The 55,872-nt window shown below is 69.0% G+C and carries 58 protein-coding genes (2 of these 58 only partly in view); 23 read left to right on the plus strand and 35 right to left on the minus strand.

The features are described 5' to 3' along the window. Together EV192_RS17085 and EV192_RS17090 are read left to right on the plus strand one after the other, a co-directional pair. Positions 1-676, plus strand: the 3' portion of a protein-coding gene (locus EV192_RS17085; RefSeq protein WP_132116324.1) for a DeoR/GlpR family DNA-binding transcription regulator. It extends 110 nt beyond the left edge of the window; the window shows 676 of its 786 coding nt (coding positions 111-786); its start codon lies off the left edge, out of view; it ends in the stop codon at positions 674-676. Positions 677-692: 16 nt separating this feature from the next. Continuing rightward, complete coding sequence (locus tag EV192_RS17090; protein ID WP_243726887.1) at positions 693-1,472, plus strand: alpha/beta hydrolase; 780 nt, start codon at positions 693-695, stop codon at positions 1,470-1,472. Here the strand turns inward: EV192_RS17090 and EV192_RS17095 are convergent. The 6 genes from EV192_RS17095 to EV192_RS17120 form a co-directional block, all read right to left on the minus strand. Further along, entirely contained in the window at positions 1,456-1,845 is a 390-nt protein-coding gene (locus tag EV192_RS17095; protein WP_132116326.1) for a VOC family protein, read from the minus strand. The two genes, EV192_RS17090 and EV192_RS17095, sit on opposite strands and share 17 nt — an antisense overlap. A 51-nt stretch (positions 1,846-1,896) precedes the next feature. Continuing rightward, positions 1,897-3,693 (minus strand): glutamine--fructose-6-phosphate transaminase (isomerizing), encoded by a 1,797-nt coding sequence (glmS, locus tag EV192_RS17100; RefSeq protein WP_132116328.1) that lies wholly within the window; start codon positions 3,691-3,693, stop codon positions 1,897-1,899. A gap of 10 nt (positions 3,694-3,703) precedes the next feature. Beyond that, the gene (locus EV192_RS17105) at positions 3,704-3,976 is read right to left on the minus strand and encodes a hypothetical protein (protein ID WP_243726888.1); all 273 of its coding nucleotides are present in this window, start codon (positions 3,974-3,976) and stop codon (positions 3,704-3,706) included. A 72-nt stretch (positions 3,977-4,048) separates the two neighbouring features. Next, on the minus strand, positions 4,049-5,527 hold the full coding sequence (locus EV192_RS17110; RefSeq protein WP_132116330.1) for a MutS-related protein: 1,479 nt from the start codon (positions 5,525-5,527) through the stop codon (positions 4,049-4,051). Then, positions 5,524-7,065, minus strand: coding sequence for a MutS-related protein (locus EV192_RS17115; RefSeq protein ID WP_132116332.1), 1,542 nt, complete (start codon positions 7,063-7,065; stop codon positions 5,524-5,526). Before EV192_RS17115 ends, EV192_RS17110 begins: the two co-directional genes overlap by 4 nt. A 9-nt stretch (positions 7,066-7,074) precedes the next feature. Next, complete coding sequence (locus tag EV192_RS17120) at positions 7,075-8,505, minus strand: FAD-dependent oxidoreductase (protein ID WP_132116334.1); 1,431 nt, start codon at positions 8,503-8,505, stop codon at positions 7,075-7,077. 84 nt (positions 8,506-8,589) lie between these two features. Here EV192_RS17120 and EV192_RS17125 point away from each other — a divergent pair, with 84 nt between their 5' ends. Then, positions 8,590-9,255: a TetR/AcrR family transcriptional regulator C-terminal domain-containing protein gene (locus EV192_RS17125; protein ID WP_132116336.1), complete on the plus strand. Its 666-nt coding sequence runs from the start codon at positions 8,590-8,592 to the stop codon at positions 9,253-9,255. Here the strand turns inward: EV192_RS17125 and EV192_RS17130 are convergent. Next, on the minus strand, positions 9,213-10,199 hold the full coding sequence (locus EV192_RS17130; protein WP_132116338.1) for a sodium:calcium antiporter: 987 nt from the start codon (positions 10,197-10,199) through the stop codon (positions 9,213-9,215). The two genes, EV192_RS17125 and EV192_RS17130, sit on opposite strands and share 43 nt — an antisense overlap. A gap of 279 nt (positions 10,200-10,478) precedes the next feature. On the opposite strand from EV192_RS17130, the gene EV192_RS17135 reads away from it, so the two are divergent. Continuing rightward, the gene (locus EV192_RS17135; protein ID WP_132116340.1) at positions 10,479-10,838 is read left to right on the plus strand and encodes an ArsR/SmtB family transcription factor; all 360 of its coding nucleotides are present in this window, start codon (positions 10,479-10,481) and stop codon (positions 10,836-10,838) included. Positions 10,839-10,998: 160 nt separating this feature from the next. Here EV192_RS17135 and EV192_RS17140 read toward each other — a convergent pair whose 3' ends face one another. After that, complete coding sequence (locus EV192_RS17140; protein ID WP_132116342.1) at positions 10,999-11,451, minus strand: Lrp/AsnC family transcriptional regulator; 453 nt, start codon at positions 11,449-11,451, stop codon at positions 10,999-11,001. Positions 11,452-11,543: 92 nt separating this feature from the next. Between EV192_RS17140 and EV192_RS17145 the strand changes: the two genes are divergently transcribed. Continuing rightward, positions 11,544-11,960 carry a rhodanese-like domain-containing protein gene (locus tag EV192_RS17145; RefSeq protein WP_132116344.1) on the plus strand — a complete coding sequence of 139 codons (417 nt, stop codon included), beginning with the start codon at positions 11,544-11,546 and terminating at the stop codon, positions 11,958-11,960. On the opposite strand, the gene EV192_RS17150 is transcribed toward EV192_RS17145, so the two are convergent. Together EV192_RS17150 and EV192_RS17155 are read right to left on the minus strand one after the other, a co-directional pair. Continuing rightward, the gene (locus tag EV192_RS17150; protein WP_132116346.1) at positions 11,944-12,822 is read right to left on the minus strand and encodes an alpha/beta fold hydrolase; all 879 of its coding nucleotides are present in this window, start codon (positions 12,820-12,822) and stop codon (positions 11,944-11,946) included. The two genes, EV192_RS17145 and EV192_RS17150, sit on opposite strands and share 17 nt — an antisense overlap. A 261-nt stretch (positions 12,823-13,083) precedes the next feature. Next, complete coding sequence (locus tag EV192_RS17155; RefSeq protein ID WP_132116348.1) at positions 13,084-13,983, minus strand: hypothetical protein; 900 nt, start codon at positions 13,981-13,983, stop codon at positions 13,084-13,086. A gap of 1,133 nt (positions 13,984-15,116) precedes the next feature. Between EV192_RS17155 and EV192_RS17160 the strand changes: the two genes are divergently transcribed. After that, positions 15,117-18,941, plus strand: coding sequence for an nSTAND1 domain-containing NTPase (locus EV192_RS17160; protein WP_165960426.1), 3,825 nt, complete (start codon positions 15,117-15,119; stop codon positions 18,939-18,941). A gap of 544 nt (positions 18,942-19,485) precedes the next feature. Here EV192_RS17160 and rox read toward each other — a convergent pair. The 5 genes from rox to EV192_RS17185 form a co-directional block, all read right to left on the minus strand. Then, on the minus strand, positions 19,486-20,910 hold the full coding sequence (rox, locus tag EV192_RS17165) for a rifampin monooxygenase (protein WP_132116352.1): 1,425 nt from the start codon (positions 20,908-20,910) through the stop codon (positions 19,486-19,488). Positions 20,911-21,109: 199 nt separating this feature from the next. Next, entirely contained in the window at positions 21,110-22,336 is a 1,227-nt protein-coding gene (locus tag EV192_RS17170; RefSeq protein ID WP_132116354.1) for an RNA polymerase sigma factor, read from the minus strand. A gap of 2 nt (positions 22,337-22,338) precedes the next feature. Next, on the minus strand, positions 22,339-22,668 hold the full coding sequence (locus EV192_RS17175) for a YciI family protein (protein ID WP_132116356.1): 330 nt from the start codon (positions 22,666-22,668) through the stop codon (positions 22,339-22,341). 54 nt (positions 22,669-22,722) lie between these two features. Then, positions 22,723-23,343, minus strand: coding sequence for a dihydrofolate reductase family protein (locus EV192_RS17180; RefSeq protein WP_132116358.1), 621 nt, complete (start codon positions 23,341-23,343; stop codon positions 22,723-22,725). Between the two features lie 111 nt (positions 23,344-23,454). Further along, positions 23,455-24,024: a TetR/AcrR family transcriptional regulator gene (locus EV192_RS17185; RefSeq protein ID WP_243726890.1), complete on the minus strand. Its 570-nt coding sequence runs from the start codon at positions 24,022-24,024 to the stop codon at positions 23,455-23,457. Between the two features lie 135 nt (positions 24,025-24,159). On the opposite strand from EV192_RS17185, the gene EV192_RS17190 reads away from it, so the two are divergent. Beyond that, complete coding sequence (locus EV192_RS17190) at positions 24,160-25,179, plus strand: aldo/keto reductase (RefSeq protein WP_132116362.1); 1,020 nt, start codon at positions 24,160-24,162, stop codon at positions 25,177-25,179. A 21-nt stretch (positions 25,180-25,200) separates the two neighbouring features. On the opposite strand, the gene EV192_RS17195 is transcribed toward EV192_RS17190, so the two are convergent. The 3 genes from EV192_RS17195 to EV192_RS17205 are packed head-to-tail and all read right to left on the minus strand — an operon-like array spanning position 25,201 to position 27,935. Then, the gene (locus EV192_RS17195; protein WP_243726891.1) at positions 25,201-26,349 is read right to left on the minus strand and encodes an ABC transporter substrate-binding protein; all 1,149 of its coding nucleotides are present in this window, start codon (positions 26,347-26,349) and stop codon (positions 25,201-25,203) included. A gap of 39 nt (positions 26,350-26,388) precedes the next feature. After that, complete coding sequence (locus tag EV192_RS17200) at positions 26,389-27,522, minus strand: RNA polymerase sigma factor (protein ID WP_132116364.1); 1,134 nt, start codon at positions 27,520-27,522, stop codon at positions 26,389-26,391. Positions 27,523-27,527: 5 nt separating this feature from the next. Continuing rightward, positions 27,528-27,935 carry a YciI family protein gene (locus EV192_RS17205; RefSeq protein ID WP_132116366.1) on the minus strand — a complete coding sequence of 136 codons (408 nt, stop codon included), beginning with the start codon at positions 27,933-27,935 and terminating at the stop codon, positions 27,528-27,530. A gap of 162 nt (positions 27,936-28,097) precedes the next feature. On the opposite strand from EV192_RS17205, the gene EV192_RS17210 reads away from it, so the two are divergent. Continuing rightward, on the plus strand, positions 28,098-29,057 hold the full coding sequence (locus EV192_RS17210; protein WP_132116368.1) for a hypothetical protein: 960 nt from the start codon (positions 28,098-28,100) through the stop codon (positions 29,055-29,057). Beyond that, complete coding sequence (locus EV192_RS17215) at positions 29,054-29,521, plus strand: hypothetical protein (RefSeq protein WP_132116370.1); 468 nt, start codon at positions 29,054-29,056, stop codon at positions 29,519-29,521. Before EV192_RS17210 ends, EV192_RS17215 begins: the two co-directional genes overlap by 4 nt. Here EV192_RS17215 and EV192_RS17220 read toward each other — a convergent pair. Next, positions 29,499-30,911: an MFS transporter gene (locus tag EV192_RS17220; RefSeq protein WP_243726892.1), complete on the minus strand. Its 1,413-nt coding sequence runs from the start codon at positions 30,909-30,911 to the stop codon at positions 29,499-29,501. The two genes, EV192_RS17215 and EV192_RS17220, sit on opposite strands and share 23 nt — an antisense overlap. A 78-nt stretch (positions 30,912-30,989) precedes the next feature. On the opposite strand from EV192_RS17220, the gene EV192_RS17225 reads away from it, so the two are divergent. After that, positions 30,990-31,319: an ArsR/SmtB family transcription factor gene (locus tag EV192_RS17225; protein ID WP_132116374.1), complete on the plus strand. Its 330-nt coding sequence runs from the start codon at positions 30,990-30,992 to the stop codon at positions 31,317-31,319. Here the strand turns inward: EV192_RS17225 and EV192_RS17230 are convergent. Beyond that, positions 31,316-31,741, minus strand: a complete 426-nt coding sequence (locus EV192_RS17230; protein WP_132116376.1) for a MerR family transcriptional regulator — start codon at positions 31,739-31,741, stop codon at positions 31,316-31,318. The genes EV192_RS17225 and EV192_RS17230 overlap by 4 nt on opposite strands. A 24-nt stretch (positions 31,742-31,765) precedes the next feature. Between EV192_RS17230 and EV192_RS17235 the strand changes: the two genes are divergently transcribed. Then, entirely contained in the window at positions 31,766-33,226 is a 1,461-nt protein-coding gene (locus tag EV192_RS17235; RefSeq protein ID WP_132116378.1) for an MFS transporter, read from the plus strand. Here the strand turns inward: EV192_RS17235 and EV192_RS17240 are convergent. Both EV192_RS17240 and EV192_RS17245 read right to left on the minus strand, forming a co-directional pair. Next, positions 33,213-33,977, minus strand: coding sequence for an alpha/beta fold hydrolase (locus EV192_RS17240; RefSeq protein WP_132116380.1), 765 nt, complete (start codon positions 33,975-33,977; stop codon positions 33,213-33,215). The two genes, EV192_RS17235 and EV192_RS17240, sit on opposite strands and share 14 nt — an antisense overlap. A gap of 28 nt (positions 33,978-34,005) precedes the next feature. Beyond that, positions 34,006-34,422, minus strand: a complete 417-nt coding sequence (locus tag EV192_RS17245; RefSeq protein WP_132116382.1) for a hypothetical protein — start codon at positions 34,420-34,422, stop codon at positions 34,006-34,008. Between the two features lie 79 nt (positions 34,423-34,501). Here EV192_RS17245 and EV192_RS17250 point away from each other — a divergent pair, with 79 nt between their 5' ends. After that, positions 34,502-35,059: a TetR/AcrR family transcriptional regulator gene (locus EV192_RS17250; protein WP_132116384.1), complete on the plus strand. Its 558-nt coding sequence runs from the start codon at positions 34,502-34,504 to the stop codon at positions 35,057-35,059. On the opposite strand, the gene EV192_RS17255 is transcribed toward EV192_RS17250, so the two are convergent. Further along, positions 35,050-35,331, minus strand: coding sequence for an isoamylase early set domain-containing protein (locus EV192_RS17255; RefSeq protein WP_132116385.1), 282 nt, complete (start codon positions 35,329-35,331; stop codon positions 35,050-35,052). The genes EV192_RS17250 and EV192_RS17255 overlap by 10 nt on opposite strands. 169 nt (positions 35,332-35,500) lie before the next feature. Between EV192_RS17255 and EV192_RS17260 the strand changes: the two genes are divergently transcribed. Continuing rightward, positions 35,501-36,130, plus strand: coding sequence for a DsbA family oxidoreductase (locus EV192_RS17260; RefSeq protein ID WP_132116387.1), 630 nt, complete (start codon positions 35,501-35,503; stop codon positions 36,128-36,130). On the opposite strand, the gene EV192_RS17265 is transcribed toward EV192_RS17260, so the two are convergent. Further along, positions 36,122-37,090, minus strand: a complete 969-nt coding sequence (locus EV192_RS17265; RefSeq protein WP_132116389.1) for an aldo/keto reductase — start codon at positions 37,088-37,090, stop codon at positions 36,122-36,124. The two genes, EV192_RS17260 and EV192_RS17265, sit on opposite strands and share 9 nt — an antisense overlap. Before the next feature lie 72 nt (positions 37,091-37,162). Here EV192_RS17265 and EV192_RS17270 point away from each other — a divergent pair, with 72 nt between their 5' ends. Both EV192_RS17270 and pgeF read left to right on the plus strand, forming a co-directional pair. Next, entirely contained in the window at positions 37,163-37,969 is an 807-nt protein-coding gene (locus tag EV192_RS17270) for an alpha/beta hydrolase family protein (RefSeq protein WP_132116391.1), read from the plus strand. Then, the gene (gene pgeF, locus EV192_RS17275) at positions 37,966-38,529 is read left to right on the plus strand and encodes a peptidoglycan editing factor PgeF (protein WP_207926092.1); all 564 of its coding nucleotides are present in this window, start codon (positions 37,966-37,968) and stop codon (positions 38,527-38,529) included. The genes EV192_RS17270 and pgeF overlap by 4 nt, the downstream gene beginning before the upstream one ends. A gap of 42 nt (positions 38,530-38,571) precedes the next feature. Here the strand turns inward: pgeF and EV192_RS17280 are convergent, their stop codons facing one another. After that, complete coding sequence (locus tag EV192_RS17280; protein ID WP_207926093.1) at positions 38,572-39,021, minus strand: MarR family winged helix-turn-helix transcriptional regulator; 450 nt, start codon at positions 39,019-39,021, stop codon at positions 38,572-38,574. A gap of 73 nt (positions 39,022-39,094) precedes the next feature. Here EV192_RS17280 and EV192_RS17285 point away from each other — a divergent pair, with 73 nt between their 5' ends. Next, positions 39,095-40,057 carry an NAD-dependent epimerase/dehydratase family protein gene (locus EV192_RS17285; RefSeq protein ID WP_132116393.1) on the plus strand — a complete coding sequence of 321 codons (963 nt, stop codon included), beginning with the start codon at positions 39,095-39,097 and terminating at the stop codon, positions 40,055-40,057. A gap of 43 nt (positions 40,058-40,100) precedes the next feature. On the opposite strand, the gene EV192_RS17290 is transcribed toward EV192_RS17285, so the two are convergent. Next, the gene (locus tag EV192_RS17290; protein WP_132116395.1) at positions 40,101-40,850 is read right to left on the minus strand and encodes a hypothetical protein; all 750 of its coding nucleotides are present in this window, start codon (positions 40,848-40,850) and stop codon (positions 40,101-40,103) included. Positions 40,851-40,985: 135 nt separating this feature from the next. Between EV192_RS17290 and EV192_RS17295 the strand changes: the two genes are divergently transcribed. From EV192_RS17295 to EV192_RS17305, 3 genes are read left to right on the plus strand one after another with little or no spacing between them, the layout of a single operon-like run. Next, on the plus strand, positions 40,986-41,786 hold the full coding sequence (locus EV192_RS17295; protein ID WP_132116397.1) for an ArsR/SmtB family transcription factor: 801 nt from the start codon (positions 40,986-40,988) through the stop codon (positions 41,784-41,786). A 49-nt stretch (positions 41,787-41,835) separates the two neighbouring features. Continuing rightward, positions 41,836-42,180: a YciI family protein gene (locus EV192_RS17300; RefSeq protein ID WP_132116399.1), complete on the plus strand. Its 345-nt coding sequence runs from the start codon at positions 41,836-41,838 to the stop codon at positions 42,178-42,180. After that, entirely contained in the window at positions 42,177-43,370 is a 1,194-nt protein-coding gene (locus EV192_RS17305; protein ID WP_132116401.1) for an RNA polymerase sigma factor, read from the plus strand. Before EV192_RS17300 ends, EV192_RS17305 begins: the two co-directional genes overlap by 4 nt. A gap of 11 nt (positions 43,371-43,381) precedes the next feature. Here EV192_RS17305 and EV192_RS17310 read toward each other — a convergent pair whose 3' ends face one another. Next, positions 43,382-45,586 carry an MMPL family transporter gene (locus EV192_RS17310; RefSeq protein WP_132116403.1) on the minus strand — a complete coding sequence of 735 codons (2,205 nt, stop codon included), beginning with the start codon at positions 45,584-45,586 and terminating at the stop codon, positions 43,382-43,384. A gap of 207 nt (positions 45,587-45,793) precedes the next feature. Here EV192_RS17310 and EV192_RS17315 point away from each other — a divergent pair, with 207 nt between their 5' ends. After that, the gene (locus EV192_RS17315) at positions 45,794-46,303 is read left to right on the plus strand and encodes an EXLDI protein (protein WP_132116405.1); all 510 of its coding nucleotides are present in this window, start codon (positions 45,794-45,796) and stop codon (positions 46,301-46,303) included. Positions 46,304-46,390: 87 nt separating this feature from the next. On the opposite strand, the gene EV192_RS17320 is transcribed toward EV192_RS17315, so the two are convergent. Further along, positions 46,391-46,993, minus strand: coding sequence for a TetR/AcrR family transcriptional regulator (locus tag EV192_RS17320; protein WP_165960427.1), 603 nt, complete (start codon positions 46,991-46,993; stop codon positions 46,391-46,393). Between the two features lie 392 nt (positions 46,994-47,385). Here EV192_RS17320 and EV192_RS54810 point away from each other — a divergent pair, with 392 nt between their 5' ends. Then, positions 47,386-47,886 carry a hypothetical protein gene (locus tag EV192_RS54810; RefSeq protein WP_207926094.1) on the plus strand — a complete coding sequence of 167 codons (501 nt, stop codon included), beginning with the start codon at positions 47,386-47,388 and terminating at the stop codon, positions 47,884-47,886. 27 nt (positions 47,887-47,913) lie between these two features. On the opposite strand, the gene EV192_RS17330 is transcribed toward EV192_RS54810, so the two are convergent. From EV192_RS17330 to EV192_RS17340, 3 genes are read right to left on the minus strand one after another with little or no spacing between them, the layout of a single operon-like run. Next, positions 47,914-48,402: a GyrI-like domain-containing protein gene (locus EV192_RS17330; protein WP_132116838.1), complete on the minus strand. Its 489-nt coding sequence runs from the start codon at positions 48,400-48,402 to the stop codon at positions 47,914-47,916. Continuing rightward, entirely contained in the window at positions 48,399-49,694 is a 1,296-nt protein-coding gene (locus tag EV192_RS17335; protein ID WP_132116836.1) for an RNA polymerase sigma factor, read from the minus strand. Before EV192_RS17335 ends, EV192_RS17330 begins: the two co-directional genes overlap by 4 nt. A gap of 50 nt (positions 49,695-49,744) precedes the next feature. After that, complete coding sequence (locus tag EV192_RS17340) at positions 49,745-50,479, minus strand: DUF899 domain-containing protein (protein WP_132116409.1); 735 nt, start codon at positions 50,477-50,479, stop codon at positions 49,745-49,747. A gap of 139 nt (positions 50,480-50,618) precedes the next feature. On the opposite strand from EV192_RS17340, the gene EV192_RS17345 reads away from it, so the two are divergent. Further along, positions 50,619-51,569, plus strand: a complete 951-nt coding sequence (locus EV192_RS17345; RefSeq protein ID WP_132116411.1) for a sigma-70 family RNA polymerase sigma factor — start codon at positions 50,619-50,621, stop codon at positions 51,567-51,569. Here EV192_RS17345 and EV192_RS17350 read toward each other — a convergent pair. Then, on the minus strand, positions 51,560-51,934 hold the full coding sequence (locus tag EV192_RS17350) for a hypothetical protein (protein ID WP_132116413.1): 375 nt from the start codon (positions 51,932-51,934) through the stop codon (positions 51,560-51,562). The genes EV192_RS17345 and EV192_RS17350 overlap by 10 nt on opposite strands. On the opposite strand from EV192_RS17350, the gene EV192_RS17355 reads away from it, so the two are divergent. Next, entirely contained in the window at positions 51,929-53,449 is a 1,521-nt protein-coding gene (locus EV192_RS17355) for an FAD-dependent monooxygenase (protein WP_243726893.1), read from the plus strand. The genes EV192_RS17350 and EV192_RS17355 overlap by 6 nt on opposite strands. Here EV192_RS17355 and EV192_RS17360 read toward each other — a convergent pair. The 3 genes in view from EV192_RS17360 to EV192_RS17370 are tightly spaced (at most 34 nt apart) and all read right to left on the minus strand, a layout consistent with a single transcriptional unit that may run on beyond the window. Beyond that, a complete protein-coding gene (locus tag EV192_RS17360; RefSeq protein WP_132116415.1) occupies positions 53,365-53,748 on the minus strand; it encodes a nuclear transport factor 2 family protein in 384 nt (127 codons plus the stop codon). The two genes, EV192_RS17355 and EV192_RS17360, sit on opposite strands and share 85 nt — an antisense overlap. A gap of 34 nt (positions 53,749-53,782) precedes the next feature. Next, positions 53,783-54,907, minus strand: coding sequence for an epoxide hydrolase family protein (locus EV192_RS17365; RefSeq protein ID WP_132116417.1), 1,125 nt, complete (start codon positions 54,905-54,907; stop codon positions 53,783-53,785). Next, on the minus strand, positions 54,904-55,872 hold the 3' portion of the coding sequence (locus EV192_RS17370; protein WP_132116419.1) for an MFS transporter. The gene runs 240 nt beyond the window's last position; only the last 969 of its 1,209 coding nucleotides appear in the window; the start codon falls outside the window, past its right edge; the stop codon is at positions 54,904-54,906. The genes EV192_RS17365 and EV192_RS17370 overlap by 4 nt, the downstream gene beginning before the upstream one ends.

Below are 55,872 nucleotides of genomic sequence, written 5' to 3' on the forward strand. Positions count from 1 at the left end.
CCGCGACCTCGATCGCCTGGCGCAACAGCAGATGGTCACCCGCACCCGGGGCGGCGCGACCGCCAACAACGTGTCCTACGACCTGCCCCTGCGGTACAAGACCGCGCGGCACGCCACCGAGAAGGAACGGATCGCGCGCGCGGCGGCCGCGCTGATCAGGCCCGGCGCGGTGGTCGGCCTCAACGGCGGCACAACCACGACCGAGGTGGCGCGCGCCCTTGCCACGCGCGCGGACCTGCACGCGGCGAGCGGCGAACCGGCACTCACGGTCGTGACGAACGCGTTGAACATTGCCAACGAGCTCACCGTCCGGCAGCACGTGAAGATCGTGGTCACCGGAGGCGTCGTCCGACCGCAGTCCTACGAGCTCACCGGACCGTTGGGCACACTCGTGCTGGAACAGCTGGTCATGGACCACCTGTTCCTCGGCGTGGACGCGGTCAGCGCGGCCGCCGGCGCCACCGCGTACAACGAGGGCGAGGCGAGCATCAACCAGCTGATGGTCGCGCGCAGCCGGCAGGTCATCGTGGTCGCCGACTCGTCGAAACTCGGCCGGTACGCCTTCGCCCGGATCTGCGAGATCAAACAGGTGAACGCGGTGATCACCGACTCCGGCGCGGACTCGGCGGTGGTCGCGGAGTTCGCCGACGCGGGAGTACAGGTCATCCGCGCCTGAGGCGCACAATCAGCGCGTGCCCGTCGCGATCGTCGCCGCTGCCCTGGTGGCGCTGCTGGTGGCCGGTGTCTGGGTGGGTCAGCGCCGGTTCGTCTACTTCCCGACCAGGCTGAGCGGCCCGACACCGCCGAACGCGCAGCCGGTCATCCTGCGCACGTCGGACGGTGTGGAACTGGGCGCGTGGCTGTTCCCCGCGCCTGGCCCGGTCGTGCTGGTGGCCAACGGCAACGCCGGCAGCCGCGCCGACCGCACCCCGCTGGCGGACGCCCTGGTCGCGGTCGGCCTGTCGGTGCTGCTGTTCGACTATCGCGGGTTCGGCGGAAACCACGGCCGCCCGAGCGAACGCGGGCTGGCGTTGGACGCGCGGGCGGCGTACCGGTTCCTGACCCACGACCGGCAGGTCCCGCCCGACCAGGTGATCTTCTACGGCGAGAGCCTCGGGTCGGCGGTGGTCACCGAGCTGGCGACCGAGTACCCGCCGGCCGGGTTGCTGCTGCGGTCGCCGTTCGTGGATCTCGCGTCGGTCGGCCGGGAGGTGTTCCCGTTCCTGCCGGTCCGGCTCATGCTGCGGGACCGGTACCCGCTCGCCGCGACGATCGCGTCGGTGGCGGTGCCGACCACGGTCGTGCTCGGCACGGCGGACGTGATCGTGCGGCCGGAGCAGAGCCGGCGGGTCGCTGAGATCGCCTCGGCGACCCTGGTGGAAGTCCCCGGCGCCGGCCACAACGACCTCGTGCTGCTCAACGGCCCGCAGCTGGTGGCCGCCGTGCAGGAGCTGGCTAGGACAGCGGGCTGAACAGGTCGACGCCGTTGCCGTCCGGGTCGTGCACCACCGCGTACCGCATCCCCCAGAACGCGTCCCACGGCTCCTTGTGGCCCTTGTACCCGGCAGCCACCAACGAGGCGTACAGCTTGTCGACCTCCGCCGGGGTGTCCGCCTGGAACGCCAGGCTCATGCCGTGGCCGGTGCCGCGGTCGTAGCCCGGGTCGAAGGAGCGGATCGTGTCGATGGTGTCCCACGCGACCCGCATCCCGCCCGGCAGCTCCCAGTCCACGTGCGGCTCGGTGTCCTGCGACGCGGGCACGGCCAGTCCCAGGAGCCGGTAGAACGCCAACGACCGGGCCATGTCCTCGACCACGATCTCGATCACACTCAGTCGAACAGTCATGCCGGCGACGCTAGCCCGCGCCGCCGGCACCCGTCTTGAACGGAACGGACATCACTCCACGGTGACCGACTTGGCCAGGTTGCGGGGCTTGTCGATGTCCCGGCCCAGCGCCGCGGCCACGTGGTAGGCCAGCATCTGCAGCGGCACGGTCAGCAGGATCGGGTCCAGCTCGGGCTCGTTGGCCGGCACCCGCAGCTCCGCGTCGGCCAGCCCGGCCGGCAGCTCGGCGTTGGTCACCGCGATCACCGGCCCGCCGCGCGCCTTGATCTGCTCGATCGTGCCGATGTTCTTGGCCAGCAGCTCGTCCCGCGGCACCACCACGACCGACGGCATCTCCGGGTCGATCAACGCCAACGGGCCGTGCTTCAACTCCGCCGCCTGGTACGCCTCGGCGTGCACGTACGAGATCTCCTTGAGCTTCTGCGCGCCTTCCCGCGCCACCGGCCAGCCCCGCACCCGGCCGATGAAGAACATGTGCCGCGCGCTGGCGTACTTGCCGGCGATGTCCGCGACCTCCTGGTCGGTGCGCAGCACCGACTCGATCTGCTCCGGCAACGCCTGCAACGCCGACACCAGCCGGGCGCCGTGTGCCGCGGACAGGTCACGGATCCGGCCCAGCCACAGCGCGAGCATCGCGAACGACACCGTCATGTTCGTGAACGCCTTCGTGGAGGCCACCGACACCTCCGGCCCGGCGTGCAGGAACACGCCGCTGCCGCACTCCCTGGCCACCGCGCTGCCGACCACGTTCACCGCGCCGATCACGTTGCCGCCCTTGCGTTTCAGCTCCTGCACCGCGGCCAGCGTGTCCAGTGTCTCGCCGGACTGGCTGATCGCCACGTACAGCGTGTCGGAGTCGACGACCGGGTTGCGGTAGCGGAACTCCGACGCCGGTTCGGCGTCCGCCGGGATCCGCGCCAGCTCCTCCACCAGGTTCGCGCCGATCTGCCCGGCGTAGTACGCGGTGCCGCAGCCGAGGAACTTCACCCGCCGCACCTCACGCAGGTCCCGCGGGTCCAGCCGCAACCCGCCCAGGTGCGCGGTGGCGAACCGGGTGTCCAGACGGCCACGCAACGCCCGGCGCACCGCCTCGGGCTGCTCGGCCATCTCCTTGCGCATGAAGTCGGAGTACTCCCCCAACTCGTAGTCGTCGTCGGTGAGCTCCACCGTCTCCGCGCGGCCACTGGTCTGGAAGTCGCCGGCGCGCACCGTCGCGATCTCGCCGTCCTCCAGGTACACCACGCGCTGGGTGTGCCGGACCAGGGCGGACACGTCCGACGCGATGAACATCTCGCCCTCGCCGACCCCGAGCACGATCGGGCTGCCGTTGCGGGCCACCACCAGCTCACCGGGGCGGCGCGCGTCCAACACGACCAGACCGTACGTGCCTTCCACAGCCCGCAGCACGGCCCGGACCGCGCCCTCCAGCGACTCGTGCTGTTGCGCGGCGGCGGCGATCATGTGCGCGAGCGCCTCGGTGTCGGTCTCCGACACCAGCGTCACGCCGTTGGCCTGCAGCTTGCCGCGCAGCTCGTCGGCGTTCTCCACGATCCCGTTGTGCACCACCGCGAACCGGCCGGACGTGTCGGTGTGCGGGTGCGCGTTGACGTCGGTGACCTCACCGTGGGTGGCCCACCGGGTGTGCGCGATCCCGACCGTGCCCTGGGCCTTGCCGACCAGGTCGTTGAGCTCCCGCACCCGCACGGCCGCCTTGTGCACCTTCAGCCGGCCGCGGTGCACCAGCGCGAGCCCGGCCGAGTCGTATCCCCGGTACTCCAGCCGGCGCAGTCCTTCCACGAGCACCGGCGCCGCTTCCCGGTGCCCGACATAGCCGACGATCCCGCACATAGAGGTCCTTTCACCCGTAGACGATCCGACGCAGCTGCCGCTCCGACAGCTGCGGTGCCGCGACCCGCCGGTCCGCCAGTTCGGCCGCGATCACCGGCCAGATGCTGGCGTTGCCCAGGTGCCGGCGACGCAGCTCGGCGTGCCGGCGGCGGACGAACTGCTCGGCCGTCTCGCCGAAGTAGGCGACCACGTCCGCCACCAGCCGGGCGGCGATGTCCGGCGCGAGTCCGGTGGACGCGACGACGTGCCGAACGAGGTCCGACTGGATCGCCGTGGGAGTCACAGCGCCCGAGCCTGGCACCTCGCACACCCTCAACTCAACTTCTGTGCCCGAAATCGGGCACAGATGGGTGAGTTACCGACCCGAATGGACGATCTTGGCGTACAAGTCGGCGCCGTGGGCCGTCGGCGACGGCTCGCCCGGAGTGATCTGGAAGGTGCGTTCCCCGTCGTCCCGACGCGTCGCGCGCAGGAACAGACACCGCGGCGAGTCTTCGGTGTACAGGCGGCGCGCCAACTCGTACAGGTGGGTCACGAACACGACCCTGATGCCGGCGTCGGCGAGCGCGCGCACGATCTCGCCCGCGATGTCCGACCCCTCCTGTTCGTTCGTCGACGCGAACGACTCGTTGAACAGCACGAGCGACCCGGGCGTGACGTGGTCGGCGATCACGCTCATCCTGGCCAGCTCCTCGTCGAGCTTGCCACTGGTCATGGTGGCGTCCTCGTCCCGCTTGTAGTGCGTGAACACGCCGTTGACCAGCGACGCGGCGAACCGGTGCGCGGCCACGAACATCCCGGCCTGCATCATCACGTGCGCGACCCCGACACTCCGCAGGAACGTCGACTTCCCGCCCTGGTTCGGGCCGGTGAGCACGACCACGCCCCGACCGTCGACCGCCACATCGCTGCCGATGACCCGCCGCCCCTGGCGCAGCGCCAGACACGGCTCGTATAGGTCCGACGCGGCCATTGCCTGCTCGCTCACGGCACGCGGTTCGGGCCAGCAGGTCGGCATGCCGACCGTCGCCAGTGTCTCCGCCAGGTTCACACCCCCGAGGTAGAACGCGAGTTCGTCGCGCAGCCCGGTGAAGAAGTCACGGAGGTGATCGGCCGACTGGGCGGCCGCGTTGGCGACGTCGTCGAGCGCGCGACCACGCAGGTCGACCAACGCGCGGTGGTCGTGCTCGTCCTCGCCGGTGACCACCACGGTCAGCCTGGACTTCCGCAGCACCCGATCGCCTTTGTCAGGAGGCTCGCGCAACACGAACCCGGCACCCCGGTTGCCGGGGCCGAGCCGCGCGGTCACCACGATGCCGTGGTCGAACCGCAACTGCTCCAACAGCTCGGCCACCGCGTGGAAGTAGTCGTCATCCAACTCGGCCAGCACGGTCCGGAACATCGTCGTGAAGCCGGCCGAACGGAACTGCCCGGCGTGCCGGGCAGTGAGATCCCGCAGCCGGCGCAGCAACCCGTCGAACTCTTCCAACACCCGGACGGCACGGTTGAGCAACGGCTCCGGGCGTCCGGTGAACACGGTCCGATGCAGCTTGCGCTCGACCTCGACCGCCGCGTTGGCCAACTCGTACAGCGCGCGCACGGTGGCGGAGTTGTCCAGGCAGTCGGCGAGCACCTGCTGGCGGTGGCGGAGGTCGGCCGGATCGGTCAACGGATCCAGCATCGCGGCACGCACCACAGCACGAACCGTGTCGTCGCCGCGGGCCATCCCGTCCCACAACGTCGCCAGTTCCAGATCCGCGACCAGGTCCGCGGTGGTGACCGGCATCGGGCCGGGGGCGAAGTCGCGCTCGGCGAACATCAACCGCGGCCTCATCGCGCCACCCGCGCGGTGAGCTGCTCGTAGGTCAGGCCGTGCTTCCGGGCGATCGCGTGCGCGTAGGCCCGGCCGTCGGCGGGGGCGCGGACCAGTTTGTAGGTGCGGGTCGCGTTGTCGTCGGTGACCGTGCTGACCATGCTCACCGTCGTGTCGTTGTGCCGCGACAGCTCGTCGATGAACGTCACCCACACGCACAGCGCGCCGAGCTCGGTGATCGTCTCAAGCACCGTTTCGCTGAGCATCCGGGCGTCCTGCACGGTCGTGGACGTGAAGATCTCGTTCAGGATGATCACGCTGTCCGGCGTGGCCCGTCGCAGGATCGCGGCCATCCGGTGCAGCTCCTCCGCCAGTTTGCCGGCGCCGGTGTCGATGCTCTCCTTGCGCTCGTAGTGGGTGAAGATCCGGTCCGCCAGGAACACCCGGACCTCGCGCCCCGGCACGGGACAGCCGAGCGCGGCCAGGTAGTGCAGCTGGCCGACCGTCCGCGACAACGTCGTCTTACCGCCCTGGTTGGGGCCGGACACCACCAGGATCCGCTCGGCACCGGTGAGCCGGACGTCGTTGGCGACCGGCCGAACGCCGCCGGCGAGGACCATGGCCGCCAAGGCGACGTCGACGACCTCGTGCGCGACGAACCCCCTGGTCTCCGACACCTCCGGCAGGCACGTGGCCACGCCCGCGTCCCGCAACGGCCGCAGATACGCCAGGTAGCCGAGGTAGAACCGCACCTCCCGGTCCAGGCGGACGACGTCGGCCGGGACCAGGTCACGCTGCTCGGCGTGGAACGCGGCCAACTCGGCGAACAGGTCCGGGTGCAGGCGCACCACCAGATCCAGCACGTTCGCCTCCACAGTGGACATCGTGGCGACCTCGGCCGCGACGGCGTCCTTGCGGTAGTCGTACGGCGTCCGCCGACGGAACCGGTCGAACGTGGCCAACACCCGCGCGGTGAAGTCCACGTCGTCCGGTGCCTCGTGGCGCGCGACAGTGATCTTGTCGTCCCGCAGCAGCATGTCGTAGCGGACCGCGGCGAGCCGGTCGCGTAACCGTTCCGCCCGGTCCCGCAGCGAACGGAATCCCGGCGAGCGCGTGTGCTCACGAACGTCGTCCCGTACCGCGCGCAGACCGTCCGAGCGGATCGGCACGGCGTCCAGTCCGTCGGCGAACGCCGTCAGCATGTCGAGATGGGCGAGCGCGATGTCCAGGAACCACCGGTCTCGCTGCGGCGGATGGGTCACCCTCGCCACCAGCTCCACCCGACGTCGCGTGGTCCGCATCGACGCGGCGAACCGTTCGACGACCGTGAGCACGTCCCGGTCGTCGAGATCGCGGAACACGTCCTGCCGGAACCGCACCAGATCGGCGTCCCGCACCGGGTGATGGAAGTACGGCGCCAGCCGGCAGTCCGGGTTCGCCCGCACGATCGCCGTCACGACGTGATCGAGGTTCAGATCCCGGAAATGGTCCGGCTCAGCCGCCGTGTCCAGGTCGACAGGCGGCCCCGACACGCCGAACAGAACGCTGCGGATCCCCATCCACGCACCCTACCGACCACCCCGCGCCGCCACGGAGACGCCGACGGCCGCCAGGTAGCGGTCCACCGCCGCGTGGTCGGCGCTGATCACCCCGATGTAGCCGTCCGGGCGGACCAGCACGAACGTCCCCGGTGTCACGTCATAGATCCGGAACGCCTCCGGGTCGCTGACCGACGTGCCCGTGTCCGTGCCGAATCCCAGCACCGTGAACTGCGGACCGCGGAACACGTCGAACATCGACCGGTCATCGCCTACCGGCGCGTTCGGTGCCCGGTCCCCGGCGTGCACCGCGCCCGGCTCGGCCCGCTCGTCCACCGCCAGCGGCCCGCCCCGGTAGGTGATGCCCAACTGCCGTTCGTCCTTGCCACGCTGGATGATCGACGGGTCGCCGCCGTTGCTCATCGCCTCGGCCAGCAACCGGTCGCTCAACCCGAGCACGTGCGCCGCCACCGGCAACCGCTCCTGCTCGTAGCTGTCCAACAGGTCCGCCGGCGCACCGGCCAGCACGGCGGCCAGCTTCCAGCCGAGGTTGTAGGCGTCCTGCACACCGGTGTTCAGGCCCTGCCCGCCGGCCGGCGGGTGCACGTGCGCCGCGTCCCCGGCCAGGAACACCCGACCCACCCGGAACCGGGTGGCCATCCGGGTGTTGGGCCGCCACTCGGTCAACCACGTCAGGCCGTGCAGCCGAAGATCCGACCGGCCGGTCTGCTCGGCGACGTACCCGGCCACATCCTCCACAGTGGACAGTTCGCGGCGCGGGTTCGGGATGGTCAGCTGGAAGTAGTCCGTGCCGCCCATCGGACACAGCCCGATCAACGCCTCCGGGTCACCCACCGGCCGCCACAGGTGCCAGTGCTCCCGATCCAGGCCGTCCACCCGCACGTCCGCGACGAGCACCCGGATCTCGTCGGACGTCACCCCCTCGAACGGCACACCCAGTAGCTTCCTGGTCGGCCCACGCCCGCCGTCCGCGCCGATCAAGTACGCGACCCGAACCTGCTCGGAGCCGTTCAGCGTGACCGTCACACCGTCGTCGTCCTGGGCGAACCCGGTCAGCTCGATCCCGAGCTCCACCTTGACCCCGAACTCGGCCAGCCGGTCGCGCAGCAGCTGCGTGGTCCGCCACTGCGGGATCATCCACGGATTCGGGTACGGCACATCCGCCGACGGCTCGACGCGCTCGGTCATCGTGCCTTCCCACACCACCTGCTCGCCCTGGTACGCGCGCAGCGGCGGATACGCGGAGCCGTGCGCGTGCACCGCGTCAATCAACCCGAAGTCGTCCATGACCTCCTGGGTCCGCGGCTGCATGCCCCGGCCACGCGACCCGCGCGGGAACTCGGTCGCCTTGTCCACGATCCGGCAGCGCACCCCGCGCCGCGCCAGGTCCAGCGCCAACGTCAACCCGGTCGGGCCCGCGCCCACGATCAGCACGTCCATCACACACTCCTTAATCTCGTTAGATTTAACGTGATTAAGGATTGCTTACTCCTGTTAAGGTGTCAACCCTGGAGGTGCGAAGCGATGGCGCTGGACCGGCGGACCGTGGTGCGGATGGGCCTCCAGGTACTCGACGACGTCGGCCTGGACGCGCTGACCCTGCGCAAGATCGCCTCCGAGCTGGGCGTGCAGCCGCCGGCGCTCTACTGGCACTTCAAGAGCAAGCAGGACCTCATCGACGAGATGGCGACCAGCCTGCTCACCGAGGACGCGGCGCCGGTCCCGGACGGCCTCGGCTGGCGCGAGTTCGCCACGGTGTACAGCCACGGCTTGCGGCGGATGCTGCTGCGCCACCGCGACGGCGCCCGCATGTTCGCCGGTACCTACCTGACCGACACCAGCGTCTACGAGCGGCAGGAAGCCGCGCTGCGCATCCTCACCGACGCAGGCTTCACCGTCACCGACGCCGCCGAGGCGCTCTACACGATCTACAGCTACACCATCGGCTTCGTCATCGAGGAACAGGCCGTCTACCCGCGCCCCGGACAACGCTCCGACCTGTACGACATCGACCGCCGCACCGAACGCATGGCCGACCAGGACGTCCCGATGTCCGTCGAGGCCGGTCGGACCATGTTCGCCGACCACGACACCCGCTTCGCCCGTGGCATCCAGGCCATCATCACCGGCGTCGGCGCCTGGGTCGATCAGGTGAACGTCGGCACCAACGCCAGCGCGAACAATCCGTAGAACCCGGCCGCCAGCGACAGCCGCGACACGCTCAACCGGCCCGAGCGCAACGTGATCAGTAGGTACAGCACGGCCATGAACGTGATCGCGCCGGAGAACAGCAGCGTGTTGTCGAACCGCCACGGCGTGAACAGCAGCCCCAGTCCACTGGGGACGGTCGCTTGGATCATCATCGACCCGGAGATGTTCGCCAGCGCCAGCTTGGTCTTGCCCTGCCGGACCCAGATCACCGCGTTCATGATCTCCGGCAGTTCGGTCGCGATCGGCGCCAGCAGCAACGCGGTCACCGCCGGCGGCAGCCCCAACATCGGGCCCACCGCGTCCAACTGCAGCACGAACAGCTGCGACGCCGCGAAAATGACCGCCAGCGCGGCCAGGGTCTGGGTGACCACGGCCCACGTCGCCGGCTCCGGCCGTCGACGCTGCAGCTTCAACGGTTCGAGGTCCTCGACCGGGCCGTGCGGGTCGTCGCCGCGCATCTCCCGCCAGAAGTACACCGCGTACACGGCGAAGAACAGGATCCCCAGCCACGGCTTGATGCTGAACGCGACCACACCCAGCGCCACCTTGACCACGAACACCGCGGCGAACCACGTCTGGTCCTTCGCGAGCTTGTTCAGGTCACCCCAGTCCTCATGGGCACCCCGGCGCCGCGCCAGCAGGCTCCACCCGATCACCCCGTAGGCGACCGTCGCCAACGCCAACGGCCCGCCCATCGCCGCGCCCACACCGATGTCCTGCTGCGCCGGAGTGTCCCCGAACACCACCGCCACGAACGTGACGACACTTTCCGGCAACGCGGTCCCGATCGCGGCGAGTACCGTGCCGACCGCGATCGACCCGACGTTGAGCCGCCGGCCCAACCACTCCACGGCGTTGACGAACCACTCACACGCCAGGTAGATCGCGACCGCGCAGGCGATCAACAGGACAACATGGATCACTGGGGTTCCTCCCGCACCGCGGGACGACTTCCCCGGGAGTGCCGGCGACCTCGACCCGCGGCACCCGACTTTCAAGGGTGGCCACTGGGTCGAAGGTCTCGCCCGCCCGAACTGACCGGGCCGCTGGGCCGGGCGCGTGAGCGCCAGCATGTCGACCCGAGCGTTGGGGGCTACTCCCCTTCGATGCCGCTCACTTTGCCCCAGCTCAACGCCATTGTCAATTAGTTGCGCAACTATCAGAGTGAAAGTCACACCCGAGGGAGGAAGAATCATCCCGCGATGACCGAAACCACCCACGGCGGTGACGAGCCCACCCGCCCCCAGCTGCAGTCGGCCGCGGCGACGTTCGCCCTGCTCGCGGCCCCCACCCGGCTGCACGTGGTGTGGCTGCTGGCCCGGCACGAGTACGACGTCGGCACGCTGGCCGACCGGATCGGCACGACCGTCGCCGCGGTCAGTCAGCACTTGGCCAAACTGCGGCTCGCCGGCCTGGTCGCCGCCCGCCGCGACGGCCGCCGCCAGATCTACGCGGTCGAGGACCCGCACGTGCTCACCCTGGTCGAACAGATCTTCGAACACATCGCCCCGGACGGCACCCTCGCGCCCGACCCGCCCACCCCCCGCCACCCCAGCCGTTAGGTCGTGTCTCGGAGTCCCCGTTCGATGAGAGTCGGGATCGGGGTGGTTCTTGGCGTCGCCGCAGGAGCGCCCTCATACCGGGTTGTATTCGGGCGTTTCGGCGGTGGCGCCAAGGACCACCCCGGCCCGGCTATCGCGGACGGGGACTCCGAGACACGACCTAAGACCGGGGTGCCACCGCCCGGCGCGGCAGCGGGCTGGAGTACACCACGCTCGTGGTCACCGACCCGAGCCCGCTGATCCGGCCGGTCGTCTCCTCCAGGTGCCGCATCGACCGGGCCAGCACCTTCAACACGAAACAGTCCTCGCCGGTCACGTGGTGCGCCTCGACGATCTCCGGCGTGGTCGCCAGCAACTCGTGGAACGGCTTGTAGTAGCCGGTCGGGTACCGCAACCGGACCAACGCCATGATCGTGAACCCCAGGTTCTCGGCGTCCACCACCGCGGTGTACCCGCGGATGATGCCCGCCTGCTCCAGCCGACGCACCCGCTCGGTCACCGCGCTCGGCGACATCGACACCGCCTTCGCCAGCTCCGCGTAGCTCATCCGACCGTCACGCTGCAGCTCGGCCAGGATCCGCCAGTCCGTGGCGTCCGGGATTTCATCGGCCATACGACATGACTACCGGGGAAACACCGGCCGTTCAACCCGAACGCCACTGGCCTTGAGTTCCCCCTCGGGTGCTGCCCTCATACGGTTTCCCCATGTCGATCGAGTTCTTCGCCCAGCGCCTCCGGTTGCAGACCGACCCGTCCGACGTCAACGCCGCCCTGGCCGCCGGCACTCGGTTCGTCCTGGTCGACAGCCGCGGCGAACCAGGCTGGCGGCAGGGCCACATCCCGGGCGCCCTGCACCTGCCCACCGCCGAGATCCCGGTGCGCGCCGCCGCCCTCGTCGACCCGGGCACCCCGGTCGTCACCTACTGCTGGGGACCCGGCTGCAACGGCGCCACCCGGGCCGCGCTGGCGTTCGCCGAACTGGGCTACGAGGTCAAGGAAATGCTGGGCGGCATCGAATACTGGACCCGCGAAGGATTCCCCGTGGAGACGTCTGTGGGGGTCACCAGCCAGCCGGCCGACCCACTGACGGCCCCCGCGCACGCCATCACGTGTGACTGCTGACCGCGCGGTCGGCGGTCCGGCTGATCCCGTCCACCAACGTCGGCCACACCTCCCGAGGCAGGTCATGCCCCATACCGGGGACGACGATCAGCTCGGCGCCGGGGATCGCCCGTGCGGTCGCCCGGCCACCGGACACATGCACCAACGGATCCGCCTTGCCGTGCACCACCAACGCCGGGATCCGCAACCCGCGCAGCCCCGCGGTCCGATCCGACGCCGAGGTCACCGCGACCAACTGACGCAACGTGCCCGCCCGGTTCACCCCACGGTCGAACGTGGCGCCGCTGCGCTCCCGCAACCTGGCCTCGTCGAACGGGAAACCCGGCGACCCGATCCGCCGGAACATCGCCGTCGCCAGCTCGATGTACCCGGCCCGGTCGGTCGCGCCCCGCCCCAGCACCAACGGCAGCACCCGCGGACTCGGCCACCCCACCAGCCGGCCACCGGTCGTCGACATGACCGACACCAGCGACCGGACCCGCCCCGGATGCCTGATCGCCAGGGTCTGCGCGATCATCCCGCCCAACGACGCGCCCGTCACGTGCGCCGACCCGACCTCCAGGTGATCCAACAGTCCAGCCGCGTCCCCGGCCATGTCCGCCAACGAATACGGCGGCCGCGCCCCCAGATACGACCCCACCAACGACGCACGGCCGGACATCGACTGCGACCGCCCACAGTCCCGGTTGTCGAACCGGATCACCCAGAACCCCCGGTCGGCCAGCAGCCGGCACAGCTGGTCGTCCCACCAGATCAGCGGCCCACCCAGCCCCATGACCAGCAGCAACGGCCGACCCGCCGGGTCACCGATCGTCTCGTAACAGATCCGTACCCCGTTGACGTCCGCCATCCGCTCGCCCATCCACCGATTATCAGGCCAGTTCAACGGGCGCACTATTCTGCGGGCACATTGTCGGATGCCGCGGGTGGCCGGAAGTTGCCGACCTTAATTGTCAGTACATGAAGCCGAGCTCGCACGCGACCGCCCTCCCTGCGATCCGTGCAGCGCCACGTCAAAGCAGGCCACCGAACTGCTGTCCAGCCCCCCGACGCGGCTAAAACGCCAGGTCAGCAGCGCCGGGGCTACTCTGCACTTGGCCGTAGCTATAGGAATCCGGAGCCTTCACGGGCCGACGCCTGCTTGTCGGCGGGAGGCGGCGGCCTCCTCGCGAGCTGCCACGGCCTCGTCACGAGCCGACGCTGCCTCGTCCCGGGCGGCCGCCGTGTCTTTGCGGGCGGCCGCTGTTTCCTCACGGACGGCGGCTGTTTCTCGCCGTGCTGCGGCTGCTTCTTCGCGTGCCACGGTCGTTTCTTCGCGTGCCGCAGTGGTTTCCTCGCGCGCGGTGGTGGTCTCGGCGCGTGCTCGCTCCTCTTCGCGGCGCGCCGCAGCCGAGTCCTCCTGAGCCCGCCGCGCTACCTCCTCGGCCAACCGCGCCGCGTCGCCCGCCAGCCGAGCCCGCTGCTCAGCGCCCGCTACCTGCGCCTCCGCCAACACCTTGGCCGCCTCCGCCCGATCCGCAACAGCCAACGCCTCAGCCAACTGCCTCGTCGTGTCCTGCTGAACGGCCGTCACCTCCCGCAACTCCCGCCGCGCGACCGCCAACTGATCCAACGCCTCCCGTTGCCCCTGCTCGGCCAGCGTCGCCCGCGTCTCAGCCTGGCCACGTGCCCGCTCATGCTCGGCGGTCTGCTCCCACGCGGTCTTGCGGACCTGCTCGACTTCCTTGGCCGCGTCCTCAGCAGCCCGTTCAGCCACAACCCGCCGCTGCTGATCCTTCAACGCCGCCGCCGCGGCCTCCACCCGAGCCCGCTCAGCGTCGTCCGCGGCGCGCTCAGCCCGCTCCACCTTCACCAACGCGGCCGCCGTCTCCGCCCGATCAGCCACCGCCCGCGCCACCGCCCCCACATCCAACTCATCCCACCGCCGCCGAACCTCCGCCAACTCGGCCAACGCGGCATCTATCACCTCCCGCGTCCGCCCACCCAACTCCCGCAACACCACCAGCGGCTCCTCAACCCCCACCGCCTCCAACGCCCGCCGCCGCCGAGAAGCCTCATCAGCATGCCCCTTACAGCAGTACCGAACCGGCTTCCCACCCTTCAACCGCCCCCGCTCATCGCGCGCAGGCGCCGGCAACGCGTTCGAACACCCATCCAACGAGCAAACCCCGTGCTCACTACCAGCCTCAGTCACTCAACCAGCATATCTCACTCGCTTACGCATACGCGTAACTAGTAAGGCGTTTCGCGCACGAGAAATCAAGCAGCGGACGGGATACAGTGATAATGACTGTTATCACGGATGCTGTGCAGTGATGTGACGGGACGAGCTGTGACACGCACGCGAAATGTCAGTGGATCCGCACGTGCGATGTCAGTGACCGATTCAGGTGGGTTGACCTGCGGCGATGGCCGCAGGCGGCCGTTTTCGGCCTTGGCGAGGTGAGGACTGCGGCCAGGCGGGTTCGACGCCTCTGCGGCCCTGTCAGCGCATTTTGCCTGGTCAGGCCGGACATGCCAGGGCGTCAAAGTTGACCAGCGAAGCCAATCGGGTGGGTGGCGCGCTGTCGGGGGCCCGTGAGGACCGGCACTGCCGTGGTGAGCGACGGGTACCCCACCAGTGCGCCCATGACGGTCTGGGCGGTGAACCGGCAACAATGTCGCGAGCCACGTGGCCGTCTCGCCCGCCAGAACGGGCACGCGCAGCGCCAGCATCCCCATCGCCTGTACGGCCACCAGATGTTCCGGGACGTCCGTCGCTTGGGCGAACCGGTCGGGCAGAGGTCACGCTTATGAGAGACGAGACCGAACCCCACGGCTGACACGGGAGTCCGCAGGCAGCCGTGATGTGTAAAGCGAACAATGTCGACGCCTGCCGTTACCGTTCCGCGCTGTGTCGGATCAGGTGGCAAGGTATTGGGTCGCGCAGTATGTGCGGGATCTGTCGGAGCACACCGAGAAGGCGTACCGAACTGGCTTGATCGCGGTGCCCACGTTGATCGCTGAGGCGCTTGGGTGCTGCGGAGATGGCGCCGGTGGCGGGATTGACGCGGTGCGGTCGGGAATTAGTCTCGAACTGAACCATTGGAGTCGAATGTAACAATGGGACGTTCCTGGCGCGATACCGACTTGAGGACTGTATCTCGGGGGAGAGATATGTTGGAAGTCAAGTCTGATCCAGAAGAACCGATTGGCGTACACGCGGTCAGAACCCGCCAGGAGTTCGCTCAACAACTGACGCTGCTTCGCGAACGTGCCAGCTTGACGGTTCGAGATGTGGCCAGGGCGGTGGGGATTCCGCCCAGCACGGCGGGCGGGTATTTCAGCGGCCGCAACCTGCCGCCGGCGAAGCCGCACAGCGTACTCCACGAGCTTCTGCGTGTGTGTGGCGTCACGAGTCAGGCCGAGCTCGATGCCTGGCATCAGGCGTTGCTTCGGGTACGCCGCGTTCCTGGTCCAAGACCGGGTCACGCCCCCGCTCCGTATCGCGGATTGGAGCCTTTCCAGCCTGAGCATGTGGGCTGGTTCCACGGCCGGGAGAAGCTGACCCAAGCGCTGGCAGACCTGGTGACGCGCCAGTATCCCGGTGGTGGTCCGGTGATGGTCGTAGGCTCGTCAGGAGCCGGAAAGTCGTCACTGCTCCGAGCCGGCCTGATCCCGATCCTCAGCCAAGGCGAGACTGGATCACGAGCCTGGAAACTGGTGCTGTGCACACCTGGTGCGCATCCGATGGCCGAATGGGAGCGACGGCTCGACACGACTGGTGATCATCTGTTGATCGTGGTCGACCAGTTCGAGGAACTGTTCACCCTGTGTACCGACCACGACGAGCGGACGGCTTTCATCAAGTCCTTGGTCGCTGTCGCGCGGAGAACGACGCCGGCCGCTTCGGTGGTGCTCGGGATGCGTGCCGATTTCTACGCCCACGCCTCCGGATACCCGGATCTCGTCGAGGCGTTGCAGAACGCCCAGATCGTGGTGGGGCCGATGGACCGGACAGAACTACGCCGCGCCATCGTCGAACCTGCTCGGTCGGCCAATCTGGACGTCGATGGTGGCTTGGTCGAACTTCTTCTGCGAGAACTGGAACCGGGGCAGCCCGGCTCCGGAGCCCAGGCGTACGAGGCCGGCACCCTGCCGTTGCTGTCGCATGCCCTGCACATGACATGGAAACGCGCCCGTGGCGGCGTTCTGACCATTGAGGACTACACCGCAACCGGCGGTATCCGGGACGCGATCGCGGCGACGGCCGAGACCGTGTTCACCGACCTGAACGAATCCCAACGAGACATAGCCCGCCGGTTGTTCCTGCGTCTCGTTCATCTCGGCGACCAGACAACCGACACCCGCCGACGCGTCTCCCACCCCGAGATCCTGCCGGAAGGCCGCAACAACGAAGGCATCGCCGTCGGCGAGGTCCTCGATCTGTTCGTCGATCAGCGCTTGATCACTACGGACACGAACAGCGTGTATCTCGCGCATGAAGCGCTGCTGACCGCATGGCCGCGGCTGCGCGGCTGGATCGAGGCTGACCGTGCGGGGCTGCGTACCCACGGCCGTCTCGCCCGGGACGCCCATGCCTGGCAGGATTCCGGCCGTGACCCGAGCGGGTTGTACCGAGGTAGCCGGCTGGCCGTTGCCCAGGAATGGACGTCCGAGCTCGAGCATCGCGCAGATCTCAATACGCTTGAACGAGAATTCCTTGACTCCGCGGCCAACCAGGAACACGCCGAACAGCGGGCCCGTCGCCGTCGCATAAGTGTTCTGCGCCGCCTAATCGTCGTCCTTGCCATCCTTGTCGTCATCGCCAGCGTTCTTACCGTGGTCGTGTTCCGTCAACGGTCCGACGCTCTCGCCGAACGAGATATGGCGATCTCCCGACAGCTCGCTACCGCGGCCAACCAGTTGTGGGATCACGATGTCTCGCTCGCCATGCAACTGGCATTGGCCGCCTACCGGATCAGCCCGACACTGGAAGCCCGCAGCGCTTTGCTCGACGCCACCGCCACCACACCCGCGACCCGGATCCTCGGTTCAGAAGGCGCGTCGCAAAGCGTCGCGTTCACACCCAACGGGCAGATCCTAGCCGCAGCGAACGCAGACCACACGATACGACTGTGGCGGCTGGATGGACACAGCCACGTGACACCACTCGGCACACCGATCGCAGCCGCCTCCAGCACGATCTTCACGGTCACGTTCGACCGAACCGGGACACTGCTCGCCGTGGGAGGTGGAGACAAGACGGTCCGGCTGTGGAACGTCACCCACCCGGACCACCCGACCCTCACAGGCACACCGCTCACGGACGCCACAAACACCATCTACTCTGTCACGTTCAGTCCCAACGGTCACACGCTGGCGGCCGCCAGCGCCGACAAGACAATCCACCTGTGGGACGTCACCGATCCGAACCGCCCTGTGGTGCTTCCCGTCCTGACCGGGTTCACCGATTTCGCGTACTCTGTCGCGTTCAGCCAGGACGGCCACACCTTGGCCGCCGGCAGCGCCGACGGCACAGTCAGGCTGTGGGACATCAGCAACCCGACTCAACCCTCACCGGCTGGCCCAGTTCTCACCGGCCCGACAAGGAAAGTGTTCACCGTCGCGTTCACCCCGGACGGCAACACCCTCGCCGCGGGTAGCGCGGACAAGAACATCTACCTCTGGGACGTCACCCACCGAGACGCACCAATCACCTTGGGCATGCCACTGACCGGCGCGACAAGCTGGATCAACACGCTTGCGTTCAGCCAGGACGGCCGCACCTTGGCCGCCGGCAGCTCTGACAACACCGTACGACTCTGGAACCTGACGAGCCGAACTGTCGAACGCGTCCTTCCGCATCCCGGACCGGTTACCGCCATCGCCTTCGCCGACAACATGCTCGCCACCACCGACGCCGACGGCACCATCCGAATCTGGGATCTACCCGGCTCGGTCGCCACCGACTCGGCCGACACCGTCCTGAACACCCAGTTCACGCCCAACGGACAAGTCCTTGTCACGGGCAGTGGCCTCACCGACGGGAAATTCAGGTTGTGGGACGTGACCCAACGCCCACGGCTACTCGGCCAGCCGAATGCCTCCCCGGTACCAGCCAACCGATTCAACGGCATGACCGCGCTCAGCGGTGATGGCCGCACACTGGCCACCGGTAGCATCAACGGACGAGTACAACTGTGGGACATCCAGAATCCGCAACACCCGGTACCCATCGGCGAACCACTGACCGGCCCCACCGCGGCATCGGCTTCCCTGGCCTTCAGCTCGGACGGCCACCTACTCGCAGCCAGCGGCGAAGAGAACATAGTGTGGTTGTGGGACGTCACCGACAAAGCACACCCGCGTCCGCTACACCCATTGACAGGCCCGAGTAACTACGTGCCCTCAGTGGCCTTCAGTCCGGACGGCCACACTCTGGCCGCCGGCAGTGTGGACAAAAACGTCTGGCTCTGGGACGTGACCAATCCCGACGAACCCACCCACCTGGCGACCCTCAGCGGTCCCACCAACTATGTTTCATCGGTCGCGTTCAGTCACAACGGTCACACGCTGGCCGTCGGCAGCGCCGACAAAAAAGTCAGACTCTGGGACGTGACAAACAACGCCCACCCCGAGCCACTGGGGCAGCCATTGACCGGTCCGGGCAACTATGTGTACTCGGTGGCATTCAGCGCTGAAGACCACATATTGGCCGCCGCCAGTGCCGACAAGACGATCTGGCTCTGGGACACGACAAACCAGCGACGCCCTGGCCTGTTCGCCACGCTCAACGCCTCAGCCGGGCCCGTACATTCAGCAACATTCAGCCCCAACAGTCGCATCATCGCTGCTGGCGGCACCGATCGAACTGTCCGACTCTGGGCCATCGACCCTCAGCTTGCGAGCGAATACATCTGTTCCGCCGCCGGTGACCCCATCACACTCGCCGAATGGACACAGTACGTTCACGACCTCCCCTACCGCCCCATCTGCTGACAAACCCAAGACCTCGGCGGCGTCAACCAGACAGCGTCACCTGTCCGAGAGCGTACGAGCCGTGTACGAGGCTGTACGGACATCTGCCTGAGCCTTGCCACCGCAAACCGGCGTCCCGTCTACTGGGCTTGTCGTCAACGAGTCGAACCTGTGATTTCTCTGGGGGTATCACAGGCGACGGACGAAATAAGGATGGGGCCTGGCCAATCCCCTGTCACCACGGCTAGACCTGTCGCTACAGGGCGCGGACACGCGGTGGAATCCGCGCCACGATTAGCAACCCACCGGAACAGCTGGGAATAGGAAAGTGGGAGAGCCACGCGTTCACAGGAGGGAGCGAGGCTTGGAGCACTGTTCGTGAAGTACTGTTCGGAAGCCGGGACGCTCACCGGTTTTGGCTGGTACGACGCATAGTTCACGACAACCAAAGGTGGCCCAGACCATGTGATCTGGGCCACCTGAACACTTCCGGGTGATGGTGACCCGTGAAGCGCCGCGGATCTGCTCGCCACCTAGGTGCGGGATGGCCGCTGCTGGGGCGAGATCAGTTGGCGGGCTTGCCGAACCAGCGGGCGAGGTGGTCGTCCAGGTCTTGTTGATCGTCGCCGATCCAGGCGACGTGGCCGTCGGGGCGCAGCAGGACGCACGGAACATCCAGTACCGCAGTGGGATCCGCGAGGTAGTCGACCCGGTCTGACCAGCCGCCGACAGTCAGGCGTTCGGTGCGGTCCAGCAGCAGGCCGCAGCCGCGATGCAGCAGGTCGTAGAGGTGGCCCTGTTTCACGTCGATGTCGCGCAGGCGGCGGCCGAGCAGGTCGGGGCCCGCGCCGAAGTCGTAGCGGATGCCGATCGCGGTGATCTTCTCGATCAGGTAGCGGTTCACCTCGTCGAAGTCCATCAGTTCGGTGAGCAGCCTGCGCACGGCCTGCGGGCCCGGTTCGGTGGACGACAGCGCCATCTGGGCGCGGGTGTTGTCCAGCACGTCCTCGGCGACCGGACGGCGTTCGGTCTGGTAGGTGTCCAGCAGTGGTTCCGGCGCCCAGCCGCGGATCTGTGCGGCCAGTTTCCAGCCGAGGTTGAACGCGTCCTGAACGCCCAGGTTCAGGCCTTGGCCACCGGCGGGCGGGTGGATGTGCGCGGCATCGCCGGCCAGCAGCACCCGCCCGACCCGATACCGCTCGGCCAGCCGGGTGGCGTCGCCGAAACGGGACAACCAGCGCGGGGAGTGCACGCCGAAATCGGTTCCGGCGATGGCACGCAACTGCTGTTTGAAATCCTCGAGGGTGGGCTCCGCGCGATCCTCGCTGACTCCCGCGACGGGGACCACGACGCGATAGACACCTTCGCCGAAGGGCCCGAGACTGAACACCTTGTTGGTCTCACGGATTTCGGCCACCTTGGCGGCGATCTCCTCCTGCGGCACACCCACTTCCATCTCGCCCATCAGCGTCTCGGTCCGCGAGGGCTCGCCGGGGAAGCCGACGCCGAGCAGTTTGCGCACCGTACTGCGCCCGCCGTCACAGCCGACGAGGTAGCGCGACCGCAGCTGTTCGCCGTCGGCCAGCTCGACGGTCACACCCTCGTCGTCCTGCTCGAAATCGGCCACCGCGCAACCGCGCCGGACCTGCGCACCCAGTTCGATCGCGTGTTCTTCGAGCAGGTGAACGATGACCGGCTGCCGGATGCCCAGCAAATAGGCGTGCGCGGAATCCAGGCCCTCGGGCGCGGGTTTGGCGATAGCGGCGAAGAAACCGCCGGCCGGACGCTGTCTTCCGTGTTCGAGAACGCGCTCGAGCAGTCCGCGCATTGCCATCAGCTCGATACTGCGAATATGCAGACCGACTATGCGGACGAACGATACGGGCTCGGTGTCCTTCTCCAGGACGAGTACCCGCACATCATGCAGCCGCAGTTCGGCGGCCAGCATCGCACCTGTCGGTCCGCACCCGGCAATGATCACGTCGAACATGAGCATAGGTGTTTGCCTTTCGGGAGTGCCTTGTTGGCGAGGCGCTCCCGGCGACACCTACGTCAATCGCCCGACCGTGACGGTAAGGGGAGCACCCACTTCGATACAGCGTTCATGGGTCTCACCTCCTCGGGCGGTGTCGCGGTCAACGGCAAGCTACAAGCCTGGGCATCATCCCGTCCAATCCTTTCCGAACGGGCTACCGCAGTTGGTCGCGGCGGCGGATCAGATAGGCGGTCTCGGCGGTGTTGCCCGCCAGGTCGATGGCTTTGTCGTAGGCCGCGCGGGAGTCGTGACTGCGGCCCAGCCGGCGCAGCAGGTCGGCGCGGGTGGCGTGGTAGGCGTGATAGCCGGACAACCTGTCGTCAAGACGGTCGACGGTCGCCAGTGCCACCTCCGGCCCGTCGATCTCGGCGACCGCGATAGCCCGGTTGAGGGCGATGATCGGCGTGGGCTCAAGGCGGACGAGCTGGTCGTAGAGGGCGAGGACCTGCGACCAGTCGGTGTCGCGCATGTCGCGGGCGGAAGTGTGCACGGCGTTGATCGCGGCGAGGATCTGGTAACGACCCGGAGCCACCCCAGCGGCGAGGCGCTCGCGCACCAGCCGGTGACCTTCGGCGATCAGCGCCGCGTCCCAGGCGCCACGGTCCTGCTCGTCGAGGGCGACCAGTTCGCCGTTGGCCGAGACCCGGGCGGGGTGGCGGGCCTCGATGAGGAGCATCAGCGCCAGCAGCCCGGCCACCTCACCGTCGTCCGGCAGCAGGGCACGGATCAGGCGGGCGAGCCGGATCGCCTCGGCGGTCAGGTCGTGCCGCACCGGATCGGTGTCCGGGCCGGTCGCCAGGTAACCCTCGTTGAACACGAGAAACAGGACGGTGAGCACGCCGGCGACGCGGGTCGGGAGATCCTCGGCGGCCGGCACCCGATAGGGGATACGAGCCGCCTTGATCTTGGCCTTCGCGCGGGTGATCCGCTGCCCCATGGCACTCTCGGCGACCAGGAAGGCGCGGGCGATCTCGGGCACGGTCAGACCGCCGACCATGCGCAGCGTCAGCGCCACGCGGGTATCCATCGCCAGCGCCGGGTGACAACAGGTGAAGATCAGCCGAAGCCGGTCGTCGTCGATGGCGCCGAGAGGCTCGGGCGGGTCGTCGTCGTACACCATCTGAGCCTCCTTGTGCTTGTCGTCGCGTTTGTTCTCGCGCCGGATCCGGTCGATGGCTTTGTGGTTGGCGGTGGTGGTCAGCCAGGCGCCGGGGTTGGGGGGTACGCCGTCGGCCGGCCACCGTTCGACGGCGGTCGTGAACGCCTCGGCGGCCGCTTCCTCGGCGATGTCGAGGTCGCCGAAGCGCCTGGTCAGGGCGGCCACCACCCGTGCCCACTCGTCGTGGTGGGCCCGGGTGACCGCCTCGCGGACGTCGGTCACGCTCACAGGTCCTGGAACGGCCGCACCTCGATCTTCCGATCGCAGACCTTCGACGCCTCGGTGGCGAGCTTGAGCGCCACGTCCAGATCGGGGGCCTCCCACACCCAGACGCCGGCGAGGTACTCCTTCGACTCCACGAACGGACCGTCGCTGAACACCGCCTGCTCGCCCCGGTTGTCGATGACCGTGGCCGCGTCGGTGTCCGCGAGTCCGCCCGCGAACACCCAGTAGCCCTCGGCGATCAGTCGTTCGTTGAACGCGCTGATGGCAGGCTGCCGGTCGGTGCTGCCGGGATTGCTCTTGTCATCGATCACGGAAACCAGATACCGCATCTGAAGATCCTCTCCTGTGGTGTCAAGACAGCGTGGTTTGGGTGGTCAAGGACTTCAGGCCGGTGGCGCATACCGCGGGCGCCCGGCCGGCCGGTAGACCTGGATCGTCACGCCCTTCGAGTCGACCCGCGACTCGAGCAGCTCAAGCGCGAGATCCGGACCGGTCTCCGGGAACAGTCGCGCGCCCTGGCCGAGGATCACCGGGATCACGACCAAAATCATCTCGTCGACCAGATCGTTCGCCAACAGCCACCGGATCAGGGCGCCACTGCCGTGCACCTGCAGCTCACCCCCTGGCTTGGCCTTCAGCTCACCGATGGCCGACGCAAGGTCGTCGGGCAGGACGGTGGTGCCCGACCACGTCGGATCGGCGAGCGTGGTCGACGCCACGTACTTGGGCTGGGTGTTCAGCGCCCGCAGGACGGGCTCCCAGCCAGGGACATCCTGGAGCGTCAAGGACCCCCACGAGCCGGCGAACAGCTCGTAGGTCCGCCGGCCGAACAGGAACGCGTCGGCGCGCTCGTAGGTCTGGTTGAGGTACGTCCTGGTCTCGTTGTCGCCCTTCCCCCGGGCCCATCCGCCGCGCTCGAAGCCGTTCCTGCGGTCATCCGACGTGGCGCCGTTTCCCTGCATCACTCCATCGAGGGTGACCTGAGTCATGGTCGTCAGTTTCACGATCGCGGTTCCTTACCTTGGCGCCGCCCCTCGTGGGCGGCCTCACCCCTGCTACGAACACCACCGCCCCGATCCGACACCGCCTCCGGATTTTCTTTGAGGGAACTTTGGTCAGCGGGGTTGGCGTAGTCCTGCGACGAGGAGTTCGACCAGTTGGCGTGCGTCGTAGCGGGGGTCGCTGTCGGCGCCTATGCAGAGGTTTCCGACGCCGCGCATGAGTTGGTAGGCGCTGAGGTCGGGGCGGATCTCACCGGAGGCGGCGGCAGCGTCGAGGAGTTGGGTGCACACCGGCAGGAGGCGGTCGAGGAAGTAGGCGTGCAGCGTTTCGAAGCCGGCATGGTCGGACTGCAGTGCGACCGCGAGGCCATGTTTGGTGACCAGGAAGTCGACGAAGAGGTCGACCCACCGGCCGAGGGCGACGTGCGGTGTCGGGCTGGTTGCCAGCAGGGCCGGGCCGGCTTCGGCGCAGGCGTCGACCTGGTGGCGGTAGACGGCGATGACGAGATCCGCCCGGGTGGGGAAATGGCGGTAGATCGTGGCCGTTCCGACGCCGGCCTTGGCCGCGATGTCGCGTACCGGCGCTTCTACGCCTGCCGTGATGAAGATCGCGGCGGCCGCGTCGAGCAGGGTTTCCTTGTTACGCCGGGCGTCCGCTCGTTTGGGCCGGTCGCAGTCGTTCACCGCGCACCTCCTCCAGTTGCCGGGTTTGCTAACCGGGACATGGTTCCGTATCGTTAAACGGGACATGGTTCCGCTTGCTCATGATGTCAGAGCGGCGGTCGACAACCAAGCCATCCCCACTGGAGGAACACCCTCATGCAGTACCGCACCTTGGGCCGCACCGGTGTGCAGGTCAGCTCCCTCGCGCTCGGCGCGATGAACTTCGGCAAGATCGGGCGCACCACCCAGGACGAGGTCACCGCCATCGTCGATGCCGCCCTGGCGGGCGGGATCAACCTCATCGACACCGCCGACGCGTACAGCGGCGGCGAGTCGGAGGAGATGATCGGCAAGGCCATCGCCGGCCGCCGCGAGGACGTCGTGCTGGCCACGAAAGCGGGCCTGCCGATGGGCGACGGCCGCAACCATCAGGGCAGTTCGCGCCGCTGGCTGGTCACCGAACTGGACAACAGCCTGCGCCGCCTCGGTGTCGACCACGTCGATCTCTACCAGATCCACCAGTGGGACCCGAGCACCAGCGACGAGGAGACCCTGTCGGCGTTGACCGACCTGCAGCGCGCGGGAAAGATCCGTTACTTCGGCTCTTCCTCGTTCCCCGCGTACCGCGTCGTGCAGGCCCAGTGGGCCGCCCGCGAGCATCATCTGAGCCGTTACGTCACCGAACAGCCCAGCTATTCGATCCTGCAGCGCGGGATCGAAACCCACGTGCTGCCCGTGACCGAGCAGTACGGGCTCGGCGTGCTGGTGTGGAGCCCGTTGGCGTCGGGCTGGCTGTCCGGCGCGATCCGCGCGGGCCAGGACATCACCACCAACCGCTCCACGTTCATGCCGCAACGCTTCGACACGACCCTCCCCGCCAACCGGGCCAGGCTCGACGCCGTCGAGCAGCTGGCCAAACTCGCCGACGAGGCCGGCCTGACCATGATCCAGCTCGCGCTCGGGTTCGTGACCGCGCATCCGGCCGTGACCAGCGCGCTCGTCGGCCCCCGCACAGTGGACCACCTGCACTCGCAACTCGCCGCCGCGGACACCGTGCTCTCCGCGGACGTGCTCGACGCGATCGACGCGATCGTCGTCCCCGGCACCGACCTGGCCCCGCACGAGAAGCACGACACCCCGCCCGCGCTGCTCGATCCGGCACTGCGGCGCCGCTGACCGTGTCCCGGCGGGCCCTTGTCAGCTGGTGTGCAGGATCCGGAAGCGGTCGGGTTCCGCCGGATCCCGATCGACGACCTGGATCGGTGGCCAAGCCCATTGCCAGACGCTGATGCCTGGCGTGCGGGAGAACTTGATCAGGCCACGGGTGCCTTCGACGGCGACGTGTGGCCAGGACTCGGCGGTGCGCGCCCGGTCCGTGCCGTGCGAACGCAGCACGTCGGCGAGGACAGCGATCGTGTCGTAGCCCTCGAAGGCGACGAAGGAGGGCGCTCGGGTCAGCCGCTCGCGCAGGGCTGTCTCGACGCGTGCGCCGAGTGGGCTGAGGCGCTCAGGCAGGTAGCGCAAGAACGGGATGGCGGCGCTGTCGTCGCCCAGCAGCGTCGCCCATTCGGCGAACTCCGGTTGCCCGGCCGGAGCACCCAGCATGATCTCGGCGAGGCGCCGGTCGCGGCGGACGGACTTGACGATCGACACTGCCGGCTCCGGGTGGCCGACCAGAAGAAGGAGGGCTGTCGCGCGATTGTCGACGAGTTCGTCGCACACAGCTGTGGGGCCGAGCGCGCGCATGTCGAGTTCGAGGACGGTGCCGCCGCGTGGCGCGAGATAGTCCAGCAGAATGCGGGCCCCGGACGTCCAGTAGACACTTGAGTCGGCTGCTACGGCGATTCGGCGGTGGCCCGCGCTGAGGAGGAAGTCGGCGTAGATCTGCCAGCCGTGGGACTGCGCCGGGGCGAGGCGCGCGACCCATTCCGTTGGCTGTTCGGTAAGCGCGTCGAGAACCGCTGACGAACAGAGGAACGGCAGGCCGAGGGTGTCGGCTGTGGCGGCAGCGGTGCGAGCGACGACGCTGTGATACTCCCCCGCCAACGCGGCCACGCCCAGGCGAGCAAGTTCGTCCACCGCCGCCGCGGCCCGCTGTGGATCAGCCGCGGTGTCCCGGACCACCAGCTCCAGGGGCCTTCCAGCGATCCCGTCCGCGTCGTTGACGTTGCGAACGGCCAGCTCGAGTCCAGCGAGCAGGTGGTGGCCCGCCTCGACCCAGCCAGGCCGGGTCAGTGGGACGAGAGCGCCGATCTGGACCGACGGCTGGGCGATCATGCCGGACATTGCATCCACCGCCAGCGCCGACAGGCAACCGATTATCTGGTCGGGTCCGTCAGGGATCATTACGACTTCTCCTAACCGGGACCCCAGGAAGCGCAGGGTTCAACTCCGCAGCCGTGCGGCCTGACGGGTGAGGTGGTCGCGTTCGGCGAGGTTGGGCGCTGATCGGGCGGCTTCGGCGTAGAGCCGTGCCGCGGTCACGGGGTCGCCGTCGCGCTCATGTAGGTATGCCGCGACGGCGGTGTGGCGGGGCAGGGATGGGTCGAGTTCCGCCAGGGCGGCCAGGCCGGCGCGCGGGCCGTCGGCCTCGCCGACCGCGACCGCCCGGTTGAGGCGGGCCACCGGGCTGTCGGTGAGGTCCACCAACTCGTCGTACCACTCGACGATCTGCACCCAGTCGGTCTCCTCGGCCGTCTGAGCGTCGGCGTGGAGTGCGGCGATCGCTGCCTGGGCCTGGAACTCGCCCAGACGGTCGCGGGCGAGGGCGACCTGGAGCACGTCGACACCCTCGGCGATCAAGCGGGTGTCCCACAGGCCGCGGTCCTGTTCGGCGAGAGGTACGAGGCTCCCGTCGGGGCTGGTCCGTGCCGGCCGGCGGGCGTGGTGCAGCAGCATCAGCGCGAGCAGGCCCGCGACCTCCTCGTGGTCGATCATCGCAGCCAGTTGGCGAGCGAGCCGGATCGCCTCGGCGGCGAGGTCGACGTCGCCGGAATAGCCCTCGTTGAAGACCAGGTAGAGGACACGCAGCACGGTGGCCACGTCACCGAGCTGGTTGAACCGGACAGACGAGACAGTCCGTTTGGCTCGACTGATCCGCTGGGCCATCGTCGCTTCCGGCACGAGGTAGGCCTGCGCGATCTGCCGCGTGGTCAGGCCGCCGACCGCACGCAGCGTGAGCGCGACCGCCGAAGCCGGTGTCAACGACGGGTGCGCGCACAGGAAGTACAGCTGGAGCGTGTCGTCCACCGCCTCGCCCGGACCAGGCACGGGTTCGCTGTCGACGAGCACCTCGCGCCGCCGCCGGGACGTCTCGGCGCGGGTGGCGTCGAGGAACTTCCGCCAGGCCACGGCGACCAACCAGCCCTTGGGATCCCGCGGTGGATCGTCCGGCCACACGCGGACGGCCTCGATCAAGGCGTCCTGCACGGCGTCCTCGGCCGACGCGAAGTCAGCCCCACGGCGGCCGAGGAGCCCGATCACGGTGGGGGTAAGGGACCGCAGCAGGACCTCGTCCACCTGCGTCACTCCGTGCTGGTCGGGGGCGGGGCGTAGATCGGGCGCACCTCAAGCCACTCCTGGACCGGCCGGCCGCCCGCGCCCGGAGCCGCGGACAGCTCGCCGGCCAGTTCGATCGCCCGCTCGTAGGTCTCGACGTCGATCACGATCCAGCCGGCGATCAGGTCCTTGGTCTCCGCGAACGGCCCGTCGGTGACCGGCGGCCGTCCCTCGCCGTCGTGGCGGACGAACGTGCCCTCCTGGGTGAGCGCCTCGGTGTTGACGAACTCGCCGGTGCCTTCCAGCCGGGTGATGAAGTCCCGCATGTACTGCACGTGGGCCGTGACCTCGCCCGGTGTCCACTGGTCCATCGGCACGTCGTGGACCGACGCCGGCGCGCCCCGGTAGTGCTTGAGCAGCAAGTACTTGGCCATCGTGTTCTCCTCGGTGCGGGTACGGTCCATTGTGGCCAGGTCCGGCTGCCTTTAGGGGCACGGTTCGCCGGATGATGTTGTTCCTCTCAGGTCGTCACGGTAGGTGTTGGGGTACGCCGTTTTTCGAGGGGGCTGTGATGGGACGTACCGAGGGCTGTACCGGTGCGGTCTGAACGCGTGACGTCGGCCGCCGAGCCGGTCCAGGAGCACGACACGGTCGGGTCAGGGACCAGCGCCGGCCGGCAGGGCGCGTCCGGGCACTCCCTTCTCTTTCTTCAACGGGTTGCCGGCAATCAGGCCGTGTCCCAACTGCTTGAGGTGCAACGTGAACCCACTGCCGGCGGTCCGGATCAGGTCCAGACCGTCGATCCGGAGGCGAACGCGGAGCAGTCCGCCGCCGAGGAGGAGACGTTCGACGACCAGGCGCAGCAGGCCGTCGAGGACGAGCAGCCCTCGGTGTGGCACGACATCGCGGAGGGCGCGGCCGGGGTGGCGTACGGCTCGGTGCAGTCGCTGACGCCGGGCGGTTTCGCGGCGCCCAGTCCTGCGCCGCAGTCGCGGCTGTTCGAGTTCTTCCGGGGCGCTGGGCAGATGGCGACCGGCGTGGCCGAGATGGTCGTCGGCGCCGGTGGCGAAGTCGGCGGTGTGGCGCTGGACGCGACTGGTGTCGGCGCGGTCGCGGGCGTGCCGTTGAACATCGCTTCCGCGGCGGTCATCGCCCAGGGCGCGGTCAGCACCGCGGCCGGTGCCGGGACGCTCATGCACGCCATGTCCATGGGCGGCGGCTCGTCGTCCGGTGGCGGACCGCGCCTGCCCAAGAAGGGAACCCCGGAGCGTGCCGCCATCGAGAACGCCCGGCGCAGTGGCATCCGGGCCGCGCAACGCCGCGAGCTGGACAACATCAAGGCAGGCGGGAAGGGGACACCCGGCAACGAGGTGTGGACCGACGCGGAGCTGACGAAGATCCGCGACTCCGGCGAGTTCCCCAAGGATGTGCGGTGGCACCACAGTCCGACTGTGGCCAACCGGCCCGACCTGGCCGGTGATCCGAGCGTGATCAAGCCGATCCGCGGCGGGGTGCAAGGCCATCTGGCCGCGCACGGAGGAGACTTCCGGAAATGAACGGCCTCGTCGCCTCCGTCCTGACCGACCTGTTCGGCCCGCCCGAGCCCGGCTCCGACGCCGATTCCCTGGCGTGGACCACCTGGCGTTCGAACGACCCGGACCACCGCTCCCGCCTGTACCGCCGGACCGGGCCAACCGACCTGCCCGACGCCCTGCTCGCCTGTTACGGCGACTTCGGCGGCGGCTTCCTCATCGGCAGCTCGATCAAGATGGCCACGATCGACAGCCAGGACGTCCACGGCCTGTACCGTTTCGACGAACTGGCGATCCAACCCGAACTGAGCGACGTCCGCGTCCAACGACCCGAGCTGCACTTCTTCCTCGACGCCGCCAATGTGTGGTTCTACGGCATCGAGGGCGACACATTGGTCGCCTTCGACGCCGACCTCGACGAGATCACCGACCTGGGCGACCCGGCGGCCGCACTCCCCGATCTGCTCACGGAATGGCTGGATTCCTGAGCCACAGGCCGGTGAACACGGCACTGGCCAAGGTGACGGCACCGGCCACGACGAAGGCGCTGGTGAGGCCGGTCTCGACGGACGCACCACCGGATTCCTGGGCGCGCACGACGGCTCCGAGCACGGCCACGCCGAGCACCGCGCCGATCTGCCGGGTGGTGCTGCTGACGCCGGAGGCCAGACCGCCCTCCTGCGGCCCGACCGACGTGATCGCCGCGCCGGTCAGCGGGGACATGGTGAGCCCGAAACCGATGCCGACGACCGCCAGCCGCCACCACACGTTCCCGTAGTCGGTGTTCGCGTGCACGAAGCCCAGCGCCAGCAACCCCAGACCGGCCAGCGCCAGGCCGCCGGTGACCACGATCCGGAAGCCGTACCTGGCGGCGAGCCGGCCCGCGTACGGGCTGACGATCACCATGGCGAGGGACGCGGGCAGGGTCTGCAGGCCGGCACGCAGGACCGAACTGCCCTGGACGTACACGAAGAACTGGGAGAAGAAGAAAGCCGAGCCCATCAGCGCGAAACCCACCACGACCATGGCGGTGTTGGACACCGTGAACAGCCGTTGCCGAAACAGCCGCAGCGGCAGCATCGGCGTCGATCCGCGTCGTTCGACGACGACGAAGACCGCGAGGATCACCGCTCCGCCGATGAAGCTGCCCAGGATCACCGGCGAGGTCCAGCCCTGCGCGCCGCCTTCGATCAGCCCGTACGTCAGCGCGCCGACACCTAGGACGGACAGGACCGTCCCGGGGACGTCGATCGCCGGCGCGGCGGGATTGCGGGACTCGCCCAGGATGCGCAGGCCGGCCAGCAGCAGGGCCGCGCCGATGGGCACGTTGACCAGGAAGATCGCGGGCCAGCCGAAGGAGTCCACCATGATGCCGCCGGCCAACGGTCCGGCGGCCAGGCCGATTCCGCTGAACCCGGCCCACAGCCCGATCGCCTTGACCCGTTCCCGCGCGACCGGATAGGCGGCGGCGAGCAGGGCCAGTGAGGCGGGGCTCAGCGCGGCGGCCCCGATCCCCTGCACCACCCGTCCGGCGATCAGCCAGCCGATCGAGGGCGCGAAGGAACACAGCACGGACGCGGCGGTGAACACCGCGACACCCGCCAGGAACACCTGTTTGCGGCCGAAGCGGTCGGCGAAGACGCCACCGGACAACAACAGCATGGCGACCAGCAGGACATACGCGTCGACAATCCACTGCAGACCGGTCAGCTGGGTGTGTAACCGCAGCTGCATGTCCGGCAGCGCCGCGCCGACGATGGTGCTGTCGAGCAACACCATGAACTGACCGAGGCAGATCACGGTGAGCAAGGCCGCCCGGCTCGCCCGAGTGCCTCCAGGCGATCCGACCTTCGTCGCGCTGTCGTGTGTGGTCAACACCATTCCCCCCTTGTCGCGAACGCTCCCGGCACCATAGTTCGATAATCCCGAAATGCCGAACGATGGTATCGTGGCGGTATGCGATGGCTACCCGAGCCCGGACGCGAGTCGCTGACCCTCGCGTCAGTGCTGCACGCGCTGGGCGATCCGGTGCGCCTGCAGTTGGTGCGCCGGGCCGAGGTCGATCCCGACTCGACCTGTGCCGCTGTCTCCGACGGGTTGGCCGTGCCGCTGTCGACGCTGACCAATCACTTTCGGATCCTGCGCGAGGCCGGGGTGATCAGCATGTCCGTCGACGGCCGGCACCGGCGGATCCGGCTGCGCGGCGACGACCTGCGCGACCGTTTCCCGGACCTGCTCGAACCGATCCTGCGGCTCAGCGCGGCCGAGGCGCCGAAACTGAGCTAGGGGGCGGGCGCCCAGAGGTGGTCGGCGTCGCCGGCGGCGAGGCGGCCCCGATAGATGTCGATCTTGCGATCGATCAGCTTGAGGTTGTTCTCCAGTTCGGCCAGCTTGGCCAGCACGTCCGCGCGGTGCGCTTCCATCAGCGCGAGCCGCTCCTCCTCGTTGCCGCGGCCGGCGGACACGAGTTCGGCGTACCGCCGGATCGTCTTGATGGGCATGCCGGTGGCGCGGAGCTTGGTGCAGATCGTGATCCAGTCCAGGTCCAGCTGCCGGTAGCGGCGCCGGCCGCCGGAGGTGCGGTCGATCGTGGTCACCACCAGGCCGGCGCGTTCGTAGTAGCGCAACGTGTGCACGCTGACCCCGGTGCGATCGGCGGCCTCGGCGATACTCAGGCCCGCCTGAGGTGACTGGTTGACTTCGAGCACGCTCTAAATCCTACCGTCGGTCTCATGAGTGCTTCAACGTTGCTGACCGCCGACGGGCTCACTCGGCGGCGCCGGTTCCTGATCCTCGCCATCTGCTGTGCCAGCGCGGTCGTCGTGGTGATGGACATCTCCATTGTCAACGTCGCGCTGTCGGCGATTCGCCGTGACCTGCACGCCTCGGTGTCCGGTCTACAGTGGACAGTCGATGGATACACCCTGGTACTGGCCAGTTTCCTCGTACTGGCCGGGTCGGTCGCGGACCGGATGGGCCGCCGGCGCGTGTTCCTGATCGGGCTGACCGTGTTCGGGCTCGGCTCGGCGCTGTGCGGCCTCGCGCCGACCACGGGGACGCTGATCGCGGCACGCGTGCTGCAGGCCATCGGCGGCACGATGCTCAACCCGGTGGCGATGGCGATCGTCGCCACCACGTTCCCCGAACCGGCCGAACGGGCCAAGGCGATCGGGGTGTTCGCCTCGGTGACCGGCCTGTCGCTCGGGCTGGGGCCGATCGTCGGGGGTGCCCTGGTCGACGGATTCGGCTGGCACGCCGTCTTCTGGGTGAACGTCCCGATCGTGGCCGCGGCGATCGTGTGCGCCGTACTGTTCGTGCCCGAGTCCCGCGCCGCTCGGGCACGCCGGTTCGACCCGGTGGGCCAGGTCCTGGTGATCCTGGTGCTGGGCAGCGTGGTTTACGCGATCATCGAATCCCACGAGTTGGGCTGGACCTCGCCGGTCATCCTGGGGCTGCTCGTGCTGGCCGTCCTCGGTGTGCTGGGCATCCTCGGCTACGAACCACGCCGCGCCGACCCGCTGCTGGAACTGCGCCTGTTCCGCAGCGTGCCGTTCAGTTCGGCGATCCTGATGGCGTTGTGCGCCTTGTGCGCGTTCGGATCGTTCCTGTTCATGACACCCCTGTACCTGCAGAACGTGCGCGGCATGTCGGCGTTCGTGGCGGGCCTGTGCCTGCTGCCGGTGGGGGCGTTGATCGTGGTGCTCTCCCCCATCACCGGCCGGTTGGTCGCCACGCGAGGCCCTCGGCTGCCGCTGGTGGTGGCGGGCGCCGCGCTGGCGTTGGGCGGTGCCGCGTCGACTTTGCTCGGACCGGACACGCCGATACCGGCGGTGCTCGCCACCTACCTGCTGTTCGGCATCGCCTTGGGCATGGTCAACCCGCCGATCACCAACTCGGCGGTCGCTGGAATGCCGCGCTCGATGGCCGGAGTGGCCGCGTCGCTGGCGTCGTCCGGCCGGCAGACCGGCACCACCCTGGGTGTCGCGATCTCCGGCACGATCGTGGGATCGGCCCTGTCCGCCGGGGGAACCCAGTTCACCGACGCGGAACACGGTGTGTGGTGGCTGGTTGTCGTGCTCGGGGTCGGCGTGCTGGCGCTGGGGCTGTTCAGCACCGGCCGCCGGGCCGTCGGCACCGCCACCCGGGCGGCCGTCCTGTTCGACGGTGTCGAAGCGGGCGTCACGGTTCGATGAGGAAGTCCACGATCGCGGTCGCGAATTCCGGGGCGCCGAGGGCGGTGAAATGGTCGCCCGGCACCCGGGTGAACCGCGCGTCGGCCAGGGTGGCGGCCAACGCGTCGGCCGAGGCCTGCCCGGTGTCCCGGTCGCCGACCGCCACCAAAGTCGGGGTCGTGACCTGCGTCAGCGCCGCCCGGGGTGTCGGGACGAGAGCGTTCAGGACATGCAGAAGCGCCCGCGGATCGTTGCCGGACAAACGGATCCAGTGCGCCGACGCCGCGTCCGGCGACCCGGGCGGGATGGTGTCCCCGTTGGCCAGCGCGGTCAGGACGCGGTTGTCGCCGCCGGTCGCACGGGTGACCGCGTCGAGCCCCTGACCCGCGACGATCGCACGAGCCGGCCGGGCGCCACGGACGAGCATCCGCAGCACGACCCGCGCACCCAACGAGTAGCCGCCGAGGTCGTAGTCGTCGAGCCCGAGGTGATCGATCAACGCGAGCCCGTCGTCGACCAGGACATCCGGCGGATAGGCCGCGGGATCGTCGGGGTGCGCGCTGTCGCCGTGGCCGCGCAGGTCCGGCACGATCACGCGGCGCCCGGCGATCCCGGCCGCCGGTCCATGGTCGACCCACTGTGTCCCCGTGGCCGTGAACCCGTGCAGCAACACCAGCGGACGGCCGTCGCCGATCTCCCGATAGACCAGTTCCCGGCCGTCCCGGCCGGGAAACCGCCCCGCTTCAGCGCCTGCCCCAGCGATCCTCGTCATCACACCACCGCCCCGAGATCGACGATAGCTACGCCCCAGTGACCGCCGCGATCAGGGCGTCGCCGGTGTACGCGGTGCCGCCGATGCCCCAGCCACCGTCCGGGGCGTTCACGACGTTGACCCACGTGTTCGCCCGGTTGTGGGTGTCGACGGTCAGTTCGTCCACGATGTCGGTCGCGGCGGTGATGAACGCGGCGCGTGCGGCGGCGTCCGGCAGGCCGATGTTCGGCAGCTTCAGTTCGACCATCACCACCGGGCGGTTCACGCCGCCGGCGTAGATGGCCGACGGGTCCAGCACGTGCAGGGTGCCACCAACGATCGCGGTGAAGAACTCGTTGCCCGCCAGCCCGCTGACCTCGATCAACGCCTCGGTGAGGCGCGGAAGGACAGTCTCGCGGCCGGCGTCGGTGAGCACACCGGCCGGGGCGGTGACAGTGATCGGCATCGGAAAACCTCCAGTAGCTAGTACGTACGTACTAGTCAGATCATGGAGTAGGATGCCCGTACTAGTCAAGGGAGAAGGCATGGCGGGCGACACACGCACCCGGATGATCGAGGCGGCCGTGACCGCGCTGCAACGGCACGGCGTCGCGGGGATGTCGTTCACCGAAGTCCTACGGGACAGCGGCGCCGCCCGCGGCGCGATCTACCACCACTTCCCCGGCGGCAAGGCCCAGATCGTCGCGGAAGCCGCCGCCCGCAACGGCCACGACGTCCAAGCCCACCTGGCTCGACTCCCCGTCGACGACCCGATGATGGTCGTCGACAGTTTCCTCAGCGCCATCCGACCTGTCGTGCGCGCGTCCACCGAAGGCGGTGGGTGTGCGGTCGCCGCGGTCACGGTGGAGGACAGCGGTGAACTACGCCAGGTCGCCGCGACCGCGTTCACGTCGTGGGTCGACCAACTCGCCGAACGCCTTGTCACGGCTGGACTCCCGGCGCGGGACGCGGCCGACCTGGCCACCACGTTGATCACCCTGCTGGAGGGCGCGCACGTGCTGTGCCGGGCGGCGGGCAGTCTCGATCCGTTCGAGAAGACCGCCCGCGCGGCCCGCGCTCTCGTACGAAGTCGTTATTCCTGAACGAGGATCACGCCGTCGCCGCCGTCATGCCCGGACTCCGGGTCGTTGAACCAGCGGCCGCCATGACCGAGGTAGCGGAACCGGATCTCGGTGCCGGGGTTCACCGTGTAGGACGTCGAGCGGGTGCCGTTGGACCGCCTGCCCAGGACGTGCGTGCCCGGGGTCCAGTCGTTGAAGCAGCCCACGACGCTCACCGGGCCTTCGTGCACGTCCGCGGGCAGCACCCACGTCACGGTCACCATGCCGTTCTTCGTCCGACGCGTCTTGATCATCCGGCAACTGTCCTTCGGGCCGATGGGAAGGCGGTCGGCACCAGCGAAGCACACGTACGTCACACCCGATCGAGTCACCCGCGTTCGACCTGCACACTCACTGAACGTCCACCTCCTTACCCCGAAGTGGGTACTTCACCGCCGGCACCGCCCTTCCTACCGTGACGGTGTGCGTGTGGAGATCTGGAGCGACATCGTCTGTCCGTGGTGCTACATCGGCAAAGCCCGGTTCGACAAGGCACTCGCCGCCTTCGAGCACCGCGACGAGGTCGAGGTGGAGTTCCGGTCGTTCGAGCTCGAACCCGGCCGCGACAAGCAGGACGTGGAGCCGGTCGAGCGGATGCTGACCCGGAAGTACGGCCCGCAGGCGGCGGGCATGGAAGAGCGGGTCGCCGAACTGGCCCGCGCGGAGGGCCTCGGCTTCCGGGTCGACCGCGAGGTGGGCAGCACGTTCGACGCCCACCGGTTGCTGCACCTGGCCCGCGACCACGGCGTCGGGAACGACTTGGCCGACGCGTTGTTCGATGCCAATTTCGCCGACGCGCGGCCGTTGTTCACCGGGGACGCTTTGCCGCAGGTCGCCGCCAAGGTCGGTCTCGACGAGGAGGACGTGCGTCGGGTCCTGGCTGACCCCACCGCCTACGCCGAGGCCGTGCGGCGGGAGGAGCGCGAGGCGGCCGACCTCGGCGCGACCGGAGTTCCGTTCTTCGTCATCGACCGCCGGCTCGCGGTGGCCGGCGGGCAGCCCACCGAGGTGTTCGCCCGAGCCCTGGAGCGGGCCTGGCAGGAGTCACACTGAGACAAGGCCTTCGGCGCGCAGGTCGGCCCACAGCGGCTCGGGCACGTCCATGTCGAACATCGCGATGTCGTCCCGGGCTTCCTCGGCGGACCGCATCCCGACGAGGATCCCCACGACGGCCGGGTGTCGCAGCGGGAACTTCATCGCCGCCTGCGGAACCGTCACGCCGTGCGCCTCGCACACGTCCGCGATGCGATGCGTGCGCGTCACCATTTCCGGCGGCGCGGGCTCGTAGTCGTAATGGGCGTCCGCGAGGGGACGGGGTGTGGCCGACAGGCCGGAGTTGAAGATCGACGCGGCGATCACGGACACCTCGCGCCGCTGGCACTCCGGCAGCAGTCCGTCGAACGCGGTGTGGTCGAGCAGGGTGCTGCGGCCGGACTGGATCATCACGTCGATGTCGGTCTCGCGGACCAGGCGGGTCTGCAGCGCGGTGTCGTACATGCCCGCGCCGATCGCGCCGACCACGCCTTCGTCGCGCAGCTCGGCGAGCGCGGGGTAGCCGTCGCGTAGTGCGTCCTCGAAGTGTTCCTCCGCGTCGTGCAGCAGAAGCACGTCGAACCGGTCCACGCCCATCCGGGTCAGTGAGTCCTCGACGCTGCGCCGGATCCCGTCGCGGGTGAAGTCCCAGACCCGCCGGTGGGTGGCCGGGACGTGGAATCCGACGTCGTCCATGCGCCCGGCGGGGTCCTGCGGCACCAGCACCCGACCGACCTTTGTGGACAGTGTGTAGGCGTCCCGCGGCCGTTGCCGCAGGAACTCGCCGACCAGGCGTTCGGACTGGCCGATCCCGTAGTGCGGGGACGTGTCGAAGTACCGGATCCCGCCGGCCCAGGCCGCCGCCAACGCGGCCATGGCGACGTCGTGGTCGACCGGCGCGAACAGGCCACCCAGCGGGCCGCCGCCGAAGCCCAATGGGGTGACGGTGACGGCCGTCCGGCCGAGTCGGTTGGTCTGCACCACGAGCACCCTGCCAGAGGGCGGCAGAATGGTCGACGGAATTGCGACGTGCCGTCCTTCGTGGGGAGATGTATGCCTGACCTGAGCTACGACTCGGACGCCGACTTCGACATCACCGTGCGGACGATCGCCGAGCGGCCGGGGGTGGTCATCTCGGACTGCCGGTTCGACAACGTGGAGGGCGACCCGGTCGACTGCTACCTCGTGGCCCCGGTCGGGTCGCCGTCGGCAGGTGTGGTGTTCCAGCACACGACCGGTGGGCGGGAGGCGTTCCTGCCGGAGGCGGTCCAGGTCGCCGAGGCCGGCGGCATCGCGCTCAGCATGGCGCCGTTCACCATGCCGGACGCGGCGACGGTCCGCCAGTCGATCTTCGCCACCCGGCGCGCCGCGGACATCCTGTTCCGCCAGGTCGACCGGGTGGGCCTGGTCGGGCACAGCGGCGGGTCGATGGTGTCGGCCGTGGTCGGCGGCATCGACCACCGGTTCGCGTGCCTGGTGATCGAGGCCGGGCTGTCCGGGCTGACGTTCCACCTGCGCGACAGCAAGCATCCGATGATCGCGGGCCTGCGGGCCGCCACCCCGGCCGACGTGTTCGAGGCGACGCTGGCCGAGCTCAGTCCGTACGACGCGGTGCACTTCATCGGTGACGTGGCGCCCACACCGCTGCTGTTCCAGTTCCCTCGGTTCGACATCGGTGTCACCAAAGCGGAGTTCGAGGCGTTCTACGCGGCCGCGAACGAACCGAAACAACAGCTTTGGTACGACAGCGGGCACGTGGTGAACGACCCCGCCGCGTTCGCCGACCGGGCGCGGTTCCTCGCCGACCACCTGGGCCTGGACCGGCTGCCCGGAATCCTGACCGGCCGGACAACCGGGTGAGCACGCCGACCGGTCTGCCCGACCAGGTGGTGTTCATGCGGCAGGTGCACGGCGGCGCCGTCGCGTACGTGACCGCCCCGGGCGTACGGCCTGAGGTGGACGCGGTTTTCACCGACCAGCGCGGGTTGGCGCTGCGCGTGGTGGTCGCGGACTGCGCGCCGGTGCTGATCACCACGGCGGGCATGGTCGGCGCGGCGCACTCCGGCCGGACCGGGACGGTCGCCGGTGTGGTGCCCGCGCTCGTGCGGGCGATGGCCGGGCGCGGCGCGGACGTTCGTGGGATGACTGCGTGGATCGGGCCGAACGCGTGTGGTTCGTGCTACGAGGTGCCGCCGCAGATGCGCGCGGACGTCACGGCGGCGGTGCCGCACGCGTGGGCCACCACACGCCACGGCACGCCGTCGGTGGACATCCGCGCGGGGATCGTCGGCCAGTTGACCGCACTGGGCGTCACCGACATCCAGCACGACGACCGGTGCACGATCGAGTCGCCCCAGTTGTGGTCCTACCGGCGGGACAGACGCAGCGGCGGGAACTACGGGTTCGTCTGGCTCGACTGAAGCCGCGGGATGACGTGGTCGGTCTTCTGGGCGTACTCGTCCTTAGTGGTGTGGCTTGAGCACGACCGTCCGCAGCGCGTCGCATAGTTGTCGCGCGGCGGCGTCGTCTTCCAACGGCGCTAGGAACCGCCGCTCCGCTTCGTCACTCGCCTGTCGGGCGCGTGCCAGCGTGTCCTGACCGACGTCGGTCAGCTCCACGACGTTACGGCGTCGGTCGTCGGCGTGCGGGTGACGGGACACCAGTCCCTTGTCTTCGAGCGTGTCCAGCAGCGCCACCATCGTGGTGCGGTCGATCCCGAGTCGGTCGGCCGCCTGCTGCTGGGACGCTGGTTCGCCGTCCGTGAGCACCAGCAGCACCGACAGTTCCCGGCCGCTGATGCCGTACGGCCGCAACGCGGCCCCGGTCAGCTCGTACAGCTGGTTCTGGGCGTGCTTGAGCAGGTAGCCGAGACGGCTGGTCACCTCCGGGCTCAGCCCGTCCTTGCTGGACACCGTCCCATCCTATGGCTAACCTGATCGTCAGTAGTACTGAGCATTTGTAGTGCTGACAGATTGGGGAGCAGTCATGATCCTGGTGACCGGCGGGTTGGGGTTCATCGGGTTACACACCACGCGGGCACTGCTCGACCTGGGCGAATCGTGTGTCCTCGGGCAACGGCGGCCGGACGGGCCGCCGGCCGACCTCGCCGACCGGCAGGTCGTGGTCGACCGCGTCGACATCAACAACGAGGCGGAACTGCTGGCGGTCGGCGACCGGCACAAGATCACCGGCATCGTGCACCTCGCCGGCTCGATGCCCTGGCCGCGCGGCGCCGACATGCCCGTCGCCGAAGAACCTGTCGGCGACGCGCGGGCCGCCCTCAACAGCCTGTTCAACGTCATGCACGCGGCGCGCGAATGGGACGTGCCGCGCGTGACGGTCGCCAGCACGATCGGCGTGTACGGCGGTGTCGCCGGCGCGGGTCCTCGGTTCGAGGACATGCCGCTGCCGATGACGTCCGGCCATGTGATCCCCGCGTTCAAGAAGATCGGCGAACTGCTCAACGACTACCTGGCCGACACCACCGGCCTGGACATCGTGAACCTCCGGATCGGCGCGATCTGGGGTCCGGGCGGCCGGCCCACGTCACCGTTCTTCGCGGTGCCGCAACTGGTCCGGGCGGCGATCAACGGCACGACCCCGGACCTGTCCAGGATGACCTCCCCCGCGTACGCCGAGGACGCCATCGACCTGTGTTACGTCAAGGACTGCGGCCGGGCGATCGCGCTGCTGCAACTCGCCGACCGCCTCAACCACCGCACGTACAACGTGTCCGCCGGCCGGGCCACCACCAACGCGGAACTCATCGCCGCCATCCGGCAGGTCGTCCCGGACGCCCGGATCGACCTGCCCAGCGGCGGCGACGGCGAGCAGTCCTATTTGGACATCACGCGGATCGGCCAGGACACCGGCTACCGGCCCGCGTACGACACCGAAACCGCGGTGGCCGACTACATCGACTGGTTGCGCGCGGGCAACGAGCGCTGACTCAGTGGTGTTCCCCGGTCGCTCGGGGAACACCACTGTCACTTCACAGACCGGCCAGTTGCGTCAACACGCCGTTGGCCACCGGCCAGCTCGTGTTCGTCGCCGCGACGTTCTGCGCCTTCACCTTGTTCAGGTCCTCGAAGAAGTTGCCGTCGTAGGCCAGGCAGAACCAGACCTTGCCGTGGAAGTCCGGGTCGTTGATGAGCGAGCACCCCGGCGTCAGGTTGGTGCTGACCCGTTGGTTCGCCGAGCGCAGCACCGGGACGAAGGTGGTGTTGGGCAGGCCGGCCCGGCTTCGGGTGATCAGCGCGATCGGGCCGAGCGCGTTGACCGAGAAACCGAGCTGGTCCTGGGCGCCCTTGTCGACGACGGTGGCCAGCAGGCTGTCGATGAGGTTCGCGCAGGACGTCGCGTGCAGGGCGAACACCTGCTGGTTGTCCGGGGTCAGGAACTGGAAGTTCGGGAAGTCGACGATCGCGTCCCGGGTGCAGGCGCGGGCCTCGGCCGCCGCGATCGCGTCGATGTGGCTGATGATCGCGGTCTGGGCGGACTGGATGGCGGCGAGGATCTTGTCGACGGCTGCCTGCAGGGAGATGCCGCCGCCGAAGAAACTCTGGTACGCCTGGTACGCGGCTTTGACCGCGGCGGCGATGGTGGCCGGGTCGACGTTCGGGTGGACCGTCCCCCGGTCCGAACTGGGTGTGGCCGCGGACGCCTGTGCGGTGGTCATGCCCAACGCGGTCGTCACGGCCATGGTCAGCGCGATGATGACGCTGATCAGTCTTCGCTTCACTGTGGTGGTGCCTCTCTGGAAAAGGGACATCGTTCCCGGATACGTCGGCGGGTTACACACGCGCGATTGACGGGCAGCCGGGCGGCTGCCTATGGTGAAACACGCAGCTGGCTGGCTGCCTGTTGAGGAGTCGCGATGGACGAGGTCTTCAAGGCGCTGGCCGACGCCAGTCGCCGGCAGCTGCTCGACAGCCTGAACAGGCGCAACGGCCAGACGCTGCGGGAGCTGTGCGACGGGCTGGACATGGCGCGCCAGTCGGTGAGCAAGCATCTGGCGGTGCTGGAGTCGGCCGAACTGGTGACCACGGTCCGGCGCGGCCGGGAAAAGCTGCACTACCTCAACGCCATGCCCATCAACGCCATCGCCGAGCGGTGGCTGGACAAGTACGACCGCGAACGTGCCCACGCACTGGCGGATCTGCAGACTGCCCTGGAGGCGACACCGATGAGCACGAACGCGTTCGTGTACACCACGTACATCCGCACCACTCCTGAGCAGCTGTGGCGGGCGTTGACCGAGCCGGCGTTCACCCGCCGCTACTGGGGCGGGGTGGCGCTGGAGTCGGACTGGCGGGTCGGCTCACCGGTCCGGGTGCAGAACAGTCCGGACGAGGAGTTCGCGGACGTCGACCAGAAGGTGCTGGTCGCCGACCCGTACCGGACGTTGTCCTACACGTGGCACAACTACCAGCCCGAGCACGCGCCGATGTTCGGCTGGTCGGCCGCGGAGTTGGCCGAGCGGCAGCGGGAGCGTCGGTCCACGGTGACGTTCGAGTTGGAGCCGGCCGGTGACACGGTGAAGCTCACGGTCACCCACGACGGGTTCCAGGAGGGCAGCGCGATGATGGAGGCGGTGAGCGGGAAGCTCGACTTCAGCGGCGGCTGGCCGCAGATCCTGGCCGGCCTGAAAACTCTCCTCGAAACCGGCACGGTGTAGCTGTCGATCCCCGAGGACGCCGTTCGTGTAGGGGGTGAAGGAGGCGGACATGACGAACTATCTGCTCAGCGTCTACCAGCCGGACGGCCCGGTCCCCGAGCCCGCCGAACTGGCCCGCATCATGGCTGACCTGGACGTGGTCAACCAGGAGATCAAGGACGCCGGAGCGTGGGTGTTCTCGGCCGGGTTGGCCGCGGCCGGCAGCGCGACCGTCCTGAAGTCCGACGGACGGGACGTGCTCATCACCGACGGGCCGTTCACCGAGGGCAAGGAGCACCTCGGCGGGTTCACTGTGATCGCCGCGGCCGATCTGGACGAGGCGTTGACGTGGGCGGCGAAGATCGCGCACGTGCTCGCCCCGCTGTCGATCGAAGTACGCCCGTTCGCGGCATGATCGAGCAGGTCTTCGCGCAGGAGTACGGCCGGTGTGTCGCCGTGCTGGTGCGGGTGTTCGGCGACATCGACGTCGCCGAGGAGGCCGTCCAGGAGGCGTTCACGGTCGCGGTGCGCAACTGGCCGGAGTCTGGCGTCCCGCCGAGCCCGGCCGGCTGGATCATCACCACCGCCCGCAACCGCGCCATCGACCGGCTGCGCCGCGAGTCCGCGCGCGACGACAAACACGCTCAGGCAGCGTTGCTGCAGGCACAGGACGAGTCCGTGGAGGAGGGCGCCGTGCACGACGACCGACTGCGTCTGATCTTCACGTGCTGTCACCCCGCGCTGGCTCCGGCGGCGCAGGTCGCGCTGACCCTGCGTCTGCTCGGTGGGCTCACCACGGCGGAGATCGCGCACGCGTTCCTGGTGCCTGAACCGACCATGGCGCAACGGTTGGTCCGCGCCAAGGGCAAGATCCGCGAGGCCCGTATTCCCTACCGGGTGCCGCGCGAAGCCGATCTGCCCGAGCGGCTACGAGCCGTGCTGGCCGTGGTGTACCTCATCTTCAACGAGGGGTACGCCGCGAGTTCCGGCAGTGAGCTCGTTCGGGAGGACCTGTGCGCGGAGGCGATCCGGTTGGGCAGGTTGCTCGTGTCGTTGATGCCGGACGAGCCGGAGGCGATCGGCCTGTTGGCGTTGATGGTGCTGACCGACGCCCGCCGGCCCGCGCGCACCGGTCCCGACGGCGGACTGGTGCTGCTGCGCGACCAGGACCGCACCCGGTGGGACCGTGACCTGATCAGCGAGGGGCATTCCCTTGTGCGGCAATGCCTTTGGCGTGATCATCCAGGCCCGTACCAGATTCAGGCGGCGATCAACGCCGTGCACGCCGACGCCGCCACAGCGCGGGACACGGACTGGCGGCAGATCCTGACGCTCTACGACCACCTGATGACGTTCACCCCCACACCGGTGGTGGCGCTGAACAGGGCGGTGGCCGTCGCCGAAGTCGACGGACCCGCCGCCGGCCTGTCCCTTGTGGACGATCTGAACCTGGACCGCTACCACCTGTTCCACGCCATCCGCGCCGATCTGCTGCGCCGCCTGGGCCGGACGGCCGACGCGTCGGCCGCCTACACCCGGGCGATCGACCTGGCGGACAACACAGCCGAGCGCGAGCTGCTGACGCAAGCCCGCGCTCGGCTGTGAGCCCGTTGTGATCACCGGCGGCGCCAGGGCGCCCCCACCGGCTGCAGCTCGTTGGGCACGGTCTTCGGTTCCTCGGTCCGGTGGCCGCGACCGGGCCACCATGCCGCGCGACCGATCAGCGCGGTCAGGCTCGGCACGAAGAACATCGCCATCACGAAGGCCGCGACCAGGATGCCGAACGCGAGTGCGAAGCCCATCTCGGCGAGCATGGTGTTGCCCGCGAGCATCAGCGCGCCCAGCGAACCGGCCAGGATCACGCCGGCCGCGGCGATCGTCGGCCCGGTGTGCCGCACCGCCAGTGCGGCCGCCTCGCGTGGTGACCGCCCTTCCTTGGCCTCTTCACGCAGCCGCGCCATCATCAGGATGTTGTAGTCGGTGCCGAGCGCGACCACGAACATGTAGATGATCAGCGGGATCATGAAGATCAACCCGGGTTGGCCGCCGAACACCTGGAAGACCAGTGTCGTCGCGCCGAGTGTGGCCGCGAAGCCCAGGCCGACCGAGGCCATCACGTACCACGGCGACACCACGCTGCGCAGCATCAGCCCGAGCAGCAGCATGATCAGCAACGCCGCCACCGGGAACACCAGGAGGTAGTCCCGGTGCATCGTCTCCTTGACGTCCGCGTAGACCGCGGTCTCCCCGCCGACGAAGGCCTTCGTACCAGGAGGCGCCGCGGCGTGCGCGGCGTCCCGCAACGGGCCGTCCACCGTGTCGATGGCCGCGTCGGATTCCGGGCTGCTGCCCAGCGCGACACTGAAACTCGCCGTGTTGTGGTCACCGTTCTGCGTCGGCGGACTGACCTGGCTGACGCCGTCGACCTTCAGCTTGGCGGCGAACCTCGACAGGGCCGCCTCGTCGAGCCGCTGGCCGTTCTCGGCCCGCAGGTAGACGTTCGTCGGCGAGGTCGCGCCCGCCGGCATCCCCTTCTTCAGGTCCTTCAGCGCCACCTGTGACTCGGCGGTCGCCGGCATGGACCCCGAGGACAGGTCGAAGGTCGGGTTGAGACTCACCATGCCGACCCCGAGCGCGACCATCACCGCGCCGGACACCACTGCGACCAAAGCTGGCCGCCGGCCGACAACCCGTCCGACCGCGCCGAACCGGGCCGCCTTGGGTTCGCGCCGCCAGGATTTCGACGGCCAGAACACCTTGCTGCCCATCAAGGACACCACCGCGGGCACCAGCGTGATCCCGGCGAGCAGGGTGACACCGACAGCGATCGCCAGCGCGGGTCCCATGGAACGGAAGAACCCGAACGAGGAGAGGGTCATCGCCGCGAAAGCGATCATCACGACGACCGCGGCCGTCGTGATGGCCTCGCCGACCCGGCTCACCGCGGTCACCATCGCCTGTTTCGGTCCGTCACCGGCGCGCAGGCGTTCCCGGAACCGGAACATCAGAAACAGGATGTAGTCCGTGCCGACCCCGAACAGCACGACGATCAGCATCGACGCGATCGACGCGTCCGTCTTGAGCCCGAACGCCTTGACCACATGGGCGATCAGCCCGTTGGCGACCTGGGACACGATCCCGATCAGCACGATCGGCAACAACGCGATGATCGGACTGCGGAAGATCACCAGCAGCAGCACCAGGATCAGCAGAACCGTGGCCAGCAGGACGAGCGCGTCCCCGTTGGTCGAGGACTCCTGCATGTCGAGTTGCTGCGCGACCGACCCGGTGGTGCCGACCTTGAGGCCGGTACTCGCCGCCGCGCTCTTCAGTTCGGCGCGCAGCTGTTTGGCCGCCGCGGTGAGGTCCGTGAGGTTCGACTGGTTGATCTCCGGCATCTTGACCGCGCCGATCTGCACCGACCCGTTCGGTGCCGGGCTGCCGGCCAGGATCTGTTCGACATTGCCGATGTGCTTGGCGTCGACGGCCCGGACGATGTCGGTCACCTTCGCCGAGTCGCCCGGTGCCAGCGGCTTGTCGTCGGCGCGTTGGAACACGATGATCATCGACGGCGTGAATTCGGTGGGGAACGCCTGCTGCCCCACCTGGGCCGCCTGGATCGACTCGGAGTCCCTCGGCAGCGCGTCACTCTGATCGGTGGTCTTCGGCAGTGCGGGGGCCGTGAGGACCACGACCGCGGCGAGCAGTACCCACGCGGCGATCACCCACCACGGCCGATGCACCACGAACCTGCCCAGTGCGGCGAAGAAACCCCGCTCCGCGGCGTTGACGCCGCGGAGCGGTTGGGTCGTCGAATTCATCAAATCCCCCCACGTCTGTCGCAGCCTGAGGCCACGATCGTTGAACCGATCACGACGATGACGATCACCGACCGCTCTGACGCCGACCTGTCATCGCGCTGACACCGCCCCTGCCCCGGTGACAGCGAAGCCTAGTGTACGTACACTCATACGTATAGTCGAATTGGACCTGCCAAGTGGACAGGTGAGGTGATGGAGGATGTAGCCATGCCGAACAAGACGATCTACGTCTCCGACGACGATCTGCCGTTGTACCAGCGGGCGCAGGAGTTGACCGGGAGCAATCTGTCGGCGGCGATCGCGGCGGCTCTGCGTCGGTACGTCGAGGTCGAGGAGGGGCGGCTGGCGGGTTTCGACGATGTCGTCGTCCGGGTCGGCACCGGGGTGGGGCGCAAGGTTCGGTTCTCCGGGACTCTGCTGGGGCAGTGGGAACGGTCGGCGAGTACCCGCGAGGAGAAGTTCCGGGTGTACCGGTCGCGGACCGGCAAGTTCGTGGTGCACACGCAGCGCTCCGAGGAGTGGACGAAGGGGGCGGACACGCCGAGCGGTTGGCGGATGTACGTCAGCTCCAACCAGAGTTGGGGGATGACACCGGCGTCGGCCACGTTGGAGGTCGCCGACTCGGTCGAGGAACTGCGCGACAAGATCCCCGATGAGTTGTTCGACATTGTCGTGGCGTTGGCGGACGAGCCGGCCATCGAGGACCTCGACATCTGACCTGGCCACAGCTGAGCGGATGCCGGCGGCGGTGCGGGCGTTCGCGGACTACCAGCCGATGACGCCGGCCATCGGGACCATCCGCGGTCATCTGGTGGGCCAGGTTCGCCTGAGGCGGTCGATCACGTTGAGGAACAGGGTGAAGGTGTTGTCGACGCGTTCCCGGTCGTTGGTGGTGATCAGGTCGAGTTGCAGGCCGCGGGCCTGGGCGACGATCATCGACGCCACCAGAGGCGCCTGCTCTTCGGGGCAGCCGTCTGCTGTGACCAGGCGTGTCATCAGTGTCAGTGAGTCGTGCACGACCTGCTGCAGGAAGCGGTCGTAGCGTTCCGGTTCCCGTGCGGCCTGAGCGAAGACCTCGAACAGCAACCGGTAGACGGGCAGGCGTTCCGCGGTCGTCGAGTTGCGCCACCACGAGTGGAGGTCGGCCAGGTGGGTGGGCGAGTCGGCCAGGCCGGCCGCGTCGGCCAGTCGTTGGCGCAGCAGGTCGATCACCTCGGTGACCAGGTTCTCCTTCGAGCCGAAGTGGTGCAGCAGCGTCCCGTGGCTGACCTTCACCGCTGAGGCCAACGGCCGCATCGCCAGGCCGGCCAGCCCGTGCGCCAGGACGTAGTCGGCCACCGCGTCGAGCAGTTCGGGCCGCCGGTGTTGGTAGCGGGCGCTTCGGCCGTCGATGTGCTCCACCTCCATCGACCGGACGGTACGGCAACACGAGATAGTTTGACCGTTTGGTCGAGCTACTTCTAGGGTGGCCGTCATGGCTCCCGAGATCACTCGTCTGCACCACGTCGGCCACGTCGTCCGCGACATGCCCGCCGCGGTCGACCTTTACCGGCGGCTGGGCTTTGTCGTGCCGGCGCCCAGCTATCCCGCGATGCCCCCCGGGAAGGTGCCGAGCCCGAGCCGTTCGGCGCGGCCAACACCCATGCCGACTTCCCGCGCGACTTCCTCGAACTGGCCACCGTGGTCCAAGCAGGCGGTCGCGTGCCAACCGACGCGCGGCTCGTCCCGCTGCAGGCCCCGCCCGACGTGCTCCCGACGCTGCTGGAGCGGATCAACACCACCAGCGCGAACCTGGCGGAATGCCTGGACCGCTTCGAGGGCCTGCACATCCTGATGTTCTCCGCAGCCGAATCGTCGCGGACCTGGACCCGCGGATCCAAGCCACTCGGCTGGCCGACCACCCCAACGGCGCCGTCGGCCTCGTCGACGCCACGCTCTGCACCACCGACACTGAGTTGGATGCCGTCCAGGCACGATACGAGCGTTACCTCGGCCGGACACCCCGAACACAAGGGCCCGCCCGGGTCTTCGACCTCGACGAGGCAACGCTCACCCTCGTGCCCGCCTCCGGTCTCGCCACACTGTTCCCCGGCGAGCAACCCCCGGCCCTGCCCGCTCTCGTCGCGTGCACGGTCGCCGTCCATGACCTGGACGCGACGAAGAGCTTGTTGCAGGACAAGGAGATTCCGTGGCTACCGACGCCGTTGGGGGATGTCTTCGTACCAGCCACCGCCGCCCTCGGTACCAGCATCGCCTTCCGTCAGGTGAACCAGACCGCCACCACGATGGCCCGGAGCTGAACTGGCAGAACAGCGCTGGGTGGTAGATCAGTTCGCCAGCCGGAACTGCAGCCGGGTCTCCCATTTGCTCATGTCGGGCTGCACGCTGGGGTTGGTGAGCAGCTGCTCGAGCCGGCACCCCCAGCGTTCGCCGCCGTCGGTCGCGGTCATGTCCCACGACAGGCCTTGGGCGGCGGCCCAGACGAGCAGTTGCGCGGTGACGTCGATCAGTTCGTCCGGGTGGCCGACGTGGGTGACCGTGACGTACCGGCCGGCCGGCAGCACGCCGGCGGTGACGGTGTCGTCGCCGGACAGCACGGCGTCCACCGGGACGCCGGCCTCGACCTCCAGGCGGGAGTCCATGTCGATCAGGTTGTACTTGAAGAACGGCGCGTCGACCGGGGCGACACCGCGTTCGGCGAGCCAGCCGAACACCTCGGGCAGCCGGTCGGCGATCTCCGGGAAGGTCCGCATGGTGACCATTCCGCGCACCGACACATAGGGCTGTTCGACGCGTTCCACGATCTCTGGGGTCATCGGGTGGGTGCCTCTCCACGTGCGCACGCGTCCACACGTTCCCGCAGGAGCGCCTGTTCGCGTGCGTTGTCGGTCAATGTCGCGGCCCGTTCGAACTCCGCGCGGGCCTCGTCGTAGCGGCCGAGTTTGGCCAGCAGGTCGCCGCGGACGCTCGGCAGCAGGTGGTACGCCTTGAGCGCCGGGTTGTCGGTGAGGGTGTCGACCAGGTCCAGTCCGGCCGCCGGGCCGTGCGCCATGGACAGGGCGACGGCGCGGTTGAGCTCCACGATCGGCGACTCCACGACGTCGGCCAGCGCGTCGTACAGCGAGGCGATCCGTGCCCAGTCGGTGTCCGGTGGGGTGGTCGCGCGGGCGTGGCAGGCGGCGATCGCGGCCTGCAGCGTGTACGGGCCGCGGTCGTCGCCGGGGACTTCGGCACTGAGCGCTTCGGCCTGTTCCAGGGCGGCCAGGCCGCGGCGGATCAGGACCTGGTCCCAGCGGGTGCGGTCCTGGTCGAGCAGCAGGATCGGTTCGCCTGCGGAGTCAGTGCGCGCGGTAGCGCGGGACGCTTGGATCTCCAGCAACGCCACCAGGCCGTGCACCTCGGGTTCCTGGGGTGCCAGGCCGGCCAGCACCCGGCCGAGCCGCAGCGCCTCCTCGCAGAGGGTGGGGCGCATCCAGTCGTCGCCCGCGGTGGCCGAGTAGCCCTCGTTGAAGATCAGGTAGATCACTTCGAGGACGGACGCGAGCCGCGCGGGTCGTTCGTTCGCGGCGGGTACCTCGAACGGGACCTTCGCGTCGGCGAGGGTGCGTTTGGCGCGCACGATCCGTTGCTGGATGGTCGACTCGCCGACCAGGTACGCGCGGGCGATCTCCTTGGTGGACAGGCCGCCCAGCATCCGCAGGGTCAACGCGACGCGCGCCTCGGTGGACAGCACGGGGTGGCACGCGGTGAACACCAGCCGCAGCACGTCGTCGCCGATGTCGTCGTCCAGGGCGGCGTCGATGTCGGGTTCCGGGTTCGCTCCCCCGGTCTCGATCTCGTGCCCGAGTTCCTGGACCTTGCGCGCGAGGACCTGTTCGCGCCGGACGAGGTCGATCGCCCGGTGTTTGGCGGTGGCCATCAGCCACGCGCCCGGGTTCTTCGGCACCCCGTCCCTCGGCCACTGTTCCAGGGCGGCGACCAGCGCGTCCTGGGCGAGTTCCTCGGCGCGGCCGACGTCCCGCACGATCCGGGCCAGGCCGGCGATCACCCGGGCCGACTCGATCCGCCACACCGCGTCGATCGTCCGGTGCGTCTCTGACATCGCCATCCCCCTCGTGAGCAGGTCGTGCTCAAGGTACTCACGAGGGAGGGTGATGGTCATCGGTACTGCTTCGGCCAGCCGGTCGGCGAGTCCTCCCATTGTTCCTGGCGGCCGTACGGGGTGAGGTCGAGGAAGGTGTACGGGGTGACCATGTGGTCCATGCCGCGGGCGAACGCGCTGTAGGTGTGGAACACGTCGTCGCCGTCGCGCAGGAATACGCTGTTGACCGGCCAGTCGCCGCGCAGGTCCTGCTCGGTGAAGCCCTGGGCGAGCAGTTCGTCCTTGGTGCGGTAGTTGTATTCGACCGGCGCGCGGTCCTCGTCCAGTGTGGTGTGCAGGTCGTAGTTGAAGTCGCTGCCGGCCGACGAGTAGAACGGGAACATCCAGCCGCGGCCTTCGGTGAACGCCTGGATCTTCGGGTAGGGCGCGCGGGCGATCGCGACGAAGGTGACGTCGTGGTCGTGCAGGTCGGCCAGGATCGGCGGGGTGAAGGTCTGGTCGGCGGCGCCGGTGCAGCGCGAACAGCCGGTGTCGGTCTCGTCGATCCACATGAAGTGGTGCACGTACAACTGGCTCCGGCCGTCGAACAGGTCGGCCAGCCGGTACCGGCCGTCGGGACCGGTGAACGCGTAGTCCTTCTCGACTTTCACCATCGGCAGCCGGCGGCGTTCGGCGTTCAGCCGGTCACGGGCCTTCGTCGCCTCTTTTTCCTTGGCCAGCAACGCTTTGCGTGCGTCGAGCCACTGCTCGCGGGACACCACCTCGGGCCGTGCGCGGACTGTGCTCGTCATGGGTCTGTCCTCCTTCGGGACGGTGTGCGTCATCAGGTCAGACAGATCTCGTGGCGGAAAGTCATCGGGCCGGCGATGAGTTTCCGTGATCGGTACGGTCAGTAGTGATGACGGCTTGTCCCGGCGGAGGAGTTCACACGTGACCAGCGCAGCCCCTGATGTCGACTTCCAGGCGCAGCTCGCGCCGTTCCGGCCGGAGTTGCTCGCGCACTGCTACCGGATGACGGGGTCGGTGCACGAGGCGGAGGACCTGGTGCAGGAGACGCTGCTGAACGCGTGGCGGGCGCAGGCGTCGTTCGAGGGCCGGTCGACGTTGCGGACCTGGCTGTACCGGATCGCGACGAACACGTGCCTGAACGCGTTGGACAGCCACCGCCGCCGGCCGATGCCGACGGACCTGGGGCCGAGCGCGGACGCGTCGCGTCCGCCGGTCGAGGTGGACGGTGTGCTGTGGGTGGAGCCGATCCCGGACGCGGCCACCGAGGCGTGTTCGCGCGAGAGCGTGCGGCTCGCGTTGATCGCGGCCCTGCAGTATCTGCCGCCCAGGCAGCGGGCGGTGTTGATCCTGCGGGACGTCATGCAGTGGCGTGCGGCCGAGGTCGCGGACGTGTTGGGGATGACCACGGCGGCTGTGAACAGCTCGTTGCAGCGCGCACGCGCCCAGTTGGACGCGGCGTCGCCGGACCGCGACACGATGATGGCTGAGCCGGTCGACGCGAAGCAGCGGGACCTGCTGGACCGGTTCGTGCGGGCGTTCGAGAACCACGACATCGAGGCGATCGTGACGTTGTTCGCCGAGGACGCGGTCATGGAGATGCCGCCGTTCACCAGTTGGTATCGCGGTGCGCGGGAGATCGCGCGGCTGGTCGCGACGTGGTGTCCGGCGACGCGGGCCGGGGATCTGCGGCTGGTGCCGATCGCGGCGAACGGGCAGCCGGGGTTCGCCACGTACATGCGTGACCCGGCGGACGGTGTGTACCGGAAGTTCAAACTGGAGGTGCTCACGCTCGGCGCGGACCGGGTGACGCACGCGGTGTCGTTCTTCGACCTGTCGCTGTTCGAGGCGTTCGGCCTGCCGGCTCAGCTGTAGGTCCGCAGGCCGTTGCGCAGCAGGTCGAACGCGAGGTCGGCTTCGGCGATCGCGCGGGGCGCGAGTTCGTCGGCGGTTTCGCCGGCGATGATCCGGGCTTGGTTCTGCTGCGACAGCGTGACGCGGATGGCGGCGATCTGGACGGCGGCCAGGTGTGCTGCGGCGTGGGCGAGTTCGCCGTCGGGCGCGGTTTCCTGCAGTGCTTGCGCGAGTGCGCGTTCGGAGCGGACGAGAAACCCGGTGAGGGCTGAGCGCAGGGACGGGGTTTCGAGGATCAGCCGGTAGAACGCGACGACGTTCGGGTGGTCGCACAGGCCGGTGATCGCGTCACGCTCGTCCAGCGCGGCACGGAACTGGCGGTGCAACGCGTCCAGCGGCGATTCGTGGTCGGGGCCGGTCCGACCGGGCTGATGCTCGCGGCCGAACTGGCACTGGCCGGGGTCGCGGTGCGGGTGGTGGAACGCCAGGCGGAGCCCAGCGGCCAGTCCCGGGGCGGCGGGGTGAACGCGCGGACCGCCGAGGTGTTCGCGATGCGGGGGCTGATGGCCGACATGGCCGCCCGGTCGATCCGCCGGGAGGTGGTCGGCGCGCACTTCGCGGGCCTGCCGGTCGGGTTGGACGTCCGCCCGTGGCGGACCCGTTATCCCGGTGGCGCGCTGATCCCGCAGGACCGGATCGAGTCGGTCCTGGAGAACCGGCTCGCCGAGCTGGGGGTGACCGTGCGGCGGGCGACGTCCGTCGTCGAGATGGACACGTCCGACGACGGTGTCACGGTCACGCTCGACGACGGCTCGTCGATCCAGGGCCAGTACCTGGTTGCGTGCGACGGCGCGCACAGCACGATCCGGTCGCTCACCGGCGCGGAGTTCCCGGGCCGGCCGGGCACGATGAAGGCGGTCACCGCGGACATCGAACTGACCGCGCGGTCGGTGACCGTGCCGACGACGGTGGAGCACATCAGCCGGCTCGTGAAAGCGGGCGGGGACTACTGGATGATGCTGCACCCGCTGTACGGGCCGGGCGAGGAGAACGGGCTGTACCGGGTGGTGTTCGGCGGCCCGGAACAGCAGACGCTCCCCCGTTCGACGCCGGTCACCGCCGAGGAGGTGTCCCGGGCGTTGGTCGCTGTGCACGGTCCGGACACCCGGATCGGCCGGTTGCGGTGGGGGACGCGGTTCACCGACGCCACCCGGCAGCTGGCCCGGTATCGGCACGGGCGGGTCCTGTTCGCCGGCGACGCCGCCCACATCCACTCGCCGCTCGGCGGGCAGGGCCTCAACCTGGGTGTCCAGGACGCGATGAACCTCGGCTGGAAGCTCGCCGCGCACGTGCACGGCACCGCGCCCGAGGGCCTGCTGGACACGTACCACGATGAACGCCACCCGGTCGCGGCCCGGGTGCTGACGGTCACCCAGGCGCAGCGCGCGGTGATGCCGCCGCGTGATCCGGACGCGGTCGCGTTGCGGGAAATCCTGACCGAGATGGTGCGGTTGCCGGACACGAACCGGTATCTGGCCGGGCTGATGTCCGGTTTGGACATTCGCTATCCGCTCGGGTCGGGCGAACCGTTGGTGGGTGAGCGGATGCCGGACCTGAGCCTGCGCCTGGCGGACGGAACCGTGACCCAGGTGAGCGCGCTGCTGCGGCCCGGCCGTGCGGTGCTGCTGGACCTGGCCGCTGAGGGTCCGGACGTGTCCGGTGTGGACCGGGTGGTGGCCGAGCCGGTCCCGTCCGACATCGGCGTGGAAACCGGTGCGGCGCCAGGGGTCGAGCGGATCCTGATCCGGCCGGACGGCTACGTCTCGTGGGTGGGTTCGGGCGACTCGATGGTGGTGCCCTGGGCCGAGACCAGTCGGCTTCCCGCGAACACGTGGGTGTAGCGGCTGGCGGTGGTGAACGGCGTGCCGTCCGGTCCGGCGAGCTCCATGGCGGTGCGGCCGACGACGATGCCGACGTCCCCGATGTGGCGCACAGTCGCCTCATCGGGGAACGCCGTGATCGCCTGGAACCGGATCGCCCCGGTCGCGACCGCGTCGATCAGCTCGGACTTCGTCACCACCGCCCCGGAGCCGACGGCGACGAGCAGGAAGTCCGGATGCAGCAACGTTTCCAGTTCGGCGGTGTCGGCGGCGGTCAGTGCGGTGAAGAAGCGGGCGTCGTGGGCGAGCAGGTCGGTCATCGGGCCGACGGTAGTGGTTGACGTCGACGGCAGGTCAACGGTGTGCGCGGAAGAACGCCCGAACGTCCGGCACGAACAGGTCGGGGACTTCCAGTGCGGCGAAGTGGCCGCCGCGGTCGAACTCCGACCAGTGGGTGACCGTGTACTGCTGTTCGACCAACGCGCGCACCGCGGGCACTATTTCGTGCGGGAACACCGCGACACCCAGGGGTGCGGTGAACGTGATCGGTTTGCCGCGCAAGGACACGGACTCGTAGTAGAGCCGGGCCGAGGAGTTCGCGGTGCCGGTCAGCCAGTACAGCATCACGTTGGTGAGCAGGTCGTCGACCGCGATGGTGCTGGCCGGGTCGGTCCATTCCCGGAACTTCTCCGCGATCCACGCCAGCTGGCCCACTGGCGAGTCGGCCAGGCCGTAGGCGAGGGTCTGCGGGCGGGTGGACTGCTGGCGCAGGTAGCCGGGCGGGTTGGCGGCGTACCTCCGCATCGCCTCGATCCGGGCCGCGTCCGTCTCGGTCAGATCGGGCAGTTCCGGCAGTTGGCCGGGTGGCAACGGCAGGAAGTTCAGGTGGACGCCGACCACGTGGTCGGGGTGCTGAGCGGCCAGTATCCGGGAGATGCCCGATCCCCAGTCGCCGCCCTGCACGCCGTACCGGTGGTAGCCGAGGCGGGCCATGAGGCTGGCGAAGGCGTCGGCGACGCGGCCCATGTGCCAGCCGGTGTCGGTGGTGGGTCCGGAGAACCCGAACCCGGGGATCGCGGGGATGACCAGGTGGAAGGCGTCGGCGGGGTCGCCGCCGTGCGATCGCGGATCGCTGAGCGGGCCGAGCGTGGCGAGGAACTCCAGGACCGAGCCGGGCCAGCCGTGGGTGAGCAGCAGCGGCAACGCGTCCGGTTCGGGCGAGCGGACGTGCAGGAAGTAGATGTTCTGGCCGTCGATCTCGGTGGTGAACTGGGGTAGCTCGTTGAGGCGTGCCTCGTGGACGCGCCAGTTGTAGCCGGTGCGCCAGTACTCGGCGACCTCTTTGAGGTAGTCCAGCGGCACGCCGTAGTCCCAGCCGACCCCGGCGAGGTGATCCGGCCAGCGGGTGCGGGCGAGCCGGTCGCGCAGGTCGTCGAGGTCGGCTGGGGGGATGTCGATCCGGAAGGGCTCAATGGTCACACTACGACAGTAGTCTCGGCGTCGAGGGCGTTTCCCGCGTTCGTGGCGCGGGAGCGTTCGGCCCAGCGCACCGCGGGCCCGATGACGAGGCTGGTCACCAGGAACACGCCGCCGAGCACGATCCAGCCGGGCATTCCCCAGGCCAGGATGAGCGTGGTCAGCAGCAGTGGCGCGATCACCCGGGCCACCGCGAGGCCGTTGCCGAACAGGCCCTGGTACTGGCCGTGCTTGTCGGGCGGCGCGAGGTCGAAGCTGATCTGCCACGCGCCGGCGGACTGCGCCATCTCCCCCACCGTCTGCAGCAGCGCGGCGACGATCAGGACGGCGGTGGCGACCCACGCGGACAGGCCGATCCCGGTGAGCGCGAACACCACGCACGCGGCCAGCAGCATGACCCCGGCGAACCGGCTGGACCGCGCGGCGGACTTGAGGTCGACGACCTTGCGTGCGACCCGGATCTGGAACAGGACCACGGTGATGGTGTTGATGACGAGCAACGCGGACACCATCCAGCGCGGGGCGTCGGTGCGTTGCACGATCCACAGGGGAATCGCCAGGGTGATGAGCGGAACGTGCAGCAGCATGATCATGTTCAGGAAGGACAGCAGCGCGTACGGCTTGTCCCGCAGCACGGCGAGCTTCGGGCCGGCGGACGGCGTGGACCGGACCTCGGGCAGCGGTCGCAGGATCAGCGCGCACACCAGGAAGCTGACGGCGTCAATGGCGAACACGGCCATGTACGCGGCGGTGACGTCGAAGTACAGCGCGAGCCCGCCGAGCCCGGCGCCCAGGGCGAGGCCGCCGTTCACCGCCGCCTGGATGCCGGCGCGGGCCTCGGTGCGGTGCGCCGGTTCGACCAGGCCGGCGAGCAGTGCCTGCCGGGCGGCGGTGAGGCCGCACTGGCAACTGGTGTACAGGCAGGCGGCCAGGATGAACGCGAGCAGGCCGTGCGTGAACTGGAACAC

Source organism: Actinocrispum wychmicini (genome assembly GCF_004345645.1).
Classification (GTDB): Bacteria; Actinomycetota; Actinomycetes; order Mycobacteriales; family Pseudonocardiaceae; genus Kibdelosporangium; species Kibdelosporangium wychmicini.

Bases quoted from the DNA above. Each gene is read 5' to 3' on its own strand.
- EV192_RS17095 (WP_132116326.1), bottom strand. From the start codon at position 1,845: ATGACTGTTCGACTGAGTGTGATCGAGATCGTGGTCGAGGACATGGCC.
- glmS (WP_132116328.1), bottom strand. From the start codon at position 3,693: ATGTGCGGGATCGTCGGCTATGTCGGGCACCGGGAAGCGGCGCCGGTG.
- EV192_RS17110 (WP_132116330.1), bottom strand. From the start codon at position 5,527: ATGAGGCCGCGGTTGATGTTCGCCGAGCGCGACTTCGCCCCCGGCCCG.
- EV192_RS17115 (WP_132116332.1), bottom strand. From the start codon at position 7,065: ATGGGGATCCGCAGCGTTCTGTTCGGCGTGTCGGGGCCGCCTGTCGAC.
- EV192_RS17120 (WP_132116334.1), bottom strand. From the start codon at position 8,505: ATGGACGTGCTGATCGTGGGCGCGGGCCCGACCGGGTTGACGTTGGCG.
- EV192_RS17125 (WP_132116336.1), top strand. From the start codon at position 8,590: ATGGCGCTGGACCGGCGGACCGTGGTGCGGATGGGCCTCCAGGTACTC.
- EV192_RS17135 (WP_132116340.1), top strand. From the start codon at position 10,479: ATGACCGAAACCACCCACGGCGGTGACGAGCCCACCCGCCCCCAGCTG.
- EV192_RS17140 (WP_132116342.1), bottom strand. From the start codon at position 11,451: ATGGCCGATGAAATCCCGGACGCCACGGACTGGCGGATCCTGGCCGAG.
- EV192_RS17145 (WP_132116344.1), top strand. From the start codon at position 11,544: ATGTCGATCGAGTTCTTCGCCCAGCGCCTCCGGTTGCAGACCGACCCG.
- EV192_RS17150 (WP_132116346.1), bottom strand. From the start codon at position 12,822: ATGGGCGAGCGGATGGCGGACGTCAACGGGGTACGGATCTGTTACGAG.
- EV192_RS17160 (WP_165960426.1), top strand. From the start codon at position 15,117: ATGTTGGAAGTCAAGTCTGATCCAGAAGAACCGATTGGCGTACACGCG.
- rox (WP_132116352.1), bottom strand. From the start codon at position 20,910: ATGTTCGACGTGATCATTGCCGGGTGCGGACCGACAGGTGCGATGCTG.
- EV192_RS17175 (WP_132116356.1), bottom strand. From the start codon at position 22,668: ATGCGGTATCTGGTTTCCGTGATCGATGACAAGAGCAATCCCGGCAGC.
- EV192_RS17190 (WP_132116362.1), top strand. From the start codon at position 24,160: ATGCAGTACCGCACCTTGGGCCGCACCGGTGTGCAGGTCAGCTCCCTC.
- EV192_RS17195 (WP_243726891.1), bottom strand. From the start codon at position 26,349: ATGATCCCTGACGGACCCGACCAGATAATCGGTTGCCTGTCGGCGCTG.
- EV192_RS17205 (WP_132116366.1), bottom strand. From the start codon at position 27,935: ATGGCCAAGTACTTGCTGCTCAAGCACTACCGGGGCGCGCCGGCGTCG.
- EV192_RS17215 (WP_132116370.1), top strand. From the start codon at position 29,054: ATGAACGGCCTCGTCGCCTCCGTCCTGACCGACCTGTTCGGCCCGCCC.
- EV192_RS17225 (WP_132116374.1), top strand. From the start codon at position 30,990: ATGCGATGGCTACCCGAGCCCGGACGCGAGTCGCTGACCCTCGCGTCA.
- EV192_RS17235 (WP_132116378.1), top strand. From the start codon at position 31,766: ATGAGTGCTTCAACGTTGCTGACCGCCGACGGGCTCACTCGGCGGCGC.
- EV192_RS17240 (WP_132116380.1), bottom strand. From the start codon at position 33,977: ATGACGAGGATCGCTGGGGCAGGCGCTGAAGCGGGGCGGTTTCCCGGC.
- EV192_RS17245 (WP_132116382.1), bottom strand. From the start codon at position 34,422: ATGCCGATCACTGTCACCGCCCCGGCCGGTGTGCTCACCGACGCCGGC.
- EV192_RS17250 (WP_132116384.1), top strand. From the start codon at position 34,502: ATGGCGGGCGACACACGCACCCGGATGATCGAGGCGGCCGTGACCGCG.
- EV192_RS17255 (WP_132116385.1), bottom strand. From the start codon at position 35,331: ATGATCAAGACGCGTCGGACGAAGAACGGCATGGTGACCGTGACGTGG.
- EV192_RS17270 (WP_132116391.1), top strand. From the start codon at position 37,163: ATGCCTGACCTGAGCTACGACTCGGACGCCGACTTCGACATCACCGTG.
- EV192_RS17285 (WP_132116393.1), top strand. From the start codon at position 39,095: ATGATCCTGGTGACCGGCGGGTTGGGGTTCATCGGGTTACACACCACG.
- EV192_RS17295 (WP_132116397.1), top strand. From the start codon at position 40,986: ATGGACGAGGTCTTCAAGGCGCTGGCCGACGCCAGTCGCCGGCAGCTG.
- EV192_RS17300 (WP_132116399.1), top strand. From the start codon at position 41,836: ATGACGAACTATCTGCTCAGCGTCTACCAGCCGGACGGCCCGGTCCCC.
- EV192_RS17305 (WP_132116401.1), top strand. From the start codon at position 42,177: ATGATCGAGCAGGTCTTCGCGCAGGAGTACGGCCGGTGTGTCGCCGTG.
- EV192_RS17310 (WP_132116403.1), bottom strand. From the start codon at position 45,586: ATGAATTCGACGACCCAACCGCTCCGCGGCGTCAACGCCGCGGAGCGG.
- EV192_RS17315 (WP_132116405.1), top strand. From the start codon at position 45,794: ATGCCGAACAAGACGATCTACGTCTCCGACGACGATCTGCCGTTGTAC.
- EV192_RS17320 (WP_165960427.1), bottom strand. From the start codon at position 46,993: ATGGAGGTGGAGCACATCGACGGCCGAAGCGCCCGCTACCAACACCGG.
- EV192_RS54810 (WP_207926094.1), top strand. From the start codon at position 47,386: ATGCCTGGACCGCTTCGAGGGCCTGCACATCCTGATGTTCTCCGCAGC.
- EV192_RS17330 (WP_132116838.1), bottom strand. From the start codon at position 48,402: ATGACCCCAGAGATCGTGGAACGCGTCGAACAGCCCTATGTGTCGGTG.
- EV192_RS17335 (WP_132116836.1), bottom strand. From the start codon at position 49,694: ATGGCGATGTCAGAGACGCACCGGACGATCGACGCGGTGTGGCGGATC.
- EV192_RS17340 (WP_132116409.1), bottom strand. From the start codon at position 50,479: ATGACGAGCACAGTCCGCGCACGGCCCGAGGTGGTGTCCCGCGAGCAG.
- EV192_RS17360 (WP_132116415.1), bottom strand. From the start codon at position 53,748: ATGACCGACCTGCTCGCCCACGACGCCCGCTTCTTCACCGCACTGACC.